Here is a 57,671-nt window from a genome sequence, read left to right as displayed (position 1 = left end):
CTGCTCCAAGAAGGCTCAAACTTTTCAAAACAAAACAGCATAACGCAAAATCAAACGAATTATGCAAAGATGTTACAACAAGAAAATAAAAACTCCTTGCCAAAAGATAGCACAAAGTCTTTTGCAAAAGAGGATGAGGAAGTTGTAAAATGTTCTACAATAAAAGAAAGTTGCACTGATGTTCAAACAGTTGGCAGTTGCAGTGAGAATGATGACTCTTCTTCTTTAAAGATGAAATCTCAGAGAAATTTCTTTTTTTTAAGCTTTCCTCTTAAAAAAATTTTTCGGTGTTTTTTAATCATTGCATTTCTTGCAGTGTTAACGTTATGTTTTTATAGTTTTTTAAGAGGAGCGCATTTTTTAAATTTGTGGGGTTGATTCAGTAACGTGAGATATGTTGCACATTTATAATTTTATAAAGCGTAATTTTATAAAAATCATGTGTGGCATCTAAAACTCTCCTTTAAATATGCGCAAAAACTCTGGAGAAAAGCGTATTGAAGAGAGCTCTTGAATTGTCTTGAAGGTTCTATAAGTGAGTATTTATTTACCAATTGCTGAAATGTCTCTCAACATGCTGATCTTGATTGGTATGGGGATTGTTGCGGGATTTTTTTCAGGTCTTTTTGGTATTGGGGGTGGTTTTCTTATCACGCCTTTATTGATTTTTTATAATATTCCTCCTGCTATTGCTGTGGGAACAGGTGCTAATCAGATGATTGCATCATCTGTAACAGGAGCAATTACACATTTTAGAAGGCGTACCCTCGACATCAAACTTGGGATTCTTTTAACGATTGGAGGGGGAATGGGCTCTTTAATCGGGATTCAGATTTTTTCTATTCTAAAAAAATTGGGACAATTGGATCTTATGATTTCACTGCTTTATGTGATTCTGCTTGGCAGTATTGGAAGTTTGATGATAGTTGAAAGTTGGCGCGATATGATACGCCAGCGTAAAGAAGAAAAAGTCAATATTCGTCTTGCTGGTAAACATAATTGGATCCATCGCTTACCATTTAAAATGCGTTTTCGTACATCTAGGATTTATGTGAGTGTTATTCCAGTTTTAGTGATTGGTCTCATTGTTGGGCTGTTGTCTTCTATTATGGGAATTGGTGGCGGATTCTTTATGATACCAGCATTGATTTACCTTTTGCGCGTTCCAACCAGTGTGGTGATTGGGACTTCCCTTTTTCAGATTACATTTGTTTCTTCTTTTACCACAGTTTTGCAAAGTGTGACTCATCAGTCTGTTGATATTGTTTTGGCTTTTTTATTGATGATGGGGGGTAGTATTGGGGCGCAATATGGAACACGGGCTGGACGAAAATTAAAGGCTGAACAATTGCGTATGGCGCTTGCATTTTTGGTGTTGATTGTATGTATGCGTCTTGCTTTTCAATTATTTATACGCCCTGATAATCTTTTCTCTCTGGATATTTTGATGAGATAAAAATGGGGAGGTTATTTTCTTTATGCGTCATTGCGGGCTACTTTTGTATCGTTTCTGTAGCTGCGTGGGCACATGTTGGTGCGAAAGCTGCATTCATTGATCCTGTTAATCATGAAAATATCCAAGTTATTGTAACAACGAATAGGATTATGGTTGATACGCATTTCGATGGTTGTGATCTTTATATTGCTGGTGTTTTGGAAAATATTGATCCATTATATTCTCGACAAAATCCATATGATATTGTTGTGAGCTTGGAGGGACAAGCGCGCCCAATGGTTATGCGGGAAAAAAAACGTAATGCTGGTGTTTGGGTGAATGCAGATTCCCTTATTTTTAAAAATGTTCCTCTCTTTTATTCTATGGTCACAACACGTGCGATTGATGAGATTGCGAACGTTGAAGAATATAAACGTTTGGGATTAGGATTATCCTATTTGTTACTGCAAACAGATGAACAAGAGCAAAAGAAAATCCAAATTTTTCGTGATGAATTGATAAAATTGCAAAAAGCTAAAAATCTCTATCATGAAGAAGTAGGGAGCGTGCGTTTTGGTTCTGGTACACTTTTTACAGCATATTTTCGTTTGCCAGCAAATATCCCTGTTGGACATTATCAGGTTCGTGCTTATCTTTTCCGCAATGGACAATTTATTGATAGCGCAACCACAACTCTTGAAATCGTTAAAGCACATATTGCTTATACAATTTTTCATGCAGCTCAAAAGCATAGTCTCTTATACGGTATTTTTTCAGTGATTGTGGCTGTGAGTACAGGATTTTTATGTCGTTTGATTTTTCGAAAAGATTAGTGAGAAGGAAACGTTAAAGTCTTTATTTTTTATGAAAGATACGTAAAATAATAAAAATAGGCACAACAATGATAGCTCCCATCATGGTGAGAGATGAGAGGTTTGCAAAAGTTATAAATCCCGTTTTCCAGAGAGATTTTAAAAAATTTATTGTTTTGTGCATGAGGCTTTCAGGTGTCCAACCAAGAAAATTCATCACGATGCCAACGAGAAACGAAAAGATGAGCAATTTTAGAGTTACATGCCTTAATGTTCCTCCAAGAAATCTATGGAGAAAATTGGACAAATTTTTCTTTTGATTCATTTTTATACTTTCAAATATATTGCACTTTTGTTGCATAATGTAATGATGTTTTCATTATAAAGAAAAGAGGGCGTTTTTTTTATTGTTTTTTCTTACTTCTCTTTCTAGTTTACCTCCTTGTAGTACTGGAGTAACTTCCTTACTGGTTTCTGAAACGCGTTCATGTTCTGTTGGCATTTTTCGAGATATTTTCATAGTATTCCTTTCATTAACTTTCTGAATATTCTTCGGTATTTCATGAATTCGTGGGGAACTTATAATATTTCGACGTTTTACATGACGGTGAAAGTTTTCTACTACGTCGAAAATTCCATAACAAATTAATATGTTGTGTATAGAATGTAACTTTAAGACATCCTATATGGGAGAAAGACTCTTCATCTTAATAATATATATATAGATATTAAGTTTAGATATTTCAATCTACAGAGAAATAACAAATTTATTTGTTAAAGAATATAAGAGCAATAAAAAGCACAGATTTGGTATCTTTTAAGAAGAGAGGGGGAGCTTAAAATGTGTTGTTGAGAAAGAATTTGGTTGTAAGCTGGTGTGTTGGGGGAATATCAGGTGCTTGTGAAGTTGATGCTTCAAATTATTACTGCCTTTCTTTAAAAGATTATGAGGTATTGGAGATAGTTTTTTGGTGTGGTATTCATGAAAAAGCGCAAATTACCTTGTGAGGAAGGAAAAGGGTGTTCATGATTAGCAGCTATGTTTATGGGAATCATAAAAATATCAAAGGGTGATTGAGGTTTTTGAAAAAAAACAGCGGTACTTTGAGGACTCTTTTTAGTAAATCGTAAAAAGAACTTGAAAGAAAAAAGCATATTTGATGAGATAAAGAAGATCTTTGCCTAGTATGTTCAAAGTTACAGGTCTTGTGACATCACCAGCGGGCGTTGTTATTTGTGCTGTTACTCATTGTTTATCAGATCATTTCTATTGTCTCTTTTGCTTTAGCAGACAAGTATCATCTAGGAAGCTTCTTCTGCTGTTTTAAGGTTTTGATCTTTAGGAGGTGTGTTTTAAAAGTCTGATCTTTTTATTTTTGCACGTTCTTATTGTGTGGGGAATTTATACAATAAACTTTAAAAGGAGAAACCTATGAATTTAAAAAGAAAGATATTAAAAGAGAGAAGTTCTTTTGTTATTGTTCTTCTTGCGCTGGGAATGTTTGTGCAACAAGTTGCAGCAAAGACTCCTGCCGATACCCTCGTAATGGGGTTGAATCTCGATTCAATCGATACTTTTGATCCTGCGCAGATCAATGAACGTTATGGCAATGAAATTCTTATCAATATTTGTGATAATTTAGTCGATTCCGCTACAGATAATCCAGCCAAAATCGTTCCTTCTTTGGCAAAGAGTTGGGATGTTGCAAGCAATGACCAGAGTACAGTGATTACTTTTCATTTACGTGATGATTTGAAGTTTAATGATGGTCGGCCTGCGAGCGCCCATGATCTTGTTTGGGGGATGAGACGCGTTGTTAAATTGAAGTTGGCGACTGCCGCAACTTTTAATGAATATGGTATTACAGAAAAAAATGTTGATGAGGCTTTTCAAGCCCCTGATGAGAAAACAGTGGTGATGAAATTTGATAAACCTTATCCAGCAGAAATCCTTTTGAGTAATATTACCACTAATCGTATTACTGCTTTGCTTGATCGCGAAACAATTATGAAACACGAACAAGATGGTGATATGGGAAATCGCTATTTGGCAAGCCACGCTGCTTGTGTTGGCCCTTATCAGTTAGAACGTTGGCGTCCTGGAGAAGGGATTTTGTTGCGTGCAAGTTCTCATTATTGGGGAGAGACACCCAAATTGAAGCAGATTCTTATTCGTCATATTGCTGAACCTGGAACACAACGTTTGTTGTTAGAAAAACACGATATTGATGTGGCACGTAATTTGACACCAGAGGATATAGCAGATCTCCAAGTAAAAACAGATATTAAGGTTGAAAAAGTGTTGGCACCATCTGTGATTATGTGGGGTTTTAATATGACAAATCCCATTTTTGCCAATGAAAAAGTGCGTTTGGCAATGCGCTATCTTATCGATTATGATACTCTGGGAAAGACTCTTCTGAAAGATGTTGGCATTCCACGGGCAAGTTTTATTCCCATGGGGAATCTTGGTGCTTTGGATGAAAAAGAAGGGCAACCCTTTAAACTTGATCTTCAAAGAGCCAAGCAGCTTTTAACAGAAGCGGGTTATCCAAATGGTTTTGAGGCCAATATTTTTGCAGGAAAATCTCCTTATCCTTTTGCTTTGCCTATTGCTCAGTCTATCCAAGACAATGCTAAAAAGATAGGTGTGCGTTTTAAGATTGAGCATTTTGTAGGGACGCAATTGTTTTCAAAACTTTATGCACGTAGCTTTGATACTATTTTTATGGGATGGCTTAACGATTCTACAGATCCTTATACAATGGCTGCACGCCTTGTTTATAATCCTGATAATCGATTTGAGGCTAAATATACAGCCTATCCTAGTTGGTGCCACGGCTATTTTGATGAAGATATGAATCAAAAAGTGAGAGATGCCTTGTTTCAGAAAGATCCACAAAAACGGGCACAAATCTATGCTGATTTGCAGCGTGATTTTATGCAAAAAGGACCTTTTGCCTTTATTTATCAGACATATAGTGTTATCGCTATGACTCCTGATGTAAAAAAATGGGTGTGGAGTGGGCCACTACGTATTTTTTATAGTGCAATTGAAAAATAAGCACGTTTTAAATGTGTGCATGTTATAAAAATACCATTATGACATCTTCAGCTTTTTGCGTATGGGGTAAAACTTTGCAAAATGTTGAAGTTTGTCGTTAACAGATTGACCTATTGCGTAGAGAAGTCTTTGCAAGATAGGGCTCTTTTGGAGAGATATTTTTCTTCTCCTCAAATTTTGATGGATGTTAAGATTGAATATTTTAATCTTCGTTGATACAATTTTTAAATGAAATAATAAGGTAGTCTCATAGAGTGGTTTTTAGCTTTGATGGTTTTGATTACTCATTTGAGGCTAAGGATAGTGTCTATCTTCGTTTGTATCATGGGTATTTGATGAGGATATAAGTTAAAAATTAGAGATGCGTTGTTTTAAAAAGATCCACAAAACGAGCGTAAAGAGTTGAAAAATGGTAAGTTTGTTTGGTGAAAAGACAAGTACAACGAATGTAGCAGAATTTAGTGTTTCCGAAATAGCAGGAGCTTTAAAGCGTGTTGTTGAAGAGAAGTTTGGTTATGTACGGGTGCGTGGGGAGATATCAGGTTACCGCGGTCCTCATGCTTCGGGTCACGCTTATTTTGCCTTAAAAGATGATAAGGCACGGTTGGAGGCTGTTATTTGGCGCGGATTCATGGAAAAGCTCAAATTTCCTCCTGAGGAAGGGATGGAAGTTGTTGCTGTCGGAAAATTAACAACTTATCCAGGGTCTTCAAAGTATCAAATTGTCGTTGAAGCACTTGAGCCAACAGGGGTGGGGGCTTTGATGGCTCTTCTAGAAAATCGCAAGAAAAAGCTTGCTGATGAGGGCTTATTTGATGAAGCTCATAAGAAACCTTTGCCTTATATGCCTCGAATTATAGGTGTTGTCACATCACCAACAGGTGCGGTCATCCGTGATATCATTCATCGTATATCAGATCGTTTTCCCTTGCATATTTTAGTTTGGCCTGTACGCGTTCAAGGAGAAACAAGTGGGCGTGAAGTGGCTGCTGCGGTTGAGGGTTTTAATGCACTTACCTCAGGAGGTTTTGTTCCAAAACCTGATCTCCTTATTGTTGCACGGGGAGGAGGAAGTTTAGAAGATTTGTGGGGATTTAATGATGAAGCTGTTGTTCGCGCTGTTTATGCATCTGCCTTGCCGGTTATTTCTGCTGTTGGACATGAAACAGATTGGACTTTGATTGATTATGCTGCTGATTGGCGTGCTCCAACGCCCACAGCAGCAGCAGAAAAGGCTGTACCTGTTAAGATTGATCTTGAAGTGTATGTGGCATCGCTTGGTGCACGTTTGCGTAAAGGACTTGCGCGTTATTTTGATTTTCATCAACAAAAATTGCGTGATCTTGTTCGCGCTCTTCCCACTGTCGACCAACTTTTTGCTTTGCCACGGCGTGGTTTTGATGAAATTTCCAGCCGGTTACAGCGTGCTCTTTGTGTAAGTTATGATAAAAAACGTTTTTGTTTCCATGCACTTAGTGTTCGCTTTGCGCCGCGTTTGTTGAATACTGAAAAAGCTCAACGCAGTACCAAGGAGTATACGACACGTTTTCATCGTGCTTTTGTGCGCAATGTGGAAAAACAACGTGCAGCGTTAGAGTTGGCATGTAGGCTTTTAAAAACGACTTCCTATCAGAATATTTTAGAAAGAGGCTTTGTTTTGGCTTTGAGTCAGAATAATAAGCCCATTAAACGGTTGGTACAGTTTCCTGAAAGTGGGCAAATAAATTTGCGTTTTTTTGATGGTGATATCAGTGTTGTTGCACAGGAAACCGCTTTTAGTAAACGTTCAAAAAACAAGCAGATAAAGCAGCTAAGCGATGATCAAGGAACACTGTTTTGATACGGTAAATGTGGTGCTCGAGGAAGGACTTCTCAGGGGGGGGGATGGAAAAATTCGTTGTTCATGGGCGGGAGATGATCCACTTTATTGTGCTTATCATGATCATGAATGGGGAAAACCTGTTTTTGAAGATCGCTGTTTGTTTGAAAAAATTTGTCTTGAAGGTTTTCAGGCAGGACTTTCTTGGCTAACAATTTTAAAAAAAATCTCTTCTTTTCGAAAGGCATTTGATCACTTTGATTTTGAAAAAATCAGTGATTATGATGAAGTGAAAGTGCAAATGTTGATGCAGAATAAAGGCATTGTTCGTCATCAAGGAAAAATTCGTTCAGTACTTAATAATGCATTGAGAGCACAAGAAATTATAACAGAGTGGGGAAGTTTATCTCACTATTTTTGGTCTTTTCAACCACCGCAATCGGAGTGTTATGAAAAGATAGATTTTCAAACATTGTTAGCAAATCCCCTAACACCGGCTTCTCTTCGTCTTTCTAAAGATTTAAAAAAACGCGGTTGGACATTTGTTGGTCCGACAATTTGTTATGCTTTTATGCAGTCAGTCGGGATTGTTAATGACCATCTTGAAGGATGTTTTTGTCGATCATAGTGTCACCTTTTTTATAAGGAGATGTTGTTTTAAGCGTTTAAGATGCTTATTGTCATTGAAACGTTGTGTCTAAGAAAAATGGATGATAGAAAATTGCTGTTTGCAGAGACAACTAATATGATTAAAAAAAATGAAGAAAAATGAGCCAGTGATTTTTCAGGAATAATTTCTAAAATTTTTTACTTATGCAATGATGATTGAGTATACTTTATATCACTGTTTTTGCATTATCATTGGTAGGGCAGTTATAATAAGCTAAGTGAACAGGTTTTTATTTATATTCTTCATGTTTCTTTATGCAAGAAAAGCGTTTTAGGTATTGCTGTATAGAGCCATGATTGCAGTGTTCTATTTTATTGAAGATATAACAATGCGTGTATTTATATAATGTTCGATTATCAAATACTTGTGTTCCATTTTATTATCTGATAGCTTTTCTACCAAGAGAGTAATTTCGCTGCGTGTAAGCTCCATTTTTGGGGAGGATTCTTAAGACAGGTATATTTGTATCCACTACATTGCTTAGTTAAATCTCTAGAGTTAGCCGTTGGGAATGTAACTTGCTGCGGTGTGTCTTTAATACTTGTTTTTGTTGTTGCAAAGTGGCGGTGGATGTTGAAATCAGAGTGTTAGTTTGTCTTTTGCGAAGCAAGTGTAATGAATTTTATTTTGCTGATAAAAAAATCCATTTTATTGTGTATTCTTTTATTAGTGAGGATATTCTTAGAAAGGTGAGATTTAGAGGGGCTAGTATTTCTCATTACAATATGGAAGAGCAAGCAGCGCAAGAAGCATTGGGATGTGGGTATAATACAGATTGTAGGGGGGTATGGTTTATTTTGGCTATCTTTTCATTGAGATTAAGTGAGAGAACTTAAAAGTAAATGCCTTTGTAGGAATGATTAATACGCGTTTATTCAATCTTGGGTGTTATAAATCTGCCGTTTTATTTCAGAATAATGAATTGATACAATAATTTTAAAAGGAAAAGGCTATGAATATAAAAAGAAAAATATTGAAGAGCAGTACTTCTTTTGTTTCTGCTGTTTTTGCAATGGGGATGTTTGCGCTACAAGTTTCAGCAAAAACACCTGTTGATACGCTCATAATGGCTTGGAATATTGATGGAATTGATACATTTGATCCAGCACAGCTCAACGATGTTTATGGAAATGAAATTATTGTCAATGTTTGTGATAATTTGGTTGGTACTGCTACAGATGATCCAGCAAAAATTGTTCCCTCTTTAGCAACACACTGGGATGTTTCAGATGGTGATCAGAATACAGTGATTACATTTCATTTGCGTGATGGATTAAAGTTTAATGATGGTCGGCCTGCTAGCGCCCATGATCTTGTTTGGGGCATGAAGCGGGTTGTTAAATTAAAGATGGCGAATGCAGCAACATTTAATGAATATGGCATTACAGAACAGAATATGGATTCTGCTTTGCAGGCCCCCGATGATAAAACGGTGGTGATGAAATTTGACAAGCCTTATCCCGTAGAGCTTCTCCTTAGTAATGTTGTGGCAAGTCGTGCTACCGCTTTGCTTGATCGTGAGACAATTATGAAGCACGAAAAAGATGGTGATATGGGGAATCGCTATTTGGCAAGTCATGCCGCTTGTGTTGGTCCTTATCAGTTAACGAGCTGGCGCCCTGGAGAAGCAGTTTTATTGCGTGCGAGCTCTCATTATTGGGGGCAGGCACCAAAATTGAAAAAGATTCTCATTCGCCATATTGCGGAGCCTGGAACACAACGTTTATTGTTGCAAAAACACGATATTGATGTTGCACGTAATTTGGCGTCTGAAGATCTCGCAGATCTTCAAGCAAAAACAGATATTAAAGTTGAAAGAGTGTTGGAACCCTCTATGATGTATTGGGGCTTTAATACGATGCACCCTGCTTTTGCCAATGAAAAAGTGCGTTTGGCAATGCGCTATCTTATTGATTATGAAGGGCTTGGAAAGAGCGTTCTTAAAGGTATTGGTGTTCCACGGGCAAGCTTTATTCCTCTTGGTAATTTTGGAGCTTTGGATGAAAAAGAAGGGCAACCCTTTAAACTTGATCTTGAAAAAGCAAAACAGCTTTTAGCAGAAGCAGGTTATCCTGAAGGATTTAAGGCTAATTTTTTAGTGAGCAATTCTACTCCTTATGCTTTGGCCATTGCTCAGTCTGTGCAAGATAATGCGGCAAAGGTGGGAGTGCAGCTTAAGCTTGAGCGTTTAGCAGGAACACAGTTGTTTTCAAAACTTTACGCACGTGCTTTTGATACAATTTTTGTTGGATGGAATAATGATTCTGCGGATCCTTATACAATGGCTTCACGCCTTATTTATAATCCTGATAATCGGTTCGAGGCTAAAAATACAGCCTATCCAAGTTGGCAGCATGGTTATTTGGATGAAGCTATGAATAAACAAGTGGAAGAGGCATTATTTCAAAAAGATTCACAAAAACGGGCACAAATCTATGCTGATTTACAGCGTGGGCTTATGCAAAAAGGACCTTATGCTTTTATTTTTCAGAAATATAGTGTTATAGCTATGACACCTGATATTAAAAAATGGGTTTGGAATAGTGCACCACGTATTTTTTATAGTGCAATTGAAAAATAAGTAGGTATTAAATATTATAAAATACAAAAAGAACATGATCATAATGTAAATAATAAAATATCCCCCTCATAGAGTTGTTTTACAGCTTAGGATATGAAATTGCGGGGGGTTATTTTTTATACAGTGTATCATTAAAATTTGAGTATAAGCAGCGGTTTTTTATGAATATGTATAGTAATATTTAAAAAATATTTGTTCAATGTAGTATAAATGTCGTAAATCCTGATTATGTACTGACATATGAGAGACTTATATTGTGTATATTTAATAAATGAATTCTATATCATTATATTATAATGGAACTGTACTTCTTAAAAGATGAAAAAAATAAAAAGTACTCTGTGTAAGAAAATTAAAATGCAAAAAGAAGGGGTAAAATGAGCAAAAAAAGACGATTGGAAAATTTTTGTATTTTATTAAGTACAATTGGTTTTTTAAATGGATCTATATCATCAGCACTGAGTGCATCAAAGAGAGATACATTGGTGATGGCATGGAATATTGATTCCATTAGTAGTTTTGATCCTGCTCAAACGGTTGAAGTTGTTACGAGTGAATTGTTGACGAATATTTGTAGTGCACTTGTGCAATATGATAAGCATAATCCCACAAAAATTCGTCCTGCTATGGCCCAGTCTTGGGACGTTTTAGATGGTGGAAAAAGAATAGTTTTTCATCTGCGTGATGATTTAAAGTTTGATGATGGTAGGGTGGCGACGGCACAAGATCTAGTATGGTCTATGCAACGGATTATTAAGTTGGGATTGAGCTATGCTCAATCTTTAATGGATTACGGATTTACCAAAAATAATGTCAAAACAAATATTCAAGCCCTTGATGATAAAACTTTACAGCTAAAATTAGATAAACCATATCCTGCGCAACTTATACTGACTGTTATTGGACAGTCCTATGCTTCTGCTTTGCTTGATAGGAAAACAATAGAAGCAAAAAGTATTGATGGTGATATGGGTAATAAATATTTAGCAACGCATTCGGCTTGTGTTGGACCTTATAAATTGGCACGCTGGACTCCTGGAGAGAAAGTGATATTAGAGGCAACAAAACATTATTGGGGAGATATCCCTAAAATTAAGCAGATTGTTGTACAGCATGTTGCGGATTCAGCAAGTCAGAGATTTCTTTTAGAAAAAGGTGATGTGGATATAGCGCGTGATCTTTCTTCAGAGGATGTTTTAGATATAGAAAAACAGCAAGGACCGGTCAAAATTAGCCGTGTTTTGCGACCGCAGATTATTTATCTCTCGCTGAACAATAAGAATGCGATTTTTTCTCATGAAAAAGTAAGATTAGCACTTCGTTATTTGGTTGATTATGAAGGTCTTGGCAAAACTGTTATAAAAGGGATTGGAATTCCACGTGCAACTTATATGTCTTTGGGAATTCCTGGTGCTTTGGATGAAAAAGAGGGATTGCCCTTTAAATTGGATTTGAAAAAAGCAAAACAGTTGATAAGTGAGGCAGGTTATCCTAACGGTTTTAAGGCTAATCTTTTAGTGGGGAGCCTTAGTTATATGTCTTCTGTCGCACAGTCTATTCAAGCTAATGCGCGCAAAATTGGTGTTGAACTTACCATTGAAAAAATGGCACAAAATCAATTGTTGAGCCGTGTACGTGGTGGAAATTATGACACTGCACTTATGGGGTGGGGGAGTGCTGATCCTGATGGGCATCCTGCTTCATTAAATCATGTTTTTAATCCTGATCCAACATTTACAAAAAAACATAATATGTATTTGGCTTGGCGTGCTGGATATTATGATGAAAATATCAATAAAATGGTGATGGATGCTTTGTTTGAGCAAGATCAAAATAAACGTCTTTTGCAGTATCGTGCTTTACAGCATTATGTGCTTGAACATGGCCCTATGGTTTATTTATTTCAGACATATTATACCGTTGGCATGGGACCTGCAGTAAAAAAATGGGTTTGGAATAGTTTTAGACTTTACTACAATGATGCAGAAAAATAAAAATAGGCATATTGTGAAGAAAGTTTAAAGAACGTATTTGATAGAGTTTTCTTAATTGTATAAGAAAGGTTTTAGCTTTATGTTTGGTAGCTATGGAGGGGGATATTATAATGGTTTTGCCATTTTTAGACGCTGAAAGAGCAGTTGTACAGAAGCAGAAAAAAATGTTCGTATGGGATTTTTCTCTCAAATTATTAAAGTTGTTCATTTCGGTCTTTATCACCTTGCTTGGTTTGGTGACTATTACTTTTTTTATTGGTCATCTGCTTCCTTTAGATCCCGTTCTTGCTATCCTTGGTGATAATATCAGTCAGGAAGCTTATGATGCAATGTTTCATAGGTTGGGTCTTGATAAACCATTGATTGTCCAATATTGGAACTATCTTCGCAATGTCTTTTTGTTTGATTTTGGAGATGCTTTAACTTCAGGGCGTCCTGTTTTGGAGGACATTATGCGTGTGTTTCCCGCTACGTTAGAGCTTGCTACCGTTGCGATTGTAATTGGTACGAGTCTTGGTATTCCGTTTGGTGTTTTTGCGGCAATGTATCGCGATTCATTTATTGATTATTTTGTGCGTGTTTTTACACTTATAAGTTATTCTACTCCAACATTTTGGCTTGGGTTAATGGCGTTATTGGTATTTTATGCCAAACTTGGCTGGATCGGTGGTCCAGGACGACTTGATTTTCTTTATGAATATTCTTTTGAGCCTAAAACAGGATTTTTTCTCTGGGATACTGCTCGTCAGGGGCAATGGGAAGCTTTTAGAAACGTGTTTGGACATATTATTATGCCTGCTTTAATCTTAGCTTTTGGTGCTATGGCTTATATTAGTCGTATGACTCGTGGGTTTATGATTGAACAACTTAATCAAGAATATATCATTACTGCACGTGTAAAGGGCTTATCCTTGGCGCGAACAGTTTGGGGGCATGCTTTTCGAAATGCTGCTGTGCAGATTATTACTGTTGTTGCACTGTCTTATGCTTTTTTATTAGAGGGAGCTGTGTTAACGGAAACCGTTTTTGCTTGGCCTGGCTTTGGGCATTACTTGACAAATGCTCTTTTGGCTGGAGATATGAATGCAGTAGTCGGATGTACGCTGCTTGTAGGATTTCTCTTTGTTGCTATTAATTTATTTTCTGATTTGCTTTATCGAATCTTTGATCCAAGGACACGTTAAATATGACAACAATTCATCATCATAAATCGCAAACGTCGTCTTCTTTAGGACGTTGGTTAAATGACGCTGTTCCAAGGTCAATTTTTCAAGCGAATGTACAAAGACTTTATCACGCATTGATCAAGTTTTCGCGTAATTTTTCAGCTGTATTGGGTCTGATTATTATTTTTATTATTGTCTTGTGTGCAATTTTTGCTCCTTGGATTGCTACTGATGATTTTGTTAGCAATGATCTTGCACATCGATTGCAGCCACCCTCTCTACTGCATTACTTTGGAACAGATGAATTGGGACGTGACATTTTTAGTCGTCTCATTTTTGGTGCACGTATTACGCTTTATGTTGTGTTTCTCACGACAATTATTGTAGGACCAATAGGGCTCATTGTTGGGACTGTTTCTGGCTATATAGGGGGATGGGTTGATACTGTTTTGATGCGCGTTGTTGATGTTTTTTTGGCTTTTCCCGCTTTGATTTTAGCTCTTGCTTTTTCAGCCGCCTTGGGACCAGGGATTGAAAATGCGTCTATTGCAATTTCAATTGCAGCATGGCCGCCAATAGCACGTTTAGCACGTGCTGAAACTTTGACGATACGCTCCTCTGATTATGTTTCTGCAGTGCGCTTACAAGGGGCATCTGCTTTGCGGATTATTTTGTTTCATGTTGCACCGATGTGTATTCCCTCAGTGGTCGTACGCTTAACATTAGATATGTCTGGAATTATTCTCACCGCTGCTGGTCTTGGCTTTTTAGGCTTGGGAGCTCAATTGCCAAGTCCTGAATGGGGAGCAATGCTTTCGACAGGGCGTGAGTTTATGATGACAAATTGGTGGTTAGCGGCAATACCAGGTTGTGCAATATTGTTGACAAGCCTTGCTTTTAATTTGTTGGGTGATGGGCTTCGTGATGTATTGGATCCACGCAATGGCTAAAAAATTATTAGAGATAGAAAATTTACGTATTTCTTTTCCTACAACGCGCGGCATTACAGAAGTTGTGCGCGGCGTTAGCTTTTCTGTTGGAAAAGAGAAAATTGGTATTGTTGGTGAATCTGGATCTGGAAAATCCATGACTGGGCGTGCAATCCTCAGATTGAGTCCAAGGTCGGCAATTGTCAAAGCTAAAAAAATGAGCTTTGATGATATTGATTTATTGAAGGCAAGTGAACCTCAGATGCGGACGATCAGGGGAAAGCGTATTTCAATGATTTTACAGGATCCCAAATATTCACTTAATCCCTTAATACGAATTGGCGATCAAATTATGGAAGCTTACCGTATTCATTACCGTGTTTCAAAAGCCGATGCGCGGGAGCGGACAATTTCTATGTTGGAGTCTGTTCATATTCGTGATCCAGAACATGTGATGCGCCTCTTTCCTCATGAAATATCAGGGGGGATGGGACAGCGTGTGATGATTGCAATGATGCTCATTCCAAAACCAGATTTAATTATTGCAGATGAGCCAACCTCTGCGCTTGATATTACAGTAAGACGTCAGGTTTTATCAGTGTTGGATGAGCTTGTGACCAAATCTGGAACGGGATTGATTTTCATTAGTCATGATTTGAATATGATTGCTGATTTTTGTGATCGTGTTTTGGTTATGTATGCAGGTCGTGTGTTAGAAGAGCTCCCTGCCTATAATTTATCTCGCGCTTGTCATCCTTATACTAAGGCTTTATTAGCGAGTTTGCCACGTCTTGATAATCCTGTTGATGTTTTGGCAGTTCCTGAACGCGATCCTGAGTGGTTGCATAATCCGACAATTGTTAATGGTGTTGAAGGAGCAATCTCGTGACTCATTGTGAAAATATCATCGATGTTGCTAATTTATCTGTGACTTTTGGGCATAGACATAAGGCAGTAACGGTTGTCAAAAATGTCAATTTTCATATTAAACGCGGTGAAGCTTACGGTTTGATTGGTGAATCAGGATGTGGAAAATCCACGATTTTAAATGCATTGGTTGGGCTTATACCGGACTATAGCGGACGTTTCATTTTTGATGGAGAAGAGGTCGCGAGAAAAAGGGATAAGAGTTTTCTGCGTCGTATTCAAATGGTTTTTCAAGATCCTTATGCTTCGCTTCATCCAAGAAAAATGGTTCATACTGTTCTTTCTGAATCTCTTAAAATCCATGGTATGGATAATCAAAAAGAGCGGGTGTGTGAGGCTTTAAATTCCGTTGGTTTAAATTCTTCATTTCTTTATCGTTATCCCCATGAGTTATCGGGCGGGCAACGTCAGCGTATTGCTCTTGCTCGTGCTTTAATTATCGAGCCAGAGGTTTTGTTGCTTGATGAGCCAACATCAGCATTGGATGTATCGGTACAGGCGGAAATTTTGAATTTGTTAAAATCTTTGCGAGAAGAAAAAAAACTTACCTATTTGATGGTGTCGCATGATCTTGCTGTTGTTGCACATATCTGTGAACGGGTTGGAATTATGCATAAAGGGATTATTCTTGAAGAACTCAGCAATGATGATCTGCGTAATTTACATGCACAGCATGATTATACAAGAGAGTTTTTTGAAGCCAGTATTGAACCTATTGTTCATAGAGAGCAAAGAGCGTGATCGATTTTACAGACAAAGAAAATGCAATTTTTTCAGTCATGAATTTGCTAGCAGTGCTTGAGCTTCTAATATTTAAAACCTTTATGAGAATTTCGGTTGTGAAATATACGACGGGCTTATAACATAGATTCTTTGTCTGAAAGTATTGCGCTATTTTTTGTTTATCATTTTATGTTTAGCAGTTTTATTTGGAGATTTTTCGCTTTGAATTTGTGAAAAATTACAGAAGATAGTCATATTTCCTAGGAAAGCTTCTTTTTATTTGACAATATCGTTTTATTTTGAGTTGTTTTCTTTTTTACATTTTTGGGCATTATTCATCGAAAATGCTTAAGCTTTATTCTTTATAAAATAGAAGTTTTTGTAAGAATTTTCCTTATGATAAATGATAGTTTTCAAATATTTTGCTGTTTTTAGTATAGAAGAAATGCTTTTTAAAAAAGACTATAATAAGCTAAAAAGGCAGCCTATTGNTGGTTTTGTTGAATTCAACATAAACAAATTTGAAATAAGAAAACCTTGCGGTATAGGGGGTTGTTAATTCAATATGCAAAATAAGAAATTGTTCTTATAAATCGATATATTATCTCGTGTATAGAAAGAACAGTTTGATGAGTATTTTTGTGATAGTTTGTCATAAGCTAAAAAGGCAGCCTATTGGCTGCCTTTTTTTAAAATGTATACAATAGGATAGGTTATATAATTTTGTGTTAAAACTGATAACGTATACCACCTGAAAAGCTTGCTCCAGAAATCCCCGTTTTTTGCAGCTTTTGTTGATAACTGACATCACCATGAAGCGAGAGATTTTGAGACAATTGTGCACTGATACCAAGCCCACCTTCAAGGAAAGAGCCCATAGGATCAATTTTATAATCTTTATCAATATGGATTGCTTGATCATCACCCAAGGTTTTGATGGCATTGACTTTTCCATAGAAAGAAACAGCATGGCCGTTTTCGTTACTCACAACAGTTTTGGTCAAACGACCACCAACACGGATCAGTCCTTGGTAAGGATTGTTCATATTGACGCTAAAGTTATCAGCATCTGAAATGGTATCAAACATCAAATGTTGATAGGCAATCTGTGCTTGTGGGTCGAATGTTACATCCTGAATGCCGGTGGCAAATTGTTTGCCAACAGTTGTGGAGATCGTCAACATTTTGGCATTTTTCAATTTTGCCGTTTTACCAATGAGGGCATTGGTGATGTTTCCGTTTAGGATGTTATAGGATAACAGTGCATCAAGATAGAAACCATTGTCGTGTTGTACGGTTCCATAGGCTGTAAGTGACCATTTATCTACCGTGCTTTTCCCAGCATCTTGCATATCTTTTGGGGTGAAAGAGATTTGCCCATAGGTTCCAACAAGACCGAAATGTGTTGTGGTATTTTGTCCTTCACTTGCGGTAATGTTTACCCCTCCTTGTAGAGCGGCATAGCGAAGACGAGCACCGTAGCTATATTCCAGAGGCCCCCGGGCGGATGATAATGTTCCTGTGCTGCCATAGGTATACAAGAAAAAGCCGTCCTGTTTTTCTTGTCCTTTTTTTACGACAGATGTTCTGATATTGGCTAACAGTGCATTTTGTTTCGCCATATCGGTCAATCCACTATAGAAGAGGGCTCTTGGCAGAACCAAATAGCTTGCCATTTGTGGTACAAGCGCTTCTACTGTTGAATCAGAGCCAAGCAATTCTTTATGTAAACGGAAATCCCAGAAATTCTCATTTTGACTTAAATGGTTTTGTGCACTCTCTACTTCTCTACCATTTGAAGCTGGCTTATCTTCCTCATTTCGTGAAACTCCCTCAAGAGCATTCCCGTTTATAACGTAGCTAGTGTAGTCTTTAAGAGTGTTTTCTTCTGATTCTTGAGATACGCTTCCCAAGAGGCTCTGTGTGCTTTCTGCTTTTCCACGGCTTGATGTTGGCCCATAGGCATTAAGTGTATACTTGTAAGGTAAGCCCGCCATTGTGACGTAGCCATTTGCCAGTTTGAAAGACGTTTCATTCGCTTCTCCAGATACTTGGATGAGTGAAAGACCTCGTGTATTAAGGTTGAGGGAATCTTCAGACTCTAATTCCCCATTATTTGAAAGATTGTTAAAATAAATTGTTGTGGTGCCTGAAACATTTCCATGAATAAGAAGACGGTCTGTTTTTTGTTGTTCTTTTTCTAGACCATTGCTCCACTCAGTATTGAAATAAATCCTTGCATCACCCGTTGCATTGTAAACTGTTTCTACAGTAGAGACCATATTGTCTCGCGATTTATAAACTTCAGCGGTACGCCCCACACTCAAGATCTGATATTGATCCTTCCCCAAAGCAGTTGTTACATTGGCAGATGGCGCATTAAATATAATAGAGCTATTATTAAGGCTTAGTACTGAAACAGTAGAAAGTGCTCGTTGTTTCAAGTCACTAAGATCGAAATTAAAAGTATTAAAATCAGTATCGGAGTCCTCTTGACTGACCTTTAAATACCATTTGCTGTTGTTCATCAGAGAAAGAGTTGTGGTATTTATTTTTAAGGTTCTTGCTCTTCCTTCTAGGATCGAATTGTCAGCGGCTAATGTAAGAGAGACAGGAAGAGTATCGTTATCATAATATTTACGTTTGGTTTTATTTCTCAATAAAACATCAGCACGAATTTCCGAATCTTTAAGGGAAATCTCAGCAACAGATTTTGAACCATAAGGCCCCCGAATACCGACACCATCTTTCACAAGAAGTTTGCTTTTGGTAAGACTAATTTTATTAATGATATTTTCACCCTCTTTTACTTCATGTTTTGGGGTTTCATAAAAAACGATACCACCTGCTCCACCTCTTTGGACGGTGATGGTTGAATCCTCAATATTGATTATACCATTTTTCGTTTCTAAACCTTTGTATATTGAATTCGCATCAATTCCTTTCGCATGAATGCGTCCGCCTTTTGATACAGAAAAAGCAACCGATTCTGTGTGTATTGTTGAGTTTATAATTGTGGCAATTGCTTTTTCAGTAGAGAGCACTCCAGTTTCCTTATTGCGGATAAAAACATTATTAAGAGTCTTTTCTTTTCCTTTCTCCAGCTTAAACTCATTAATAATTTCAGTGGTNGAAAAAGCCGTCCTGTTTTTCTTGTCCTTTTTTTACGACAGATGTTCTGATATTGGCTAACAGTGCATTTTGTTTCGCCATATCGGTCAATCCACTATAGAAGAGGGCTCTTGGCAGAACCAAATAGCCCTTTGTATTATGGCACGACAGTTTTTACTGTTGAATTATTATCAAGAAGTACTGGTTGTAAGCGAAAATCCCAAAAATTTTTATTTTCTCCTAAAATGTTTTGTTGAGTCCTTGTTTTACTATGCTTTGATGTTGGTCCATAAGCTTTCAGTATATATTTATAAGGTGAACCACTTATTGTGATATAGCCATTTGCGAGTTTAAAAGAGTTTGGATTTGCTTTTCCAAATACTTGAATTAATGAAAAACCATGTATATTGGTAGGAGTAGAAGTATTTGCTTTAATATTGCTCTTTTCTAAATATCCAGTGACATAAATCAGTGTAGTACCTGAAACATCACCATGAATCAGAAGACAATCGGTTTTTTGCTCTGCTATTGGCTTGCTATCACTCCACCAAGTATTGAAAGAAATCTGTGCATTGCCTGTTGCATTATAGACTGCTTTGGTATCTGGTTTTCCTGAACCTATGTGCAATGTGTGGTAATGACCTTCTGTTGGTTCTGCAAAAATAACAGAGCTATTATTGAGATTAAGAACAGAAATATCAGAACGTGCTCTTTGAGCAATGTCAAGTGGTTTTTCTTTCTGTTTCTTTTCATTTGTGCTTGTCTTTAATGTCCATTTCGTATTGTTTTGTAAATTAAAGATTGTTTTGAATTTTTTTTCAGTATTTACGCTACCTTCTAAAATGGAATGATCAGCATTTAATGCAAAAACAAAATTATTTTTTTTAGTTGAATCTTTGGTTGCTAATAAAACATCGGCATGGATTTCTGAATTTCTGAGATTAGCTTTACCAGTTGATTCATTTGCATCAATTCCAATACCATTTTTGATATGAAGTTTTGTATTGGTCAAATTAATTTCTGCTGTTTTGTTATTAGATTTTTCAAAAGTTATCCCTCTATTTTCTGCTGTTGCAGAAACATCTGTCACATCAATATGTCCATTATTATTTACAACAAATGCATCTTTTTTGGCAATGATTGTTCCTCCACTCATTTTGGTCGTACCGCCATTTTCTGAATAAAGTCCGATTTCAGCATTCTTAATCGTTGTATTCCCATATAACTCAACCAAACTGCCCATATCTTGGCTTGTCACGCTGGGAGATTTGCTACCATCTCTTGTTGTAAAAGTGACATTTGTGGTTTTAATATGTCCACCTTTTTCTGCAAACAATGTTGTGTCTCCCCTCACTGTTCCTCCTGTCATGGTGATGGTGGATTTTGAGTCTTTTGCATAGAGTCCGCTGTTATCAGATGATGTAATTTGTGCATTGTCAGTTAAAGTAATAGTGCTGCCGTTTAGGGCAGATATTGCTGCACCTTTTGCGTTAAATGATCCCCCAGAAACGGTTATTTGAGAATCATTATTTGAAACTATGCTATTGATTGCTTGCTTAACTGTTACATTTTCTAAAGTAAGATTACTGCTTCTTGCATTTATTCCATTGATTAGTAGTGCATTGTCCTTACTATTTAATATCGTTACATCTTTCAGTTTGTTATTGCTCTTACTTTTTAAAAAGTGAACGCCAGCTTCGGAACTCTTAATGGTTCCTCCGATCATTGTGATTGTGCTATCGTTTTGTCCATCAATTCCGATTTTAACATTACTAATTGTTGTATTTCCAAGCAATTTAATCACACTGTTAGAGCCAGAGGCAGCTGCACCAGCAGCTACGCCGTTGCCATTATTTGTTGCTTTTAGAGCAACATTTGTGACCGTAATATGGCCACCTCTGTCTGCTTCTAAGGCTGTAGTTTTTCCTGTCACGCTTCCTGTTGTCATTGTAATGGTGGATTTTGAATCTTTTGCAAAGAGGCCTCCTTCATCATATGATGTAATTTGAGCATTATCGGTTAAGATGATGTTGCTGCCGTTTTGAGCACATATTGTTGCGAAACTTGAATCAAATGATCCTCCAGAGACTGTTATCTTAGAATGATTATTTGCAATTATACTGTTGCCTGTTTGAGTCACTTTTACATTTTTTAAAGTAACCCCACTTGCTTTTTCTAGAAGTATCCCTAAACCTGAATTTTTCTCTTTACCGGTCGTTATTGTTACATTTTTCAGCTTATTTTCATCGCTTTTACTATTCACAAAGCCAACACCAGTTGCGGAAGCCATAATGGTTCCTCCAACCATTTTAATTCTGCCACCGTTAGCTGCTATAAGCCCGCCTTTAGTATTCTTAATTGTTGTGTTTCCATACAATTCAATCATACTATCAGAGCTACCGGCTGTTGCACCAACTCCATGGCCATTTGTTGTTAGAGAAACATCAGTGACCTTAATGTGTCCACCGTTTTCTGCAAGTAATGCTGCTTCTCCAGATACTGTTCCTCCCGTCATTGTGATGATAGAATGTAAACCATTTGTATAGAGCCCTTTGCCATTTGATGATGACATAATTTGGGAGGGGCTTTCTTTACTGCTGATTAAAGTAATTTTGCTGCCGTTTCCAGCATATATCCCTACGTCTTTTCCCTCAAATGATCCTCCAGAGATCATTATTTGAGATTGATTATATGCAACTATGCCGTGTTTTGTTTGTGTAACGGTTACATTTTCTAAAGTAACTTTACTTTCTTTGTCAGTGCATATTCCTGTCGTAAGAGTTTTTTTATTTTTACTGCTTGATATTTTCACATTTTTTAACTTGTTTTTATCGCTCTTGCTGTTTGAGAAGTTAGCGCCTAGATGAGAAACTGTAATGGCTCCCTCGATCATTTGCAGTGTAGCACCATCTTTCACTTCAAGACCGAATAAAATGTCAGAAGCAGTCCCTTTAATTGTTGTGCCATCCAGCAATTCAATTGTAGTGTTAGAGCCTTCAGCAGTTATAGCGTATGCATCGTAACTTAGGTTAGAGTGTGTTATTGTTAAATGCTTACCGTTGATTTTACTGCCGTTTTTTGCATGAAGTGCATCATAGGTTTCTCCATGTACTGTTACTGTTGTTCCATCAGAAACTTTAAGAGATTTAGCTTGTGCATTAAATTGGATACTAAACAGCACGACTACTGTTGTTGCTATAGATGACAGAAGGGATTTATTATACACGAATAGTCTCCTTTTAAAGCCCCTAATATTCACTTCCCCGCAGTCTTCAAAAGAAGAACAGAAAATAGATATTGCTTTTATTTTAATAACGCATAACTTTGCGTAGTATGTTTTGCTTTTTTTGTCAAAATTAAAGTTGAATTTATATTAAAATACGCAATATTTAATTTTACATTCATAATGTATTTTTCGGTGTATTTAAAAATAATTCTTTATATTTAGTATAATATTATTATAATATTATAAGGTGCTGATAATTCCATTTATGACTTTTTTTGATGGAAAGCTATTCTTTGATGCTCATATTCATTGGTTTATGATTAAACAGGAATAGAAAAGACAGTAAAAAAAAGAGTAGTGTTTTTACAATTATATATTTTCTAAAAAATGGGAGAGATTCTATCGTTTTAAATTCGATAAAGGTTAAAGCTTTTTATGTGTCGTTTGACATTATGTTTTGTACTGGGTGAGAAAAGGTGAGATTAGGGTGGAATATGTGAGAATTGATTGTTCTTATATACATTTTTATTTAAATATACTATGTGTTCAATCAGCTTTTGAGAGCAAAAATGAGTGAAAGCTTTGACAGAAGCTTTGAAGATTTTTTTTGAGAGTTCAGTGCTTCTTTTAAATAAATAAATTGATATAAAATTTGATGTCAAAATATACAAAACCTGATAACAAGCTATAACTAGCGAAAAGCTCCGTGCTCTCAAAAAGCTGTTGGAGTTTGCCAATGATGTTATTATACAGAAGAAATATTATAAACTACTTTGAAAAAAATGGTAGCGGAGGAGGGATTTGAACCCCCGACACAAGGATTATGATTCCTCTGCTCTAACCTACTGAGCTACTCCGCCAAAACAGAAAAATATGATGACATTATTTCATATTGTGCGGATATAAGAGGTAGAATAGTGAGATGTCAAGCACCGTTTTTAAGCTTTTTGCTTGTCATTCTATTTTATCCTCGATATGGAGTAATAGAAAAATATAATTTTATATGATGAGTTGAGGTAAGGCATAAAAATGGTGCCACGTGTAGCGGTTTTAGGTTGCGGTCATTGGGGTGGGAATCATATACGAACACTCCAAAGTCTTGGAGCTTTAGCAGCAGTTTCTGATAGTGATAGTGCTCGTGCTGCAAGTTTTGCAAATATGTACGGCGTTGATATTATTACGCCTGATGATCTTTTTGCGCATAACAATATTGATGCGCTGGTGTTGGCATTGCCTCCACAATTTCATACAGAAAATGTTGTGCGTGCCGTCAAGAATGGTAAAGATGTTCTCGTGGAAAAGCCAATCGCTTTGAATGTCGCAGAGGCTGAACAGCAAGTGCAAATTGCTCGCCAATGTAAACGGATTTTGATGGTGGGACATATTTTACGCTTTCATCCTGCTTTTGAAAAAATGTGTGAATTGGTGGAGCAGGGAGAATTGGGGGAAGTGCGTTATATTTATTCTCACCGGTTAGGCTTTGGAAAATTTCATACACAAAGCGATGCTTTATGGGATCTTGCACCTCATGACCTTTCAATGATTTTGGCTTTGACGGGATGTGAACCTCTTGAGATTCGAGGTGAGGGAGCTGCTGTCATCGATCATTGTTCTGATTTTTCTCATATTCATATGACTTTTCCCAATGGTATTCGTAGCCATCTTTTTACTTCACGCTTGTGTCCTTATCGTGAAAGACGTTTAACGGTTGTTGGAACAAAAGCTGTGCTGTTTTTTGATGATATGGAGCCGTGGGAGCGTAAATTGGCGTTGCAGCGTTATTCTGTTTGGAGGGAGAATCAACAGTGGGCTTTTAATACTGATGCGCTGGATTACATTGGTGTATGTGAAGATTTGCCGCTTACTTGTGAATTGCAGCATTTCCTTCATTGTGTTGAAACACGTCAATTACCCCGTACAAATGGTGAAGAAGCTGTTGCTGTTTTACGGATTTTAACTGCTGCTCATGTCAATTATAAGAAATAAAAGACATAAGTAGCACTTTTGCATTATTGTGATGACCAATGGAGTTAGTATGAAATTTATCGACCTTGGAGCGCAACGTGCGCGTATTGAAGACAAAATTAATTCTGCAATTGCGCATGTGGTCGCTAGTGGTCAGTATATTTTAGGACCAAAAGTAACAGAATTTGAAGAACGCTTAGCAGAATATCTCGGCGTTAAGCATGTGATTGCCTGTGCGAATGGAACCGATGCTTTGAAGATGCCTCTTATGGCGAAAAATATTGGTCCAGGGGATGCTGTTTTTTGTCCTAGCTTCACGTTTTCTGCAACCGCTGAAGTTGTCGCTTTGGTAGGAGCGGAACCTGTTTTTGTGGATGTTTTGCCTGATACATTCAATATTGATGTTGAAAAACTTTGTGAAGCAATCAAAATGATTAAACAAGAGGGACGTCTTAAACCAAAGGCAATTATTGCTGTTGATTTGTTTGGGCTTCCTGCTGATTATGCAAAAATTGTTCATATAGCGGCAAAGGAAAATCTTTTTGTTATTGAAGATGCTGCTCAATCGATGGGAGGAAGAAGCGATAATACCATGTGTGGCGCTTTTGGCGATGTGGCTGCCACAAGTTTTTATCCTGCAAAACCATTGGGGTGTTATGGTGATGGAGGCGCTATGATGACCAATGATGACCATTTAGCAGAACTTTTACGTTCAATCCTCTTCCATGGTAAAGGTGAAACCCAATATGATAATGTGCGTATCGGTATGAATTCACGTTTAGATACTATTCAAGCAGCAATCTTACTAGAAAAGTTTGTTATCTTTGAAGAAGAGATGGAAAAGCGTGTGGAAATTGCCCAATATTATTCCAATCATTTGCGAGATGTTGTTGCAGTTCCAGCAGTGGGAGAGAATGTTCGTTGTGCTTATGCACAATATACACTTAAAGTGAAAAAGCGTGACAGATTAAAGGACTATTTACAGAAAAATTCTATTCCTACCATGATTTATTATAAAACTCCATTGCATCAACAGCCTGCTTATGAACATTTTCCTTATGTAAAAGGATCTCTTGCTGTTTCGCAATCTTTAGGTGAGCATGTTTTAAGTTTGCCAATGCATCCTTATTTGACACAAAATGAGCAGGATATGATTATACAGAAAATAAGAGATTTTTATCGTTCTTGAAAAAGTGTTTTTATCTTTAAAGCTCTTTAAGAGTAGACTTTATTTGCTTATTTTGGGTGAGATTTTTTTTGATCTATAATGAAAAATAAAGCTAAAATTGGCAGCTATACTGGTAAAAGAGTGTTTTATATTAAGATGATAACAATACGATTTTTGTTATAGAAAATACAGCTGATCTTTCAAAAGCTAAATGTTTTTTAAGGTTTTAAAGGACACTTATGTAAGAGGTATCTTTTTCGTGTCGATGATTTTTTGGCAAATACATGATGCTAAATCGTTTTTGCTTTTGGAATTTTTGACCAATGCGTTGATAGGAGATGTGTTTCCTTCTTGGTGTGCTATTTGAGAAGCCAATGTTGCTGCTAATTCCTTTGTTTCTTCACGCAGTTCATCTAAGAGTTTTTGATTTTCCACGGAGTTTAGATCATTGGTCGGAATTTTTTGTAAACGTTGCTGATAATGTGCGATTTTTTCATGCATGTTTTTAATTTCCATTATGAAAGTGTTTGTTGTGTCAAGATTTTGTTTGGTTGCAATAGCCTCTTTGGAGGAGGAGTATATGTTTTGTGTGGAGAGATATAATTGATAAAGTTGTTTTGTTGCTTGGCTTAGTTGTATTTTCTGTTGCGCGTATTTCTTTTGCAAAGATTCATATTTTTGTTCGTTGTGTGCAAGTTTTACAGCATGTTGTGCACAGAGAAAATCATAGTTTGCTTGTATTTCAGTAAGTGATAACGGAATTTGCGCAGAAATACCTTTATGCGCAAAATAAACAGCTCTACGCCAGATAAGAGGGGCGAAAAGTACCAGTAACCAAGAAGTAGAGGCCACTCCAAGAATAAAAAAAAGAAGTGATTGGATAAACATAAATCCCCTTTTCAATAAAGATCCGTTTAAAATGGATTCCATGTTGGTTTAGGTGTTAGTTTTAAATATCCCACATTAATACCAAGGCGTGCGCCAATACCTGTGCGTATTGGAATGAGTAAGACATTATGGCGTTTTAAGACATGAAAACCAACCCCTGCAATTAAATAGGCCGAACCTGAAAGACCACCATAGCGCCCCCATAAATTATTTACATTCTTAAGATCGTACACTAAAATCATGAGACGGGAACCTTGTCCACCAAAGTCCCATCCTACAGAAGGACCTTGCCAAAAAACCTTATGCTGGCCATAGATTTTTGTAAAAAGTGTTCCCTCACCATAGGTTAAGCCTGCAAAAAAAGCACCAGAAGCTTCTTCCCCTAAAATATAGGCATTTGGATAACCATATCGTGAGAAGATATGTTGGATTGCTGCTGCTATACCACTGGTCGTTTTTCCAAAAAAAACATGACCAGAATCGATAATTTCTTGCAGGGAATAATGGGGGACGCTTCGTTCTATCGGTTGGGGTTGTGCATTTACAGTGTTTATGGTGACGAGTAAAAGGAAGATGAAAGCTGTGATGTTTTTGTACCAACGTTTTAAAAGCAAGAGAGCCATAAAAATTTTCCCTTTTATTAGTTACAAAGCAAGTTATAATATTAGGATTTTCGTTCTATTCAAATAAAAAATAAAATATAAGATTTTTTAAATTCTCGTATTTTTTCTGAAAAAATTTAGCATGATTGTTAAAGTTTCCTCTCTCTATGCATGAGATGTTAAGAGTTTTGGTTTAAAAGGAAGTTTTTTAAATCTTAGGAGCCCCAATAACTATGACACTCGCTATTTCTTTGAAGTCTACAGATCTTGCTGCTTTACTTTGTAGCCGTATTTGTCATGATTTGATTTCACCTGTTGGAGCTATTCAAAATGCTATGGAGCTCTATGATGAGGGAGGGGCTGAAGAAGAAGCTTTGCAGTTGGTTCGTTGGTCCGTTGCTAGTGCTTCTGCACGTCTACAATTTGCACGATTGGCATTTGGTTTTGCAGGGGCTAGTGGGGGACACATAGATACACGTTTGGCTGAGCAAGTGGCCCAACAATATATGCAGCAAGAAAAAGCAATTTTAAAATGGCAAGCTCTCCCTCTACTTTTACCAAAAAATGAAGTGAAACTTTTGCTTAATTTGTTATTGATTGCAAATGCGACGGTTTCTCGTGGTGGAGAAATCATTGTTAAGATTGTGCAGGATGAAGATAAGCTTTCTTTTCGATTTGAAATCTGTAGTAAAATTCTTCGTATTCCTGCTCATTTTATGGCCTTATATAATGGAGAAATTCAGGAAGAGCTTATCGATGCGCATGTCATCCAATTTTATTACACGTTGTTACTTGCTCAGATGACAGAGATGAAGATAAATATCAAAGAAACGGAGTGTTGTGTTATTTTGGAAAGTACGAGAGAGCTTTGAATAAGATAAAAATACCGAAGCCGTATTTAGAAAAAATGGCTGAAATTATCTCTGTAAGCGGTGAGAGTACATCCTTAAAAGGGAGGGTTGCGTTTTTTAAAGCTTTAAATATTTTCTTTCTATGAAGAGATTTTTAGTGTGCTATCCTTTCTTTGTAACAAGAAAAAAATCTCGGCCCGCTAAACTCCGAGATTTTACAATGGGCATTTTCACTGCTTAAGCGGTTTTACGTACGTCCTCTTCAATTGGATCACGTAATACATAACCACGTCCCCAAACTGTATCAATGTAGTTTACACGAGAAGAGACAGCTTCCAATTTCTTCCGTAGTTTGCAGATAAAAACATCGATAATTTTAAGTTCTGGTTCATCCATTCCACCATAGAGGTGATTGAGAAACATTTCTTTGGTAAGTGTCGTGCCTTTGCGCAGAGAGAGAAGCTCTAGCATCTGATATTCCTTGCCCGTTAAATGAACAGGATGCCCTGCAACTTCAACGGTTTTTGCGTCAAGATTAACGGTGAGATCACCGGTCACAATAACGGATTGCGCATGTCCTTTTGAGCGACGAACAACTGCATGAATACGTGCAATAAGTTCATCCTTATGGAAGGGCTTTGTCATATAATCATCTGCACCAAAGCCAAAACCACGCACCTTGTCCTCAATGGCATTCATACCGGAAAGGATAAGGACAGGAGTTTTTATTTTTGCCAATCTCAGAGTCCGTAGGACATCATAACCTGACATATCGGGCAAATTCAAATCAAGCAAAATGATATCATAATCATAAAGCTTTCCTAAATCGACCCCTTCTTCACCTAGATCAGTGATATAAACATTAAAATTTGCTGACTTTAGCATAAGCTCAATACTTTGAGTCATCGCTTTATCATCTTCAATTAATAATACGCGCATTTTAGATCCCTCACTTTGCCCCTTACGAATCAGAAGGGGCACTTTACATTTTATAACAGCTGGAAAAACCACTGTTTATAAAACCCATTCATGAAATTAAACACTTACAATAATAAAAGTGTTTATCAATATTTCAGTAGTACGCGCAACAATCACCACTGAATTCCCCACTATCTATGATAGTGGTTAACAAAATATTTTTATTTTGAAAAAAGTTAAAAATTATTTTAAAAAAATAGCATATTTTTTAACTTCATAAAGAAATTAAAGTGCTTTTTCCACTAAATTTTGACTTTAAGAAAGCCTTATAAAAGATTATTTTGATTGTTTTTTTAAATTTCATTGTTTGTTTACTGAGCTTTAAATCTCTATGCTCTATAGTAAAAACGAAGAGTGAAGAAATGGTTATTTTTTCAAGCAGTTTTTGTTCGTAAGTGCTTTAAGGAAAGGCAGAAAATGGTAATAGCAAATTTAAAAATGGACTGTTTTCGTCTGAGAAAGTGTAACTAACAGTATATGTTGTATGTTAGAGTGTGAATGTGAATTTTAAGCTGGCGTAATCAAGGAGTAGTGAGTATGAAGCCACGAGAAAGTATGGTGCGGCTAAGGATGTTTCAAATGCGTGGGAAGCGTCGTGAAATTGCACAGCTTGAGATGATGATTGCAGAATTTGAGCGAATGGTGTTAGAGCTGGAAGCGCAAATTATTCATGAAGAACGTAAATCTGGGAATAGTGATGTTCGTCATTTTGCATATTCTGCTTTGGCTCGTGCGGCACGGCAGAGACGCGATAATCTTGTAAATTCAATTCGTGATTTGCAGCTTCAAAAAACGAATGCTGAAATGATTCTTCATGAAATCAATGGAGAGTTGCAACGTGCACAGCTTCTTGAGGCACGGGAAAAGAAAACATTAACAGATGATGAGGATGTTTTTATTCAATCTCATTTAATGACTGGATAAAAAAGTTATCATTTAAAAATCAATATTTTGAAATATTTATAGGATGAAATGTAAAAATAGCCAAACTGTTATCGAGTTTGGCTGTTTTAAAGAATGTTTTAAGCTGTTATCGAATCATCATCAGCAGCAATTAATGTCTGTAATGTTGGATTCTGGTGGTGCGTAATCCGGCTAAACCGTGTTCATCAATCAAACTTTGCCATGAAAGAAACTCTTCTACGGTCAAAGTGTAGCGTTGACACGCTTCATCAAGGCTTAACAATCCACCTCTCACAGCTGCGACAACTTCAGCTTTGCGACGGATTACCCAACGCCTTGTTGTTTTTGGCGGTAGGTCAGCAATTGTAAGTGGACTTCCATCCGGTCCAATAACATATTTCATTTGTGCTTTTATTAGATTCGTCATTACTATCTTCTACCTTGAGTCAAGGATTTGATTCGTTTGTAAAACATGAGATTTAAAAAAGAGCTAAACCGGTTGAAAAAAAATTAATAAAATAAGCCTGCAGATAAAATATGCTGCAAAGTGAAGTGTGTAGAATAATTTTTTGAAATGTTTTCGTCAGATTTTTTAAAAAGAAAAAAAGGATTTTGTTTGCGCCTTATTTCTATCAATCTTTATTTGTTTGCAGCTACTTTTAAGAAAGTAATGCTATTGATTGTGGAAAGGTTAAAAAAACAATATAAGAGAATAATGGATAGCATGCAGAAGGCTATCAATGAATGGCGATCCACAAATAGAGAATGAATATATGTTTTTGAATAGTCTTGATTTGACAGGACCACCTGAGGACTTCCGTATTGTTGTAGCAATGTCGGGTGGGGTTGATTCATCGGTTGTTGCAGGCCTTTTGAAAAAGGAAGGATATAATGTCATTGGTATTACGTTGCAACTTTATGACCATGGTGCTGCGATACATCGGGTGGGGGCGTGTTGTGCTGGACAAGATATAGAAGATGCGCGCCGCGTTGCAGAGACATTGGGGATACCCCATTATGTTCTTGACTATGAAAAGCGATTTCGCGAAGCTGTGATTGATCCTTTTGCAGAAAGTTATGCACATGGTGAGACACCTGTGCCATGTGTGGCGTGCAATCAGACTGTCAAGTTTGCTGATTTATTAGCGACCGCGCGCCAATTGGGGGCGGATGCTTTGGCAACGGGGCATTATATTCGTTCGCGTTCTCATGGAGCACATCGGGCACTTTTCCGCCCTCTGGATGTTGATCGTGATCAGAGTTATTTTCTTTTCGCAACAACACAAGAGCAGATTGATTATTTGCGTTTTCCTCTTGGAGATCTTCCAAAAGCCCGTGTTCGTGAAATAGCGGCAGAAATGGGCTTTGTGGTTGCCAATAAGCATGACAGTCAGGATATTTGTTTTGTTCCACAAGGAAAGTATTCTGATGTTATTACAAAACTACGTCCAGAAGCAGCTAATCCTGGAGCTATTGTACATATCGATGGACAGGTTTTAGGAAAACATGCAGGAATTATGAATTATACTGTTGGGCAACGTCGTGGTATTGGTGTTGCAACGGGAGAAGCGCTTTACGTGGTTTATCTCGATGTAGAAAATGCACGTGTTATTGTTGGACCACGTGAAATGTTGGAAACACATAAGCTCTTTTTGCGTGATGTAAATTGGCTTGGTGATGAGCGCTTGGATAGTTTTCCCTCCGATGGTGTTGAGGTGGCTGTAAAAGTTCGTTCAACGCGTCCTCCTCATCTGGCTCGTTTGCATTATCAAGAAGATGTTTTTTCCGTTGACTTGTTGGAACGTGAAAATGCTGTGGCACCAGGACAAGCTTGTGTTTTTTATGATGGAAACCATGATGCAGCACGGATTCTTGGAGGAGGGTTTGTGATCCGTTCAGAACGTGCTGCTGATACTGAGGTGATGTTGAAACGCTTGTTATGCAATCTGGAAACAGAAACTACTGCTTCTTCCCAATTTACAACAATAGCTTCTTTTAAATAATAACTTGCATTATGGAATTGTTTTACAATTTGTAGGGATATTTTCTTTAAGAGAGTTTATCAAAATCGCTAAAGTGGGCAAATGCAATGCTTGAAGCTGTAGCAACATTGAGGTTATCAAAGCCATGAGCCATAGGGCTGCGTAATGTTTATGTTTTTAATACATTGAGTTGGTAATTCATCATCTTCTGTTCTTAAAATAAGCGCTATGCTTCTTGTTGGTTGTGCTTGCTTTAGTATGATGTATGGGGCAGAGGCGAAAAGTGCATAGAGATGGAAATCTGGAGCGTTTATAGTTGTTATAATGTCATGAATATCAGCTTTGAGAGCAGCACCAGTAGAAACTCTGATTGATTTACGGTAGAGTTGGATCACATGAAGTTTTGTCAAGGGAAATACCATTTCCTTGCAAATGGCTGCTGCATTGGGAAAAATATTCCCCATATTATCATGATTCGAAATACCACATAAAAGCAAAATCAAATCTTTTGTCTGAAGATCTTATAACAAGTTTTGTAATGATGGAAGCGTTTTGCATTTCTCGATACCAAAACATACCACGATGAACATGAAAACCGGTAATATTTCTATGATGTTTTGCGAAACGCAGTAAATAGGGCATATAAGTTGTGTTTTTTCTCAGAGGGCCATAAAGGCTAGGAAGGCGTTCTGCTATTATAAGTAGTAAAAAGGCAAAGATTTTTTTTGAAGCCAGTAATACTGATAATATGATTTTACCTTTAGCTATAAATTGATGCCGTCACCCAACAAGATCTTTTTTACGGATGTTGTGATAGTCTTTCAAACCTGGATCATCAGTTTTATAGATTGTTATGATATTTAAATGCATATGGGGTTTTAATGTTCTTTATTTTTAAATTACTAGATGTTCAATATTTGCTTTATTTTTTTAAGAAAGATAAAAAAATTCATTATTTTAAACTTATGCTAGAATTAATATTGACATAATACAACCAATGGTATATATTGACAATACCGAGTGCGGTACAATGTAGTTGTTTTCGTATCGGGTGCAGGGCCTTAGGTCCCCGCTATTTCCTAAGCTCTGCATGCCCTTAAGTTCTAAGGGAAAAGAATCTGGGTCCCCAATGCCCAGATTCTTTTTTTTGAGTTAGCGGTTTTTCTTTTCCGTTTCTAAAAAGCGTTTTCAAGTTATTTTAACAGTTATATTTTTAAATAAATATGGAGACGTTAGGTTGCAGTAAAATGCTTAAGCGCTTTTTTACTGTGTACAATGATGCTGATATATTACGGGTTTTAGTGTCCCAAAAGATGAATAATGATATGTGCGTGCGATATGTTTGAAAAAAATAGCTGTTTTTTTCAATTATGGGAGCAAGCGGCATGAAGTTATTTAAAAATTGATGGGATAATATGCTTGATTATTTAAAACGCGCTTTTTGTTTATTTTTGAGGCGATATTCACATTCTTTTATTTATTATGTTATGTAAGAGGGGCGGTACTGAAATAATAAGGTGGGCTGTAAAATTCATTTATGGATATTATAAAGCTTCTATGATGTTGTGGGACTATTGGTAGCATATCAAAAATATCAGTGGGACTCTATTGCTTATTTCATAAAGAAGAATGGGCGTGATTATGAATGCCAAAATCAATATACAAAGTTTAACTCTGTATTCTATCTTCGTTGCATGTCTTGTTTTTGCTTTAAAATATTGGGCATATGATATCACTGGTTCGGTTGCTCTTTATTCTGATGCATTGGAATCAATTGTTAATATACTTGCCTCACTGGCAGCATGGTGGGCTGTTAGAGTCAGTATGAAACCGGCAGATCACAATCATCCTTTTGGGCATCATAAGGCGGAATATTTTTCTGCGATTCTTGAAGGAATTTTAATCATTATTGCGGCTATTATCATTTTAAGAGAAGCATGGATGGCTCTCTCAACCGTTAAACTCTTGCAAAAGCCAGGAATGTGGCTTGTTATTCATCTTGTTGCCAGTGTCATAAATTGCATGTGGGGTTGGATTTTGATCCATCAGGGAAAAATGCATCGTTCACCAGCTCTTAAAGCTGATGGAATGCATTTCATAACAGATGTTTTTACCTCACTTGCCATTTTAATTGGTTTGGTTGCTGGTTTCTTCAGTGGCTGGGGGATTCTCGATCCGATTTTGGCAATCATTGTTGCCATTAATATTCTTTTGCAGGGCTGGAAAGTCATTAACAGTGCTATTCAGGGGTTAATGGATGTTGGAGTTGAATTGAATGAAACTATGCGGATTCGTGAGCTTATTTCTGCAAATGCACAGGGTGCACTTGAAATCCATGATTTGCTTACTCGTGTGGCTGGTAGAGTAACTTTTATAGAGTTTCATTTGGTTGTACCAGCTGTAATGTCGGTTGGAGAAGCCCATAAGATTTGCGATAAAATTGAAGCTGTCCTGCATAAAGAATTTGATAATGTGCGCATTTCTATTCATGTTGAGCCTGAAGAAGAGGCGAAGTTACCTCTCGGCACAACAGTGGTGCCTTTTATATAAAAGAATTATAAAGCAAAATATTGTTGTTTTTGGTTGTGGTACAAAGTATTTAAAGATCAATTGTTTCAGTGCGGGCGACTTCATTTTTTTGATTGATAAGGCTATAGCGTTGCAGTTGGCAGTGCCATTGAGAGCTTTCACCATCAATAACAAATAAATTAAAACCTGCTGGTGGTTTTTTATCACCAAAAGCTTGTGATGTAGAAGAAACACCAACAATAGGAATTTTTCCTGTAGTTCCTTGAATAGTTGTCAATGTAGGAAGATGGGTATGTCCGTGAAGAACGAGTTCACAGCCTTGATGTTTGATAACGTTTAGAAAACGCTCGATACCCCATAATTTCTTATGCCAAGAGGTTGCATGATGAAAAGGAGGATGATGGATCATAACAATGCGAAAAAGATTGCGCATTGCTGCTTCATTTAAAAGTTGTAATAATATTTGCGCTTGTCTTTTACCAAAATAACCAGAAGCTTGAAAAGGAGGTGTCGCAATGGCTGAGGAAGCAGCTATAATAGCGACATTGTCGCGAATACGCATATAAGGAAAGGGAAGGGCATGTTTTTGAGGAAAATCACCTTCTATCCAAGGTTTGAAAAAACTACAGGCTTTTCGAAAAGCTCCATGGACATAGGCATCATGATTGCCAAAGGTTAAAGAAATATTTTGTGGTTCTCCTTGGTTAAGCAACCAATAACGTGCTTGCTCAAATTCTTTATCAAGAGCAAGATTGACGAGATCTCCAGAGATGACTAAGTGGTCTGGATTTGTCTTTTTCAAGTTGTCCATTAAAATTTCTAGGACATTTGTTGCCATTTGGTTCTTGCGTTTTTTTTGCCAATTAAGATAGCCGGTAAGGCGTTTGCTACAAAGTTCAAAGAGAGAAGGTTGTGGTAGTGGTGCAAGATGCACATCCGATATATGAGCAAGATAAAACATAGTTGTTAGCATAGCGTTGAAAATGATTTAGGCAATCAAAAAGCGATATAGGATAAGTGGAGGTATTTTGAGTGCAGAAAGGAATTGTAAAATGCAAAAAGTTAGTGAAAAAGAGAAAGCTTTTGGAAAATTTCTGCTTCATTGGTTTTTGCAGGATAAAAAGGTGGCGTGATATTCTACGTTATTCCTTATCTTATTGGTGTATATTTTTGTAGAATACACTCGTATTTTAAAGTTGTGCTCAAAATTTCTTAATAACTTTCACGATACCACATGCTGTTCAATAGTAAAAGACAAGCAAGCAATGCCAAGAAATCAGAAAAAATCGGAAAAGAGGAAATATTGATTAAACGGGTTTCAGTTGCATCTTTCAGAACAATTGCACGCGCAAGAGAAGATATTGTGTTTGTTTGTGATTGAATCAGTTTAAGTGGAGGAAGATGAATACTTCCTTTTTCTGTGTTGTGTAAATGTGTGATGTATCCGCCAGTGTGTTTAATGATAGGGGCTAGTTTTTCTTTCGTTGAAATTAAGTCAAACAATTCAAGATTGTTTTGCACGCCGACAGAAGAAAGCGTTGTTAAGTCACCGTTTTTGATGGTAAAAATTCCTATCTCATCAGTCTTAATCGTTGCTGTAAAGACACCTTCTTGCTCTTTTGTAAGAGTAATTGTTTCTTTCTTCTTTGAGGGAAAAATGATTTCTACTGGTTCTGGATATTCTTTGAGTGTTTGGCGACGAATGATTAAATGTTGGTGGTTGCTGGTGGCAATTAATTTTTCTTCTTCAAGTTCTGGTTCTTTCATAAGCCAATGGGCAATGCGGCGATAAAGAGCTGCATAAGGTCCGCCACCTTCGAAATCTCTTGCCCAAAGCCAACTTTCATCGGAAAGCAACATGCCCACACGTCCCTTATCCGCGTGAGAAAGGAGTAACAGCGGTTGTTCATCAGCGCCTTTCATGAGAGCCATGCCTTTGTGTCCATCTTGAATAGCAATTTGTCGTAGCCATCGTCCCCATTGAGAGGCTGGATAAGTAGATGTTGCAAGACCTTTTGTGACAGGGTGGCGTTCACCTTCTTTGGTTAATTTTGGGAGAAAAGGTTTTTCAAGAATAGCACCATTGGGTAATGCGGGCAGGATACTGATTAAAGGGGTTTTTGCAAGTGAGTTTTGTTGGGTAAATTCAGGTCCTGTTACTATCAGTAATGCACCACCATTTTGTACATATTGAGAAATATAATCATAATAGATTAATGGGAGAGCAGAAGAATGTTGATAGCCATCAAGGATGATGAGATCAAAATTATTAATCTCTTCAACAAAGAGTTTTCTTGTAGGAAAAACCACAAGTGACAATTGGCTTAAGGGCGTATTATCTGCTTTGTTGGGAGGGCGCAAAATTGTAAAATGAACAAGATCAATATTAGAATCTCCTTTTAAAAGATTACGCCATGTTCGTTCACCATTATAAGGTGTGCCCGAAATAAGGAGGACATGCAAATTTTCTCTAATGCCTTCAATAAGAGTTATGGCGCGGTTATTTTCAGAGCTTAATTCCTCCTTATAGGCATCTGTTGTAACTTGGATAATATTTTTTTCAGCATGGGGAAGCGTGATTTCAGTTTGAAAAATAATGCCCGGGGTTACAGGGTAATAACCAACTTCTTGTCCATTAACACTGACGGTAATGTTTGCTTGCGGTGGTATGGATTCTGGGCGTTGCCCTTTATCTTCTACTAAGATGGAGAGCGTTTGTGGTTTATTGATGAGAGCAAAGCGAGGCGGAGAAATGAATTTAATTTGACGGTCAAATTCATCTGGTTTGCCCGTTATAAGCGCATTGAGTGGTGCTTTATGGCAAAGCTCTGAAATGTCAGGAATATCATGAACTTGTCCGTCGGTGATAAAAATTGTGCCAGCGTAGCGAGATGGTGGAACATCGGAGATAGCTTGTGTTAAAGCATGAAACAAATTAGTTGAAGGGGCATATTGAGTATCAGCAAGTTTTCCAGCATCAATAAAACGTGGTTCAAATTGTGGATAATGTGCCAATGCTTTTGTAAGTTGTGCGCTTGCCTCATCACTGTCATGGGTGCGTGTGCCAAATATTTGGCTTTGGCTGCGATCAATGACAATACCTATTGTGCTTTTAAGTGGTTCACGCTGTTCTTTTATAAGTATTGGATTAAGCAATGCAAGGATGAGTGAGGTCAATGCCATAAGGCGCAATAAAGATCCTTGACGTTGCATAACGAGGCCAATTATGACAAAAAAGGCGGATATTCCCCCCAAGAAGAGAAGCCAAGAAAGAGGCAAAAAGGGCTGAAAAGTTATGGATGGTATCATCGCCTTCTTTCCCTTTTAAAGCGTTCTAAAAGTGCCGGAACATGCACTTGATCTGCTTTATAATTTCCTGTAAGCGCATAGATAACTATATTTAATCCTGCGCGAAATGCCCATAGGCGCTGCATGGGATCAGTGGGAATAAGTGGATATTTCCACATGCCTTTCTCATCGAGTGCCCAAGCACCAGCAAAGTTATTTCCTGTGATCAGAAGAGAACTTACATTATCGCCCGCTCTGTGAGAATTTTTATTGTTTTTATTGCTTGATGATGTTGCAACCCACAAAGGAGAACCACGATAAAGTCCTGGAAAATCTGGCATGATATAAAAAGAACGTGCGATCACATGATCCGTTGATGCGGGTTCAAGGGCTGGAATGTTTAATCCTTTTAAGATAGTTCGTAGTCTTTGGGTTTCTGCGGTAGCATCTCCTTCAAGATTAAGATTGGTGTTTATCTGGTCACGTGTGTCAAATAAAATCGTGCCTCCATGTTTCATAAAGTTATTTATTTTTTCCAGACTCTTTTGTGATGGGACAGGACTGTTCGCGTCAATCGGCCAATAAATGAGAGGATAGAAGGCAAGCTCATCTTTATCGAGGTCAAGTGCTATCACAGAGCTTGGTGCAAGCATTGTACGTTCTGCAATAAACTGACTTAAGGCTTTAAGACCACTTTTACTCGTTGAATCAATTTCATGATTATTTGTTATAATGTAAGCAAGATGTGTTGCTCCTGCTGCTTGTATTATGCTTTCATCAGGAGCAGGTGTGTTTTGTGCGTGAAGGGTTGGGGGCTGTAAAAAGAAGGCAATGAGAGCTATTGTAAGGGGGAGGAATAGAAGCATATTGTTGCGACGGTTGAGAAAAAGAGCTCCTCCCATCCATAAAGTTAAAAAATTGTCAAAAGCAAAGAGCAACATAGCTAGTCCTAAAAATGGACCAATAAGATGTTTTTCTTTTGTGTTGTAAGATAAAGCCTTTTTGCTTAAGGAGCGTGACAGCGGTTGTTTTATCAGCTGTGATGAAGAATTTAACAAATTAAGTGCATAAAAATTATTTTTTACGCCGTAAAGTCCAGGAGGTGTACGATAGGAGGGAAGGGGTGGGTGTTTTGTGTCAAGAACGAGTGGAACAACATAAGAGGGAGGTGTTTGTAATTGTCCATCAGCGGTGATTGTTCGCCAAGGATTTTGTATCATTTTTTCTTTTTTTATCTGTGTTGGATTTGTACTTTCATAGGTACTCAATGTTATCAGTTTTTGCAGCATTTGTGCAAAAAAAACAGAAAGAGGGAGGTTTGACCAAGTGGGATCGGGGGCAATGTGAATAAGAATAAGCGTTCCTTTGCCACGTACTGAGGCTGTAATAAGGGGTGTTCCATCAGAAAGACTAAGCCATGTTTTTGCAAAAAGATCTGGATTTGGCTCAGCTAGGATTTGGCGTGAGACAGTGATATCTTCTGGAAAGGGAAGATCAGAAAAAAGGCTGTTTTTTGCAAATGGTGCAAGTTTTTGCGGTTTCGTCCAAGACATAATACTGCCAAGAGAACGCTTCCCAGGACGCAAGGCGACTGGCAGTAGGCTATCATAGTGTTCTGTGCTACTCAAGTTTTCTCCTGCAAAGCGGATCAGTGTTCCTCCTTTATTGACAAAGTCAGAGAGCTTTTTTTCCGCTTTTTCTGATATATTCACAATATCACCCATAATAAAAACAGAAGGATTTTGTTTGAGTAAGTGATCAATATCCGTTGAAAGCTCTCTTCCACCAGCTGTTATAAGCTGTGTATGATCCTGTAATGCTTTGATAATATAGTAAAATGGAGAGAGTAAAGGTTGTGTCATTTCATTAGTATTTGGTGAGAGAAGAGCAACACGATTTACTCTCTTATGATTGTCGACTAAGAAGGTCGCTGCAGCGTGGGCTTGGTTACTTATTTTTATCCAAGCGATATCATAGCGCAATTCAAGCGGGACATGAAAAGGAACGAGCGTTGTCGTTTCTCCTTCTTGGAAGTTTGTGGTAAATTGACCAAGAAGTTGATTGTTTGCATCGTAAAGCTCTAGTGTGGCTGGAGTCTTCCCGTGTGTTGTTGAACGAATAAGGCGCGCTGCCATATTGCCATTGTTATTTTCTATGGATGTTATGCCAGTGAAAGCAGAAATATCAGTTGTGTACCATAGGAATGTTTTGGGCCTTAATTGTTCAAGAAGTGTAAAAGCTTGATCATCTTCACTTGTTTGTAATCCATCGCTTAAGTAAGCAATATCAGGAGATTTTCCTTTGGTTTTTTCAATGAGCTTTTTGAGTGTATGCATACGATTGACAGGCCAAGGACGGGGTTGCAAATGTCTTAAATATTGTTTTACCACACTTGCAGGAAGTAAATTTAGAGGGGCATCATTTTCAGCTGTGGCAAGAAAATAAATGTCTTTTTGGTGTTGTTCTGCTTGTGCGAGAAGGATTTGTGCAAGCGAAATGCGCTTCTGCCATTCTTTTGTAGATGCCCATCCATTATCAATAATGAGGACAAGTGGTTGAGAGCCGGAAAGTATAAGGGGCTCTTCATTCCAAGTGGGGCGGGCTAAAGCGATAATAATGAGTGCTGCTACGGTTAAGCGTAACAACAGCAACCACCAAGGTGTATGCTTTGCTGTTTCTTGCTGGTTGGTTGCTTTTGGGAGAAAACGCAAAGGGGGAAAGAGCTCTCTACATGGGGTGGGAGGGGTCATCCGCAACAACCACCAAATGATTGGCAGGGATAAAAGTCCTAGTAACAACAAGGGAGCAGCAAAACTCAAAGCGGCCTCCTGATGTGTGATGGAGAGCCTTCTATTTTGTTTGCAAGATACAAAATGGTTTCTGTCAAAGGTTTGTTTGTCATACTCACATGATAGGTCCATCCTTGGCGCAAACAAAAATTTGCTAATTCTTGTCGCCTTGCTTGATACAGTTTGCAATAGTGTTCACGAAGGTTTTCTGCTTTTCCAAAAATATGCTTTTCTTTTGTTTCGGGATCAAAAAATTCTGTACAACCTTTGTAGGGAAAATTTTCTTCTGCTGGATCAGCAATTTCAATTAAATGTGCAGTAACCTGTTTTGTAGACAAACTGGTTAAATGTTGGATAATCTTTTCAGGATGATCAAGAAAGTCACTTATTATGATGACATGTGAAAAACGCGTAATTGTTGAAAAATTTGGCAATGGATTTTCACTTTGATGATTTGCCAAAGCGAGCGTCATGCGTTCTATGACATTGGATGCTATGGTAGGTGGCATGAGATTGGGGATAGCAATATGTTCTCCACTTTGTGCAAGAAGTAATGCCAAGGCAAGAGTAAGAATAATAGCATGATCCACCTTAGAGATTTTAGAAAAGCGCGAACAATAATGCATAGATGCACTTTGATCAGGCCAGAACCAAATCGTTTGAGTCATTTGCCACTCATGTTCACGTAGATAGGTATGTTCATCACGCGCTGAGCGACGCCAGTCAATGCGCGTAACGGATTCGCCTTCAACATAAGGGCGGAATTGCCAAAAATTTTCTCCGTTTCCACGTTTGCGTTGTCCATGCCACCCAGTTATCAATGTATTGGCAATGCGATGTGCTTGTAGAAGAAAATACGGCATTTTTGTAGTCTCTTCATGCAGTTTTCTCGCGAGTGATATGGGAGGGGTTTTTGAAACTTTTTTGCCAATGGCCATTTCTAAAGGGCATCTTTCAAAAGATTATTGATAATATCTTTTACGGTAACATCTTCAGCACGTGCAGAAAAATTAAGTGCCATGCGGTGTTGTAATACCGGGTGTGCTAGCGATTCAACATCATCAAGTGAGGGAGCTAAACGCCCATAATAAAGGGCACGGGCGCGGACACAAAGTGACAGTGCTTGCGATGCTCGTGGGCCAGGACCCCAGGCAACATAAGTATTGGCAAGAGTATTGTTTTTATGAGGGCGTGCTGAACGGACGATTTTTAAAATGGCTTCTACAATATTTTCTGAGATTGGCATTCTCCGAACGATATTTTGAATTTTTTGCAGTTTTTGTGCTGATAAAATTGGCTTTGTATTTTGTTTCTTTTCTCTTGTTGTTTCTAAAACGATACGGCGTTCTGTTGTGAGATCAGGATAGTCAATATCAATTTGCATTAAAAAGCGATCTAATTGTGCTTCAGGAAGTGGGTAGGTTCCTTCCTGCTCGAGAGGATTTTGGGTTGCGAGCACATGAAAGGGGTGTGGCAAATCATAACGGGTACCAGCAACAGTAACATGATATTCTTGCATGGCTTGTAAAAGAGCTGATTGCGTGCGTGGAGAGGCACGATTAATTTCATCAGCCATGAGAAGTTGAGTAAAAATAGGCCCTTGAAGGTAGCGGAAAGAGCGTTTCCCACTTTTATCGGAATCCATAATTTCAGAACCGATAATATCTGATGGCATGAGATCTGGAGTAAATTGGATGCGTTTTTCATCAAGTCCTAAGACTATTCCCAAAGTTTCAACAAGACGTGTTTTGGCGAGTCCTGGAGCACCGACAAGAAGGGCATGTCCACCAGAAAAAATCGTTATTAAAGCATATTCAATCACATGATTTTGCCCAAAAATAACTTTGTCAATTTCTTGTCGCAGAATATCCAATTCTTTGTACACGCTATCAATATCATCAATGATCCCTTGAGCTTCATTATTGACATTGGCCTTTTTCATAAAATTGGATGATATATCAGGTTGACTCATATTTTTTCCTTAAGGCATTTGTAGAAAAAACGATAATTTTCTCTGCATGATAATGAATATTTTATGATTTGTAGCAGAAAATGAGAAGAAAAGAAGTGTAATATGTTGTTTTTTTATATTCGCATACATGCAGAGTTCTCTATTTGAAACAAAAAGATGGTTGTGTAGGGGATGTATGGGTAATTTTATTCTCATAAAAATATCTATAAAAGGTGAAGAAGACGATATTTGAAAGGTTAAAAGCTTGAGCATAAGACAAAATTTTAAACAGGTTGCGTGGTTACAAAATAATGATATCCAAACACTTCTTCGCGTTTTGTCTTTGGATGGTGAAGAGGCGCGTATTGTGGGAGGGGCGGTGCGCAATCAATTGTTAGGGCAGACTATTTGTGATATTGATATTGCGACAACCTGTTTGCCACAGCAGATTATAGCACGTGCAGAAGAGGCAGGATTTAAAGCTATTCCTACAGGTGTTGCATTTGGTACAATCACGGTGGTTTCTCCGTCATGTTCTTATGAGGTCACAACGCTTCGCTGTGATGTTGAAACAGATGGACGTCATGCAAAAGTGGTATTTGGTCGTGATTGGCAAAAAGATGCAGAACGGCGAGATTTTACTATTAACGCACTTTATTGTGATGCTGCTGGACGCCTCTATGATGATGTGGGAGGTTTAAAGGATATTGCCAGCCGCACGATTCGTTTTATTGGTGTTGCAGAAAATCGTATTCGAGAAGATTATTTGCGTATTTTGCGTTTTTTTCGTTTTTTTGCTTGGTATGGGGCGGGACGGCCGGATGTACAAGGATTGAAAGCATGCGTTTGTTTAAAAGATGGTCTGCAAAAACTTTCTGCTGAGCGCATTTGGGCAGAGATGAAAAAACTTCTCATTGCTGCGGATCCAACGCGTGCTCTTTTATGGATGCGACAAAGTGGAATTTTGACACGCATTTTTCCTGAAACAGAAAAGTGGGGCATTGATGCAATTCACTCCTTGGTAAAAACAGAACAGGCTCTTGGTTGGGAAGCTGATCCGTTGTTACGGCTAGAAAGTCTTCTTCCTCCTGATCCTATACGTCTGCATGAAATGGCACAGCGTTTGCGTTTATCCCATAAAGAAAAAACACGGTTAAAAGAATGGGCAGAATTGGAAATGATTAAGCAAAACTGTTCAGATGGTTTTGTGCAAAAACTGATTTATTTTCATGGACGACAGCCAGTTTTAGATCAATTATCTTTATCTGTAGCGGTTGCACGTGGTGCTATTTTGAAGGAAAGCGAGGCATTACAAAACGCAGTGAATTATATCGGGCTTTATCAGCTTGCTCAAAAATGGCAGATTCCAACTTTTCCTGTTACCGGCAAAGATTTGATTCAGAAAGGTTTTACTAAAGGTGTGCTGTTAGGAGAAAAGCTTAAAGAGCTAGAGATGATATGGATTGAAAGCGGATTTCTCATAGATCGTCATACATTATTAGAAAAAGTACATTCATCATAGAGCTTTTTGCTGAGATATTTTTATTCTTTTTTAGTATAATTGTTTATAACCATTTGGTTATTGACAGGAAAAACAATGCGGTGAGATATTATTGGCTTCAATACTCATTCAATTTTGCATCGTTTTTTTCTGATGATTTATAAAATTGTTCTGTAGCTTATTTCTGAAGTATCATTGAAGAGTGTATGAACTCTCAAGAGATGTGATAATTTCACTTTTTAATCGTTATGCGGTGTAAAGAAATGGCACTTTAATCAATATATTGAGTTCCTTGAAGGGATTTTTTTTATTTTCTTTATAAAGTTTCATTGTTTTTATGATAACCAATTTGGCGTAGTGCTTCTCCTGTTGTTATGGCGACACTCATGGCAAGATTTAGGGAGCGCGCATGTGGTTGCATGGGAATTTTTAATGCGTAATCAACGGCGTCATGAACGTAATCGGGAACACCTGCCGATTCACGACCAAAAAGTAAAACATCATCTTTTTGATAGCATATCCGCGTATAGCATATTTCCGCCTTTGTACTGAAAAGCAAAAGACGACGGTTAAAGAGTCTCATGGTAGTTATAAAATGTTGCCAATCAATATGTCGCTCGAGCGAGGCATATTCGAGATAATCCAACCCTGCTCGCTTAAGATTGCGATCCGATAGGTTAAAGCCGGCTGGTTCAATAATGTGAACATGTAAACCAAAACAGGCGCTAAGACGCAAAATTGTTCCCGTATTACCTGCAATATCAGGTTGAAAAAGTGCAATGTGAAGTGTCATAACTTTATATCGTATGATTTTTTCTTTTTTTTTGTAAAGAAGTCTTTAGAGCTTGTTCAAAAAAATATCTTTAAAGAAGTATGCGATTTTTGTATTTTACTTCTCTTCATTCTGGATTTCAGGGAAAAATTTGCGTACATAGGTTTTATATAAGCCAAGAGTGAATTTTAACTATTATTAACAATACTCAAAAAGAATGGATTCATTAAGTAAAAAATGGAACATTTGCAAAAATGAGGTTGGATCATTAATTTTAGTTTAAATAGGTAAAATGTATTTTCTATGTAAAATTTGATTGGAGATTAGGGTGACGAAATTTGTTGGTTCGGCTGCATCACAAGCTGATTTTATTTGGAAAAATGCAGAAGATTTATGGGGTGATTTCAAGCACACTGATTTTGGTAAGATTATTTTGCCATTTACTTTACTACGACGATTAGAGTGTACTTTGGAACCAACACGTGAGGCTGTACATGAGTCTTATAAGCAGTTTATAAATGCAGATATTGAGCTTGATCCAATTTTATGTTTGGCTGCAGGTTATCCTTTTTACAACACTTCTGAGTATTCACTCTCAACATTAGGGAGTACTCAGACACGCCGCAATCTTGAAGATTATATTACTCTGTTTTCTGATAATGCGCGCAGTATTTTTGAAGAATTCGATTTTTTCAATACGATTATCCGGTTAGAGAAAGCAAGATTATTATACACCATTTGTAAAAATTTTGCAGGAATTGATCTGCATCCCGATAAAGTGCCAGATCGTGTAATGAGCAATATTTATGAGCATTTAATTCGTCGTTTTGGTTCTGAGGTGAATGAAGGAGCCGAGGATTTTATGACGCCGCGTGACATTGTACATCTGGCAACAGCCCTTTTGCTTGATCCAGATGATACTTTGTTTGAAAAAACTCCTGGCTTAATCCGGACACTGTATGATCCGACATGTGGTACGGGTGGCTTTTTAACTGATGCAATGAATCATGTTGCGGACTATAGCCATCACTATAAAATTCCTCCGGTTTTGGTGCCTCATGGGCAAGAATTGGAGCCAGAAACCCATGCAGTGTGTGTGGCTGGTATGTTGATACGCCGTTTGGAATCTGATCCTGGGCGTGATCTGTCAAAAAATATCCGCCAAGGTAGCACGTTGTCCAATGATCACTTTGCTGGTGAACGCTTCCATTATTGCCTTTCTAATCCTCCCTTTGGCAAAAAATGGGAGAAAGATAAAGAAGCGGTCGAAAAAGAACATAAGCTTGGAACTTTAGGGCGTTTTTCTCCTGGTTTACCTAGAATTAGTGATGGTTCTATGCTGTTTCTCATGCATTTGGCAAGCAAGTTGGAACTTCCTGAAAATGGTGGTGGTCGTGCTGCCATAGTTCTGTCTGGCTCACCACTGTTTAACGGTGGAGCTGGTTCTGGAGAGTCTGAAATTCGTCGCTGGTTACTGGAAAATGACCTTATTGAAGCTATAGTGGCCCTCCCAACAGATTTATTCTTTCGAACCAATATCGCTACCTATCTCTGGATATTATCTAACAAGAAATCCGAAAACCGTAAAGGTAAGGTGCAGCTTATAGATGCCACAGATCTTTGGACACCTATCAAAAATGAGGGGAACAAACGCCGCATTATTAGCGATGATCAACGTCGCCAAATTTTGGATATATATGCAGCAGGTGAAACCAATTCACGTTCTAAAATGTTGGACTACCGCGTATTTGGTTATCGTCGTATCAAGGTACTTCGCCCACTACGTATGAAATTGGTATTAGACAATTCAGGGCTTTCACGATTGGTGTCCGAAGCTGCTTGGCGTAAATTGCCAGCAGAACATCAAACTTTTTGGATGGCAGCTATCAAGCCACTGATTGGACAAACGCAACATTACAATTGGGCTGAAAAATTTTCTAAAGAAGCTGTCAAATCTGATAATGGCAAGTCATTACAAGTTAAGGTAAGCAAAGTTTTCATGACTGCATTGATCAATGCTTTTGGGCATAAAGATTTACAAGTTGATCCTGTGACAGATGCTAATGGACAAGTCTTACCAGATATAGATTTGAACGATTATGAAAATGTACCTTATCTAGAAGATGTTCAGGATTACTTTGCTCGTGAAGTTCTACCGTATGTGTCAGATGCTTATCTGGATAAGAACTTCATTGATGAGAAGGATGGTAAACTGGGACGGGTAGGCTATGAAATTAATTTTAATCGTTTTTTTTATCAGTATCAGCCACCTCGCAAGCTTCAAGATATTGATGCCGACCTCAAGAAAGTTGAAGAGGAAATTGCCACCCTGCTGGCAGAGATGGCTGCGCAATGAGCCAATATAAACCATATCCAATATATAAGGATTCCGGTGTTGAGTGGATTGGACAAGTGCCAGAACATTGGAAGATCGCCCGAATTAAATGGATTTCTATCCTTAATCCCAAGAAATCATCCTTGATCGAGGGGAAAGATTCTCTTTGTACATTTCTCCCTATGGAAAAATTAAGAACAAATACTATCACTTTGGACGAAACTCGTACAGTCAAAGATGTTTACGATGGTTATAGCTACTTTTGTGACGAAGATATTCTCATTGCCAAAGTAACTCCTTGTTTTGAAAATAGAAATATTGCTATTGCTAATGGACTAGTTAACGGTATTGGTTTTGGTTCAACAGAAATAAATGTCATTAGGACAAATGAAAGGAGCTATAATCGTTTTCTGTACTATTGGTTACAAGAAGACCGGTTTAGAACTATTGCTATCTCTGAGATGAGAGGTACTGGAGGATTAAGGCGTGTTCCAACAGAAATCTTTGAATCATTTGTTATTGTATTGCCTAATCTAGCAGAACAAAACACTATTGTGGCTATTTTAGATAAAGAAACTGCCCGTATTGATGCGCTCATTGGCAAAAAAAAACGCTTTATGGAGTTGCTTAAGGAAAAGCGACAAGCTTTGATTACTTATGCAGTTACAAAAGGTTTGAATCCTGATGTCAAAATGAAGGATTCCGGTGTTGAGTGGATTGGACAAGTGCCAGAGCATTGGGGGGTTGTTCCAAGCACATGGCTATTTGTAGAGCGTAAGGAGAGAGCACATGCGGATGATCAGCACCTTTCCGCAACTCAAAAATATGGTGTTATTCCTCTAGCCGAGTATGAAAGACTAGAAGAGCGGCGAGTTCCTCATGCTGTAAAGAACCTTGAACAGCGAAAGCATGTAGAATTGAATGACTTTGTTCTCAGTATGATGAGCTTTGAAGGAGGAATTGAGAAAGGAAAGGCTTGTGGGTGTGTTAGTGCAGCCTATGTGGTACTGCGAGCAAAAGTTGGTGCAGAAGTTGATTATTTTGCATATTTGTTCAAATCAGATTTGTATATACAATGCTTAAAGACTACAGCTAGATTTATCCGTTATGGGCAAAATTTAAATTACGGCGACTTTCGTCAAGCTAAACTTCCCAAGCCTAGTTTAGAAGAACAGCAGCATATTTCCAAATTTTTGAATCTAGAAGTGGCTCGTATTGATGCGCTTGTTGCTAAAGTCGAGGAAAGTATTGCTTTACTTAAAGAACGTCGGGTAGCTTTTATTACAGCGGCAGTGACTGGACAGATTGATTTGCGAGGAGGATAATTATTGATCTTATCATCTCATCAAGAAAAGAATTTTCAAAATTATATTATTGAGTGTTTGGTTGGGCAAGGGTGGATGCTTGGTGATACCAAGTACTACGATACTGAGCGGGCATTATATCCAGAAGATCTTGAAAGCTGGATCAAAAATAGTGGTCAAAGTGATAAATGGGATAAGCTGGAGCGCTTTCATGGTACCAAGTCTCTTGATGTGCTTATGAAGCGTTTAGGAAAAGTGCTAGAAGAGAAAGGCACAGTACAGGTGCTAAGGCAGGGATTTTCGATAGCAGGTTGCGGATTGATTGAAATGACAGAAGTGGCACCAGAGGATAAGCGTAATGCAGACGTGTTTAGACGTTATCAGGCTAATATTCTGCGTGTGGTTCCCGAACTAAAGTATCATCCTGCGCGTGAATTTGCCATTGATTTAGTCTTATTTATTAATGGTTTACCTGTCGCAACGCTGGAGTTAAAGACAGATTTTACGCAGACGATAGAAGCTGCGATGGATCAATATCGTAATACTCGCTTACCTTATGATCCAAAAACGAAGTGTAAAGAACCATTATTGACTTTCAAGCGAGGGGCTGTAGTGCACTTTGCTATGTCTGATTCTGAAATCATGATGACAACAAAATTGGACGGAAAAAACACTTTCTTCTTACCGTTTAATAAGGGGAATAAAGGTCATGCAGGTAATCCACTAGGTGAAATCAAACCAGATGGAACACGAGAATATCCAGTGGCGTATTTCTGGGAAGATGTTTGTCAGCCAGAGGCTTGGCTGCGTATTTTTCATAGTTTTGTTTATATTGAGAAGAAGGATGTGGTGGATATTCATGGAAATTTGTCGAGGAAAGAGTCCCTAATTTTTCCTCGTTTTCATCAGTGGACGGTTGTAAATAAAATATTGGCTGATGTTCGTAGAAATGGTTCGGGGATGACTTATCTCGCTGAACATAGTGCGGGTTCAGGTAAAACCAGTACCATTTCATGGACTGCACATGAGTTGGTGAAATTACGAAAAGACAATGGAGATGCGGTGTTTGACAATGTTATTATTGTCACTGATCGTAATGTACTTGACGCACAACTTCGCGAAGCAGTGCAACAAATTGATCATCAATTTGGGGTCATCGCTGCTATTGACCGACAAAAATCTTCCAAATCCAAGAATAAACAGCTCTCAGAAGCGTTATTGGCTGGTACGCCTATTATCGTGGTTACTATTCAGACTTTTCCTTATGCTATGGAAGCTATTATTACAGATCAGAAACTGAAGGGTAAAAATTTTGCGGTTATTATTGATGAGGCACATAATTCGCAAACGGGGGCAACTGCTACTAAGTTGCAAACTGCACTAGGTATGAGTGGACACGGTGATATGTCTAACATGACAGTAGATGAATTGTTGGAAAAATTGCAGAAGTCTCGCATCCGGTCGGATAATATCAGTTATTTCGCTTTTACTGCGACACCAAAACATTCTACTTTGATGTTGTTTGGCCGCTTGGCAGATCCCAGCAAACCAGCGTCAGATAATAATAAGCCGGAAGCTTTCCATACGTATACTATGCGCCAAGCTATCGAAGAAAAGTTCATTTTGGATGTGTTAAAAGGTTATATGCCTTATAAAACTGTTTTCAACCTCTCCAAACAGTTTGAAGATAGTAAGCGAGTAAGTGGTAAAGCAGCCAAACGTGCCTTGGCTCAATGGATGGCCTTGCATCCCACCAATGTGATGCAGAAAGTTCAGTTTATTATTGGGCATTTTACGAAGAATGTTGCACATCGTTTGAATCATACAGCAAAAGCGATGGTCGTTACGGGGTCACGTGTTGCTGCCATTCGCTATAAAAAAGCATTTGATTGCTATATCGAGCAGTATAGTGAGTATAGTTTTATTCGTTCATTGGTTGCTTTTTCAGGAAAAGTGATTGGTCAACAGATGATGCATCAGTATGATGATGCTTATCTCGATGACGTTTTTATGGTGAATGAGAATGAAGAATTCACTGAGTATAGTATGAATCCGGACGTACAGGGAAAGGATTTACGTTTTGCTTTTGACCGTCCTGAATACCGTGTCATGTTGGTTGCTGATAAATTTCAGACGGGTTTTAATCAACCAAAATTGATGGCGATGTATGTAGATAAAAAAATTGCTAATCATGTGGAGATTGTACAAACTTTTTCTCGTCTCAACCGTATGACACCCGGAAAAGATGAAGTTTTTATCATTGATTTTGTGAATAATCCAGAAAATGTCCGTCAGGCTTTTGCTACCTATGATGATGGGGCTCAACTTGATGAAGTTCAAGATCTGAACGTGGTCTATGAAATCAAAGACCGTTTGGATGGATATGGATTGTATGATAAAAGCGATCTTGCTGCATTCAAGGGAGCTTGTTTCAAAACTATTGGTGGCCTTCCCCATAAAAAAGCGTTGCAACACAAGGCTCTGTATGCTGCTACAAATAGGGCAACGAATCTTTATAACAACAAAATGAATATGCTTCACAATGAAGTGGCAGTATGGGAAGTTACTTTTGAAAGAGCTCGTGCTGAAGGTGATAAAGAAGGTATGAAATTTGCTGATTATCATCAGAATGAAAATGCTCAGAAAATCAAGATGTTGTTGGATTTTAAGTTAAATCTTGGACGTTTTTGCCGTACCTATTTCTATATCGCACAGCTTATTGATTTTGGTGATCCAGAACTGGAGAATTTTGCTGCTTTTGCCAAATTGTTGCAAAAACGTTTGCTAAATGAAGCGTTAGAAACTGTTGATTTGTCCGGTTTGATTCTCACTGGATTTGACATTAAAAAACATAGTAAAGAGAAAGTAGTAGCTGAAGAAATACCTGTGCTAAAACCTGTTGGTGCTGGAGGAAAAAGTGGTGCTGGTGATAAGCTTAAATTCGTCAAAGAGATTATTGACAAGCTTAACAGTTTATTTGGTGAAGCCACACCTATTCAGGATCAAGTCGCTTTTATCAACCAGATCAAATCAATTGCCGGCGAGAGTGATGTAGTAATGGCTCAGCTAAAAAATAATACCCGTGAACAGGTTATGAAAGGTAATCTGCCTAGTGTGGTGCAGCAAGCTGTAACACGTGCTATGTCGAGCCACCAGAAACTTGCTCTACAGGTTCTTAAACCAGAGCATCAAGGTATGGCTGCATTGGTTGAAGTAGTCTATGAGTTGTTGCGTAAAGATTATAACATTGATTTGGGTATCGAATAAGGTATGTTCGATTTTTTAAAACTATGAAGTATTGTGCTATTAATAGATATTAAAGAGAGCTAAATTCTTTATCATTGTGACGGAAGAGATCGAAGACTCTTTGTGTAAGAGTTATTATATTTGAATATATAAGTATTGGGATGCATAAATAATTTTTTTGATACTCCGCTGTATATGGGCTTGTTTGCTCTGAGATTTAATATCTGTGTTTTTAAGGGGAATTTTGTTGCAAAATGCTGATGTTGGCTTTGCATTTTTGAATGGTAGATGTCAGGCTCAACGCGACTGGTTAATATGTTTCCGCGTCAATCTTTGAATATAACTTTTTGTGTTTTAGTAGAATAAACAGTCAGAAATATCGTTCATGATTTAATTGAAAAGCTTCAACAAAGAGGGTTGCAAAATTCCATTGATCCTTGAGGGATGATGGAGTGTACTTGGTGGGAGTTTGCATCATAAACTAGTATTAAATTACGGAAAGAGAAGTATAAAAAGTATTGGGTAAAGATCAATCAAGAGTAGTGGATTTACGTCAAAAAAGTTTATTCATTAATTCATATTGCATGCAATACGCTTTTTCCTATTGTGAATGTTGATAAGGATTAAGTCGTTTAGTTTAGTCAAAAAAAATTGCATAGAGATTATAGCTATAAGCACATTATTCGAGCAAAATGCTATATTATAAAGGAGTTTGAAAATTGGATTATGATATTGTTTTCAGTTGAGATAAGATTTAAGAAAAGAACAAGTCCAAATGATAAGAAGTTTTATGGTTTAGGGATTTGAATGATCGGGGATTGTGTCATAAGAGATGATATGGTAAAAATTATTCTAATGAATGAGCTCTTTAGTTAAGATAATGAGTGAACAGACGAGGCGGGATTTTCTGTTTTTAGTGACAGGTGTGACAGGGGCTGTTGGGATGGGGATTGTGGCATGGCCTTTTATCCGTCAGTTGCGTCCAGATGAGGCTGTTTTGGCAGCTTCTTCTGTAGAGGTTGATCTTTCTGGTATTGAAGAGGGAATGTCGATAACTGTTAAGTGGCGGGGACAGCCTGTTGTTATTCGTAACCGTACCGCAAAAGAAATTGCTGAAGCGTGCGCTACCAAATTGAGTCTCCTTAGAGATCGTCAGGCACGTAATCCTAATCTTGCAGGTGAAGAAGAAGCAACCGATTTTGCTCGTTCAGCAGGAAAAGGCCGTGAGAATTGGCTTATTATCATTAATCTTTGTACACATTTGGGTTGTGTAACACTTAGCCAATCAGGGAAATTTGGTGGGTGGTTGTGTCCGTGTCATGGATCTGTTTATGATACAGCTGGAAGAGTGCGCTCAGGACCTGCTAACTATAATCTTGCCATTCCACCTTATCAATTCCTCTCTGATACTTTGCTGAAAATAGGATAAAGTAATGGCAAAATTTCCTCCCTATTTTCCAAAAAGTGCTCTTGCTCGTTGGTTTGATCAGCGTCTACCTCTTCCCCGTTTTTTTTACAATGCATTTGTTATTTTTCCTGTGCCGCGTAATCTTAATTATTTTTATACATTTGGTGGCATTTTGACCGTTATGCTTTTGTCGCAGCTTTTGACTGGTATTGTCTTGTCACTGCATTATGTGCCAGATGTTCATTTGGCTTTTGAAACAGGTGAACGATTTAGGCGTGAAGGCCAGTTTGGTTGGCTCTTTCGTCCATGGCATTGTGTTGGATCGTCGTTCTTTTTTATTGCTGTTTATATTCATTTTGCGCGCGGACTTTATTATGGTTCTTATAAAAATATGCGCGAAATGGTTTGGGTTACGGGCGTGTTTATTTATATACTTATGATGGCAATAGCATTTTTTGGTTATGTGCTGGTTTGGGGCATGATGTCTGTCTCTGCGGCTTCGGTGATTGCTGGTCTTTTGAAAGCAATTCCTTTGGCAGGGGCTTGGCTGCATGAAACACTGCTTGGTGGTTATAGTGTTGGACAACCAACTTTGAATCGTTTTTATGTTTTTCATTATTTGTTGTCATTTGTTTTACTTTTTTTCGTGGGGATTCATATCTTCGCAATCCACCAAGTTGGGCAGGGCAATCCAACTGGTCTTACAATACAATTGGATGAAGAAACTGTTCCTTTTGCACCTTATGCACTTATCAAAGATATTTTTGCCATTACTGTTTTTCTCATCTTTTTTGCGTGGTTTTTGTTTTATATGCCTGATTATATGGGACAGGCTGAAAATTATACCGTTGCTGATCCTTTAAAAGCACCTCTTCGTGTGGTACCAGAATGGTACTTTTTGCCTTTTTATGCGATGCTGCGTGCTATAACTTTTAATATTGGAGCTTTATCATCCACTTTTTTAGGAGTTGTTCTCTTAGTTGGTTCTGTTTTTATTTTGATTTTTGTGCCATGGTTAGATCGATCTAAAATATGTTCTGCAAGATATCGGCCTATTTATAAAATTTTCTTTTGGATATTCATTGCTGACGTTGTTTTTCTTGGCTATCTTGGTTCAAGAGAAATCAATGATAGCATTCTTTTATCGACGCAATTGGCTACAGCTTATTATTTTATATTTTTTCTGATTGTCTTGCCTATCCTGCCTATTTTTGAAAAAATTCGTCCTTTGCCTTCTTCAATTACTGAAGATATGAAACAGAAAAAAAATAAATTATGGTAAATGCTTTTATCAAATTGATTTTTATAGTTGTGCTAAGCTTTTCTTTTCACAGTGCCGCTAGTAGTATTTCTGACAAAAAGGAAGAGTCTGTTTCTTTTCCCTTGCATATTCCTAAAAAACAGGAGTGGAGTTTTTCTGGGCCATTTGGACTTTATGATAAAGCACAATTGCGGCGTGGATTAAAGGTTTATAAACAGGTTTGTTCTCGTTGCCACGGGTTAAAATATGTAGCCTTTCGTGATTTAAAAGCTCTAGGCTATGATCAAGAACAGATTAAGGCTTTGGCGGCGCAATATGAAGTACGCGATGGTCCGAATAGAGAAGGTCAGTTGTTTAAACGTGCGGGGGTTGCAACAGATTATTTTCCTTCTCCCTTTGCTTATGAAGAAAAAGAAAGATTTGTTCTTAATGGTGCTTATCCTCCAGATTTATCATTAATGGCACGTGCGCGTGTTGTATCTTTGCCGTTTCCTGCTGTTATTACTGATGTGTTGACTCATTATAATACTGCTGGTCCAGATTATATTACTGCTCTTTTAACAGGATATCAGGAAGCACCAGAGAACACAGAGATTGCTGATGGTTTTTGGTATAATCCTTATTTTATTGCCGGTAATTCTTTAACTATGGCGCCTCCTTTGAGTGATGGTGTGGTGTCTTATGAAGATGGGACTCCTGAGACTGTTGAACATTATGCGCGCGATGTTGCTGCTTTTTTGATGTGGGCTGCTGATCCTCATATGGAAATTCGTAAAAAAACCGGTTTTCGTGTTATTCTATTTTTAATCTTTTTTGGAGGGCTTGTTTATATTTTAAAAGCCCATATCTGGCGTGGTTTGGAAGAGAAATTGGAGAAAAACGCAAAAGACTAAAAGAAAAAAGTTAAAGGCACTGGTTTTGGGAGAGTATAAAGAGTGTAGGGAACAATTCTGATTATGATGCATTGACACTTTATAAAGTAAAAGCAAAGTAAAAATGGAGATATTAAAATGAAGAAAATTGTCTATACTGCTCTTATGTCAGTTTTTATGGCTTTTAGTACTTATGCTCAGTCTTTAGAAGTGCCTTCTAAAAATGAAATGATTTCTTCAACAGGTATTGTTCAGGTTGGGTCAGATATGTCTACGCGTTATGTTACACCTTTAGCAACGGATTTTGTTGCTTCAAGTCTTATTGGGGCAAATGTCTACAATATAGAAAATGAAAATATTGGTGAAGTAAAAGATATTATCTTGCGTGAAAATAACATTGCTGGGTTTGTTGTTGCTGTTGGTGGTTTCCTTGGTATAGGGGAGAGTTATGTGGTTGTTTCTCCAGAAACAATTCAGATGACAAATGATTATGGTAAGTGGAAGCTTATTACGAATGCGACAAAGGATTCTTTAAGGGAAGCTCCAACATTTAAATATGAAGGATATTGGGCACGCTAATTTCGTATTTCTATTCTTGAATAAAGAGAACAGTTGCTATCATAATATATGATGGCGCTGTTTTTATACAGAAGATTTAAGGGAAGTTTCACAAAAATTTTTAGGCAAAAAACTGTTTTCGTTTTTTAAGATCACAAAAAAATTGAGGTTAAATCTTAATGATTTTGATAAAATCAAAAAAACGAATGATTTCAATTTGTTTGAAAAAAATGCTCTATAGATTTCGTGCAGCTAAAAAATACCTCAAACAGAAATTTAATTCTTAAAACTTTATAGAGGGATGTTTGTAAACCCTATCCTTTCTATTATTTGCTTAAAAGGTATAAAATATCAAGAGAGAGCGAATATCAAGTATTATGTTTAAACAATATGATATCGCCATCTTGTACAATGTATTCTTTACCTTCATCGCGGGCTTTGCCTGCCTCTTTTGCGCTGTTTTCTCCCCCTAAGGCTATATAATCCTCGTAGCTTATGGTTTGGGCACGAATGAAACCACGTTCAAAATCTGAATGGATAACACCAGCTGCTTGGGGAGCTTTTGTGCCACGTATGATTGTCCATGCTCTTGTTTCCTTAGGACCACAGGTGAAATAAGTAATGAGGTCCAGCAAAGAGTAACCAGCACGAATGAGGCGATTTAGACTTGGTTCAAAGAGCTCTAAGGCATTAAGATATTCTAAAGCTTCCGCATCATTAAGTTGCGTGATTTCAGCTTCGATAGAAGCAGAAATGATAATATTTTGAGCGTTTTGCTCTGTTGCCATTTTTTCGACTGTTTGGGTAAAGCTATTTCCGTGGGCAGCATCATTTTCACTTACATTGCATACATAAAGGACGGGTTTGGAAGTGAGAAGATTTAAATTTTCAAGAGTGCGACGTTCATCGGAAGAGATATCTTTAAGCAATAATCGAACAGGATTTCCGTTCTGCAGTAAATTTAATGCTGCTTCCATGATGGGCAGAATTGAAAGAGCTTCTTTGTCTTTTCCAGTTGCACGCTTACGGATTTGTACGATACGCCGCTCCAAGCTTTCAAGATCAGCAAGCATAAGTTCTGTATCAACAGTTGTGGCATCAGAAATGGGATCAATGCGTCCTTCTACATGGGTAATATCGTCATCTTGAAAACAACGTAAAACATGAACAATGGCATCAACTTCACGGATGTTGGCTAAAAATTTATTGCCTAAACCTTCACCTTTTGAAGCGCCACGCACAAGCCCAGCAATATCAACAAAACTGATGCGTGCAGGAATGATTTCTTTTGAGCCAGCGATGGAGGCAATTTTCTCCATCCGCAAATCTGGAACAGCGACTTCACCGGTATTAGGCTCAATTGTACAAAAAGGATAATTAGCAGCTTGAGCTGTAGCTGTTTTTGTTAATGCATTAAAAAGGGTAGATTTACCAACATTAGGTAATCCCACAATACCGCATTTAAAACCCATGATTCTCTGCTTTTCTATTGATTTAATGATTAAGATAACGCTTTTTTAGCGTTTTTATAACATATCTTGAGAAGAGTGATAGTCTTCTGTTGCTGTAGAGAAGAAAAAAACTATGTTGGGAAAATGATTTGTTCCTTTTCTGTCAAGTTTGAAAAGTTTTTTATCTTTACGGTAAGGGAATTTCAAATTAACGTTAACAATGTGCTAAGTTTTTCATAGTATGCAAATCTGCATAAAGAATTAATCGGAGAAAATAGAAGAGTGTTATCTCGTCGTGCCTTTTTAATTGCAGCACCTTTGGCTTTGGTTGGATGTGCTACACGCCAGTCAGATATGTTGTCTGTTGCTTCTCAACAAGTTCGACATATTCCAGCAGAAATGCAGGCCTTGTATGGTCCTGTAACAAATGAACCTTATTTTTTGCCTGCTATTGATCTTTCGACAATTGATCCAAAATTTTGGCGTCAAAGAGTGATGTATTATACATCTTATTCACCTGGAACGTTGGTTATAGATACGCAGGAATGTTTTCTTTATCTTATTGGTGAAAATGGAAGCGCTTTGCGTTACGGTATTGGAGTTGGTAAGGAG

44 protein-coding genes and 1 tRNA gene (2 of these 45 cut by a window edge) are annotated in these 57,671 nt (G+C 37.6%); 28 read left to right on the top strand and 17 right to left on the bottom strand.

Annotated elements, in window-relative coordinates; genetic code table 11:
* The 3 genes from ABD909_RS04050 to ABD909_RS04040 form a co-directional block, all read left to right on the top strand.
* On the top strand, positions 1 to 378 hold the final stretch of the coding sequence (locus ABD909_RS04050; RefSeq protein WP_345096685.1) for a hypothetical protein. Its footprint begins 444 nt before the window's first position; the window shows 378 of its 822 coding nt (coding positions 445-822); the start codon falls outside the window, past its left edge; its stop codon occupies positions 376 to 378.
* Between the two features lie 157 nt (positions 379 to 535).
* On the top strand, positions 536 to 1,456 hold the full coding sequence (locus ABD909_RS04045; RefSeq protein WP_345096684.1) for a sulfite exporter TauE/SafE family protein: 921 nt from the start codon (positions 536 to 538) through the stop codon (positions 1,454 to 1,456).
* A gap of 2 nt (positions 1,457 to 1,458) precedes the next feature.
* Positions 1,459 to 2,268 (top strand): TIGR02186 family protein, encoded by an 810-nt coding sequence (locus ABD909_RS04040; protein ID WP_345096683.1) that lies wholly within the window; start codon positions 1,459 to 1,461, stop codon positions 2,266 to 2,268.
* Positions 2,269 to 2,290: 22 nt separating this feature from the next.
* Here the strand turns inward: ABD909_RS04040 and ABD909_RS04035 are convergent, their stop codons facing one another.
* Positions 2,291 to 2,572 carry a DUF6460 domain-containing protein gene (locus tag ABD909_RS04035; RefSeq protein ID WP_345096681.1) on the bottom strand — a complete coding sequence of 94 codons (282 nt, stop codon included), beginning with the start codon at positions 2,570 to 2,572 and terminating at the stop codon, positions 2,291 to 2,293.
* A 54-nt stretch (positions 2,573 to 2,626) separates the two neighbouring features.
* Positions 2,627 to 2,767 carry a hypothetical protein gene (locus tag ABD909_RS04030; protein ID WP_345096680.1) on the bottom strand — a complete coding sequence of 47 codons (141 nt, stop codon included), beginning with the start codon at positions 2,765 to 2,767 and terminating at the stop codon, positions 2,627 to 2,629.
* 326 nt (positions 2,768 to 3,093) lie between these two features.
* On the opposite strand from ABD909_RS04030, the gene ABD909_RS04025 reads away from it, so the two are divergent.
* From ABD909_RS04025 to ABD909_RS03980, 10 genes are all read left to right on the top strand, one after another.
* Positions 3,094 to 3,255 carry a hypothetical protein gene (locus ABD909_RS04025; protein ID WP_345096679.1) on the top strand — a complete coding sequence of 54 codons (162 nt, stop codon included), beginning with the start codon at positions 3,094 to 3,096 and terminating at the stop codon, positions 3,253 to 3,255.
* A gap of 424 nt (positions 3,256 to 3,679) precedes the next feature.
* Positions 3,680 to 5,311 carry an ABC transporter substrate-binding protein gene (locus ABD909_RS04020; RefSeq protein WP_345096678.1) on the top strand — a complete coding sequence of 544 codons (1,632 nt, stop codon included), beginning with the start codon at positions 3,680 to 3,682 and terminating at the stop codon, positions 5,309 to 5,311.
* Positions 5,312 to 5,720: 409 nt separating this feature from the next.
* Positions 5,721 to 7,151 (top strand): exodeoxyribonuclease VII large subunit, encoded by a 1,431-nt coding sequence (gene xseA / locus ABD909_RS04015; RefSeq protein WP_345096677.1) that lies wholly within the window; start codon positions 5,721 to 5,723, stop codon positions 7,149 to 7,151.
* Positions 7,129 to 7,758 carry a DNA-3-methyladenine glycosylase I gene (locus ABD909_RS04010; protein ID WP_345096676.1) on the top strand — a complete coding sequence of 210 codons (630 nt, stop codon included), beginning with the start codon at positions 7,129 to 7,131 and terminating at the stop codon, positions 7,756 to 7,758. Before xseA ends, ABD909_RS04010 begins: the two co-directional genes overlap by 23 nt.
* 994 nt (positions 7,759 to 8,752) lie before the next feature.
* On the top strand, positions 8,753 to 10,381 hold the full coding sequence (locus ABD909_RS04005; protein WP_345096675.1) for an ABC transporter substrate-binding protein: 1,629 nt from the start codon (positions 8,753 to 8,755) through the stop codon (positions 10,379 to 10,381).
* Positions 10,382 to 10,758: 377 nt separating this feature from the next.
* The gene (locus ABD909_RS04000; protein WP_345096674.1) at positions 10,759 to 12,375 is read left to right on the top strand and encodes an ABC transporter substrate-binding protein; all 1,617 of its coding nucleotides are present in this window, start codon (positions 10,759 to 10,761) and stop codon (positions 12,373 to 12,375) included.
* Between the two features lie 110 nt (positions 12,376 to 12,485).
* Entirely contained in the window at positions 12,486 to 13,559 is a 1,074-nt protein-coding gene (locus tag ABD909_RS03995) for an ABC transporter permease (protein WP_345096673.1), read from the top strand.
* A gap of 2 nt (positions 13,560 to 13,561) precedes the next feature.
* Positions 13,562 to 14,491 carry an ABC transporter permease gene (locus ABD909_RS03990; RefSeq protein WP_345096672.1) on the top strand — a complete coding sequence of 310 codons (930 nt, stop codon included), beginning with the start codon at positions 13,562 to 13,564 and terminating at the stop codon, positions 14,489 to 14,491.
* Entirely contained in the window at positions 14,484 to 15,359 is an 876-nt protein-coding gene (locus ABD909_RS03985; RefSeq protein ID WP_345096671.1) for an ABC transporter ATP-binding protein, read from the top strand. The genes ABD909_RS03990 and ABD909_RS03985 overlap by 8 nt, the downstream gene beginning before the upstream one ends.
* Entirely contained in the window at positions 15,356 to 16,138 is a 783-nt protein-coding gene (locus tag ABD909_RS03980) for an ABC transporter ATP-binding protein (RefSeq protein WP_345096670.1), read from the top strand. Before ABD909_RS03985 ends, ABD909_RS03980 begins: the two co-directional genes overlap by 4 nt.
* A 710-nt stretch (positions 16,139 to 16,848) precedes the next feature.
* Here the strand turns inward: ABD909_RS03980 and ABD909_RS03975 are convergent.
* The 3 genes from ABD909_RS03975 to ABD909_RS03965 all read right to left on the bottom strand — a co-directional run bounded on the left by ABD909_RS03975 (position 16,849) and on the right by ABD909_RS03965 (position 23,317).
* Positions 16,849 to 19,242 (bottom strand): autotransporter outer membrane beta-barrel domain-containing protein, encoded by a 2,394-nt coding sequence (locus tag ABD909_RS03975; protein WP_425547934.1) that lies wholly within the window; start codon positions 19,240 to 19,242, stop codon positions 16,849 to 16,851.
* Positions 19,243 to 19,388: 146 nt separating this feature from the next.
* Positions 19,389 to 22,457 carry a right-handed parallel beta-helix repeat-containing protein gene (locus tag ABD909_RS03970; protein ID WP_345096668.1) on the bottom strand — a complete coding sequence of 1,023 codons (3,069 nt, stop codon included), beginning with the start codon at positions 22,455 to 22,457 and terminating at the stop codon, positions 19,389 to 19,391.
* A gap of 783 nt (positions 22,458 to 23,240) precedes the next feature.
* Positions 23,241 to 23,317 (bottom strand) — tRNA-Met (locus tag ABD909_RS03965).
* Between the two features lie 169 nt (positions 23,318 to 23,486).
* Here ABD909_RS03965 and ABD909_RS03960 point away from each other — a divergent pair.
* Both ABD909_RS03960 and ABD909_RS03955 read left to right on the top strand, forming a co-directional pair.
* A complete protein-coding gene (locus ABD909_RS03960) occupies positions 23,487 to 24,443 on the top strand; it encodes a Gfo/Idh/MocA family protein (protein WP_345096667.1) in 957 nt (318 codons plus the stop codon).
* A 49-nt stretch (positions 24,444 to 24,492) separates the two neighbouring features.
* Positions 24,493 to 25,611, top strand: coding sequence for a DegT/DnrJ/EryC1/StrS family aminotransferase (locus ABD909_RS03955; protein WP_345096666.1), 1,119 nt, complete (start codon positions 24,493 to 24,495; stop codon positions 25,609 to 25,611).
* A 216-nt stretch (positions 25,612 to 25,827) separates the two neighbouring features.
* On the opposite strand, the gene ABD909_RS03950 is transcribed toward ABD909_RS03955, so the two are convergent.
* Together ABD909_RS03950 and ABD909_RS03945 are read right to left on the bottom strand one after the other, a co-directional pair.
* The gene (locus tag ABD909_RS03950) at positions 25,828 to 26,478 is read right to left on the bottom strand and encodes a hypothetical protein (protein WP_345096665.1); all 651 of its coding nucleotides are present in this window, start codon (positions 26,476 to 26,478) and stop codon (positions 25,828 to 25,830) included.
* A 26-nt stretch (positions 26,479 to 26,504) separates the two neighbouring features.
* Positions 26,505 to 27,101: a DUF1134 domain-containing protein gene (locus tag ABD909_RS03945; protein ID WP_345096664.1), complete on the bottom strand. Its 597-nt coding sequence runs from the start codon at positions 27,099 to 27,101 to the stop codon at positions 26,505 to 26,507.
* 212 nt (positions 27,102 to 27,313) lie between these two features.
* Here ABD909_RS03945 and chpT point away from each other — a divergent pair, with 212 nt between their 5' ends.
* Positions 27,314 to 27,952 carry a histidine phosphotransferase ChpT gene (gene chpT / locus ABD909_RS03940; protein WP_345096663.1) on the top strand — a complete coding sequence of 213 codons (639 nt, stop codon included), beginning with the start codon at positions 27,314 to 27,316 and terminating at the stop codon, positions 27,950 to 27,952.
* A 216-nt stretch (positions 27,953 to 28,168) separates the two neighbouring features.
* On the opposite strand, the gene ctrA is transcribed toward chpT, so the two are convergent.
* On the bottom strand, positions 28,169 to 28,870 hold the full coding sequence (gene ctrA, locus ABD909_RS03935; protein ID WP_006590160.1) for a response regulator transcription factor CtrA: 702 nt from the start codon (positions 28,868 to 28,870) through the stop codon (positions 28,169 to 28,171).
* Between the two features lie 576 nt (positions 28,871 to 29,446).
* Here ctrA and ABD909_RS03930 point away from each other — a divergent pair.
* Entirely contained in the window at positions 29,447 to 29,833 is a 387-nt protein-coding gene (locus ABD909_RS03930) for a flagellar export protein FliJ (RefSeq protein WP_345096662.1), read from the top strand.
* Positions 29,834 to 29,963: 130 nt separating this feature from the next.
* On the opposite strand, the gene sciP is transcribed toward ABD909_RS03930, so the two are convergent.
* A complete protein-coding gene (sciP, locus tag ABD909_RS03925; RefSeq protein WP_345096661.1) occupies positions 29,964 to 30,239 on the bottom strand; it encodes a CtrA inhibitor SciP in 276 nt (91 codons plus the stop codon).
* Between the two features lie 346 nt (positions 30,240 to 30,585).
* On the opposite strand from sciP, the gene mnmA reads away from it, so the two are divergent.
* On the top strand, positions 30,586 to 31,815 hold the full coding sequence (gene mnmA, locus ABD909_RS03920) for a tRNA 2-thiouridine(34) synthase MnmA (protein WP_345096716.1): 1,230 nt from the start codon (positions 30,586 to 30,588) through the stop codon (positions 31,813 to 31,815).
* Between the two features lie 116 nt (positions 31,816 to 31,931).
* On the opposite strand, the gene ABD909_RS03915 is transcribed toward mnmA, so the two are convergent.
* Positions 31,932 to 32,291: a TrmH family RNA methyltransferase gene (locus ABD909_RS03915; RefSeq protein ID WP_345096660.1), complete on the bottom strand. Its 360-nt coding sequence runs from the start codon at positions 32,289 to 32,291 to the stop codon at positions 31,932 to 31,934.
* Positions 32,292 to 33,435: 1,144 nt separating this feature from the next.
* Here ABD909_RS03915 and ABD909_RS03910 point away from each other — a divergent pair.
* Positions 33,436 to 34,344, top strand: coding sequence for a cation diffusion facilitator family transporter (locus ABD909_RS03910; protein ID WP_345096659.1), 909 nt, complete (start codon positions 33,436 to 33,438; stop codon positions 34,342 to 34,344).
* A 49-nt stretch (positions 34,345 to 34,393) separates the two neighbouring features.
* Here ABD909_RS03910 and ABD909_RS03905 read toward each other — a convergent pair whose 3' ends face one another.
* From ABD909_RS03905 to ABD909_RS03885, 5 genes are all read right to left on the bottom strand, one after another.
* The gene (locus ABD909_RS03905; protein ID WP_345096658.1) at positions 34,394 to 35,296 is read right to left on the bottom strand and encodes a metallophosphoesterase family protein; all 903 of its coding nucleotides are present in this window, start codon (positions 35,294 to 35,296) and stop codon (positions 34,394 to 34,396) included.
* Positions 35,297 to 35,535: 239 nt separating this feature from the next.
* A complete protein-coding gene (locus ABD909_RS03900) occupies positions 35,536 to 37,632 on the bottom strand; it encodes a glutamine amidotransferase (RefSeq protein ID WP_345096657.1) in 2,097 nt (698 codons plus the stop codon).
* Entirely contained in the window at positions 37,629 to 40,430 is a 2,802-nt protein-coding gene (locus ABD909_RS03895) for a DUF4159 domain-containing protein (RefSeq protein WP_345096656.1), read from the bottom strand. The genes ABD909_RS03900 and ABD909_RS03895 overlap by 4 nt, the downstream gene beginning before the upstream one ends.
* Positions 40,427 to 41,338: a DUF58 domain-containing protein gene (locus ABD909_RS03890; RefSeq protein WP_345096655.1), complete on the bottom strand. Its 912-nt coding sequence runs from the start codon at positions 41,336 to 41,338 to the stop codon at positions 40,427 to 40,429. The genes ABD909_RS03895 and ABD909_RS03890 overlap by 4 nt, the downstream gene beginning before the upstream one ends.
* A gap of 2 nt (positions 41,339 to 41,340) precedes the next feature.
* Positions 41,341 to 42,372, bottom strand: a complete 1,032-nt coding sequence (locus ABD909_RS03885; RefSeq protein ID WP_345096654.1) for an AAA family ATPase — start codon at positions 42,370 to 42,372, stop codon at positions 41,341 to 41,343.
* Positions 42,373 to 42,616: 244 nt separating this feature from the next.
* On the opposite strand from ABD909_RS03885, the gene ABD909_RS03880 reads away from it, so the two are divergent.
* Positions 42,617 to 43,873 carry a CCA tRNA nucleotidyltransferase gene (locus tag ABD909_RS03880; protein ID WP_345096653.1) on the top strand — a complete coding sequence of 419 codons (1,257 nt, stop codon included), beginning with the start codon at positions 42,617 to 42,619 and terminating at the stop codon, positions 43,871 to 43,873.
* 295 nt (positions 43,874 to 44,168) lie between these two features.
* Here the strand turns inward: ABD909_RS03880 and ABD909_RS03875 are convergent, their stop codons facing one another.
* Entirely contained in the window at positions 44,169 to 44,645 is a 477-nt protein-coding gene (locus ABD909_RS03875) for a tRNA (cytidine(34)-2'-O)-methyltransferase (protein ID WP_345096652.1), read from the bottom strand.
* Positions 44,646 to 44,952: 307 nt separating this feature from the next.
* Between ABD909_RS03875 and ABD909_RS03870 the strand changes: the two genes are divergently transcribed.
* The 7 genes from ABD909_RS03870 to ABD909_RS03840 all read left to right on the top strand — a co-directional run bounded on the left by ABD909_RS03870 (position 44,953) and on the right by ABD909_RS03840 (position 55,629).
* Complete coding sequence (locus ABD909_RS03870; protein WP_345096651.1) at positions 44,953 to 46,980, top strand: type I restriction-modification system subunit M; 2,028 nt, start codon at positions 44,953 to 44,955, stop codon at positions 46,978 to 46,980.
* A gap of 191 nt (positions 46,981 to 47,171) precedes the next feature.
* Complete coding sequence (locus ABD909_RS03865; protein WP_345096650.1) at positions 47,172 to 48,284, top strand: restriction endonuclease subunit S; 1,113 nt, start codon at positions 47,172 to 47,174, stop codon at positions 48,282 to 48,284.
* 3 nt (positions 48,285 to 48,287) lie between these two features.
* Positions 48,288 to 51,530, top strand: coding sequence for a type I restriction endonuclease subunit R (locus ABD909_RS03860; RefSeq protein WP_345096649.1), 3,243 nt, complete (start codon positions 48,288 to 48,290; stop codon positions 51,528 to 51,530).
* 859 nt (positions 51,531 to 52,389) lie between these two features.
* Positions 52,390 to 52,938 (top strand): ubiquinol-cytochrome c reductase iron-sulfur subunit, encoded by a 549-nt coding sequence (petA, locus tag ABD909_RS03855; RefSeq protein ID WP_425547933.1) that lies wholly within the window; start codon positions 52,390 to 52,392, stop codon positions 52,936 to 52,938.
* A gap of 4 nt (positions 52,939 to 52,942) precedes the next feature.
* Positions 52,943 to 54,199 (top strand): cytochrome b, encoded by a 1,257-nt coding sequence (locus tag ABD909_RS03850; RefSeq protein ID WP_345096647.1) that lies wholly within the window; start codon positions 52,943 to 52,945, stop codon positions 54,197 to 54,199.
* The gene (locus tag ABD909_RS03845; RefSeq protein WP_345096646.1) at positions 54,193 to 55,071 is read left to right on the top strand and encodes a cytochrome c1; all 879 of its coding nucleotides are present in this window, start codon (positions 54,193 to 54,195) and stop codon (positions 55,069 to 55,071) included. Before ABD909_RS03850 ends, ABD909_RS03845 begins: the two co-directional genes overlap by 7 nt.
* 117 nt (positions 55,072 to 55,188) lie before the next feature.
* Positions 55,189 to 55,629 (top strand): PRC-barrel domain-containing protein, encoded by a 441-nt coding sequence (locus tag ABD909_RS03840; protein WP_345096645.1) that lies wholly within the window; start codon positions 55,189 to 55,191, stop codon positions 55,627 to 55,629.
* A gap of 347 nt (positions 55,630 to 55,976) precedes the next feature.
* Here ABD909_RS03840 and ychF read toward each other — a convergent pair whose 3' ends face one another.
* Complete coding sequence (gene ychF / locus ABD909_RS03835; RefSeq protein WP_345096644.1) at positions 55,977 to 57,080, bottom strand: redox-regulated ATPase YchF; 1,104 nt, start codon at positions 57,078 to 57,080, stop codon at positions 55,977 to 55,979.
* A 261-nt stretch (positions 57,081 to 57,341) separates the two neighbouring features.
* On the opposite strand from ychF, the gene ABD909_RS03830 reads away from it, so the two are divergent.
* Positions 57,342 to 57,671, top strand: the 5' end (the start) of a protein-coding gene (locus ABD909_RS03830; protein WP_345096643.1) for a L,D-transpeptidase. It continues 414 nt past the right edge of the window; the window shows 330 of its 744 coding nt (coding positions 1-330); it begins with the start codon at positions 57,342 to 57,344; its stop codon lies beyond the right edge, outside the window.

The sequence above is a fragment of the Bartonella acomydis genome (assembly GCF_039543025.1).
GTDB lineage: Bacteria > Pseudomonadota > Alphaproteobacteria > Rhizobiales > Rhizobiaceae > Bartonella > Bartonella acomydis.
Note: the sequence above shows the minus strand (reverse complement) of the source record. Positions and strands in the feature narration are given on the sequence as shown.

Excerpts from the sequence above, each read along its gene's own strand:
- sciP (WP_345096661.1), bottom strand. The coding sequence starts at position 30,239 with ATGACGAATCTAATAAAAGCACAAATGAAATATGTTATTGGACCGGAT.
- ABD909_RS04020 (WP_345096678.1), top strand. The coding sequence starts at position 3,680 with ATGAATTTAAAAAGAAAGATATTAAAAGAGAGAAGTTCTTTTGTTATT.
- ABD909_RS04005 (WP_345096675.1), top strand. The coding sequence starts at position 8,753 with ATGAATATAAAAAGAAAAATATTGAAGAGCAGTACTTCTTTTGTTTCT.
- ABD909_RS03950 (WP_345096665.1), bottom strand. The coding sequence starts at position 26,478 with ATGTTTATCCAATCACTTCTTTTTTTTATTCTTGGAGTGGCCTCTACT.
- ABD909_RS03995 (WP_345096673.1), top strand. The coding sequence starts at position 12,486 with ATGGTTTTGCCATTTTTAGACGCTGAAAGAGCAGTTGTACAGAAGCAG.
- ychF (WP_345096644.1), bottom strand. The coding sequence starts at position 57,080 with ATGGGTTTTAAATGCGGTATTGTGGGATTACCTAATGTTGGTAAATCT.
- ABD909_RS04010 (WP_345096676.1), top strand. The coding sequence starts at position 7,129 with ATGATCAAGGAACACTGTTTTGATACGGTAAATGTGGTGCTCGAGGAA.
- ABD909_RS04030 (WP_345096680.1), bottom strand. The coding sequence starts at position 2,767 with ATGAAAATATCTCGAAAAATGCCAACAGAACATGAACGCGTTTCAGAA.
- ABD909_RS03990 (WP_345096672.1), top strand. The coding sequence starts at position 13,562 with ATGACAACAATTCATCATCATAAATCGCAAACGTCGTCTTCTTTAGGA.
- ABD909_RS03900 (WP_345096657.1), bottom strand. The coding sequence starts at position 37,632 with ATGATACCATCCATAACTTTTCAGCCCTTTTTGCCTCTTTCTTGGCTT.
- ABD909_RS03945 (WP_345096664.1), bottom strand. The coding sequence starts at position 27,101 with ATGGCTCTCTTGCTTTTAAAACGTTGGTACAAAAACATCACAGCTTTC.
- ABD909_RS03960 (WP_345096667.1), top strand. The coding sequence starts at position 23,487 with ATGGTGCCACGTGTAGCGGTTTTAGGTTGCGGTCATTGGGGTGGGAAT.
- ABD909_RS04000 (WP_345096674.1), top strand. The coding sequence starts at position 10,759 with ATGAGCAAAAAAAGACGATTGGAAAATTTTTGTATTTTATTAAGTACA.
- petA (WP_425547933.1), top strand. The coding sequence starts at position 52,390 with ATGAGTGAACAGACGAGGCGGGATTTTCTGTTTTTAGTGACAGGTGTG.
- ABD909_RS04035 (WP_345096681.1), bottom strand. The coding sequence starts at position 2,572 with ATGAATCAAAAGAAAAATTTGTCCAATTTTCTCCATAGATTTCTTGGA.
- ABD909_RS03905 (WP_345096658.1), bottom strand. The coding sequence starts at position 35,296 with ATGCTAACAACTATGTTTTATCTTGCTCATATATCGGATGTGCATCTT.
- ABD909_RS03885 (WP_345096654.1), bottom strand. The coding sequence starts at position 42,372 with ATGAGTCAACCTGATATATCATCCAATTTTATGAAAAAGGCCAATGTC.
- ABD909_RS04040 (WP_345096683.1), top strand. The coding sequence starts at position 1,459 with ATGGGGAGGTTATTTTCTTTATGCGTCATTGCGGGCTACTTTTGTATC.
- xseA (WP_345096677.1), top strand. The coding sequence starts at position 5,721 with ATGGTAAGTTTGTTTGGTGAAAAGACAAGTACAACGAATGTAGCAGAA.
- ABD909_RS03985 (WP_345096671.1), top strand. The coding sequence starts at position 14,484 with ATGGCTAAAAAATTATTAGAGATAGAAAATTTACGTATTTCTTTTCCT.
- ABD909_RS03850 (WP_345096647.1), top strand. The coding sequence starts at position 52,943 with ATGGCAAAATTTCCTCCCTATTTTCCAAAAAGTGCTCTTGCTCGTTGG.
- chpT (WP_345096663.1), top strand. The coding sequence starts at position 27,314 with ATGACACTCGCTATTTCTTTGAAGTCTACAGATCTTGCTGCTTTACTT.
- ABD909_RS03910 (WP_345096659.1), top strand. The coding sequence starts at position 33,436 with ATGAATGCCAAAATCAATATACAAAGTTTAACTCTGTATTCTATCTTC.
- ctrA (WP_006590160.1), bottom strand. The coding sequence starts at position 28,870 with ATGCGCGTATTATTAATTGAAGATGATAAAGCGATGACTCAAAGTATT.
- ABD909_RS03955 (WP_345096666.1), top strand. The coding sequence starts at position 24,493 with ATGAAATTTATCGACCTTGGAGCGCAACGTGCGCGTATTGAAGACAAA.
- ABD909_RS03840 (WP_345096645.1), top strand. The coding sequence starts at position 55,189 with ATGAAGAAAATTGTCTATACTGCTCTTATGTCAGTTTTTATGGCTTTT.
- ABD909_RS03930 (WP_345096662.1), top strand. The coding sequence starts at position 29,447 with ATGAAGCCACGAGAAAGTATGGTGCGGCTAAGGATGTTTCAAATGCGT.
- ABD909_RS03875 (WP_345096652.1), bottom strand. The coding sequence starts at position 44,645 with ATGACACTTCACATTGCACTTTTTCAACCTGATATTGCAGGTAATACG.
- mnmA (WP_345096716.1), top strand. The coding sequence starts at position 30,586 with ATGTTTTTGAATAGTCTTGATTTGACAGGACCACCTGAGGACTTCCGT.
- ABD909_RS03890 (WP_345096655.1), bottom strand. The coding sequence starts at position 41,338 with ATGGCCATTGGCAAAAAAGTTTCAAAAACCCCTCCCATATCACTCGCG.
- ABD909_RS03845 (WP_345096646.1), top strand. The coding sequence starts at position 54,193 with ATGGTAAATGCTTTTATCAAATTGATTTTTATAGTTGTGCTAAGCTTT.